Here is a 56290-nt window from a genome sequence, read left to right on the forward strand (position 1 = left end):
GACCACCGTGACGTCCTTGCCCGCCTGGTAGGCCGGGTCATCGGCCGACTGCACCAGCGTGGCCGGCTCGTAGGGCAGCTCCTTGTCGAGGGTCAGCACGGCGTTGTCGTGCTGCATCCCGCTCATGTCGAAGTCCGGGTTCTGCCAGACGTCGCTCACGCCGGCCTTCGTGCCCGAGGTGTCGCTGAACTTCGTCTGGCCGCCGATGATCTCCATCTGCGCCGCCTGGACGCCGTCGGTGCAGTGCGCGGCGGTCAGCACCTTGTTCTTCGCGACCAGGGTGCCGGCGCAGTGCTGCGCGCCGTCGACGTTGAAGATCACGGTGGCCGGGAACTCCTCGATCGTGGTCGGCGTGCCGCCCACGATCCGCGGATCACCGGCCGACGCACCGGGCGCGGCGACCACGACGACAGCGGCGGCCACGGCGAGGGCCGTCGCGGCCCGCCGGACCACGGAACGTCCGTCTACCTGCATGAACATCTCCCTTCGTGGACCTGGAGGTGGTACCCGGGAGCAGACCAGACGGGCCGTGACCGCGGTTAGCTACGAAAGTCGCTTCCTCACACATTGACGACGATGGTTGGTTTTTGTCCGACCTGAGTGGCGGAGATTCACGGGACGCGGTAGCTCCCGGGTCAATCCTTGACATGACGCCAACAGGGTCTTACCGTTTTCCCACGCCGCCGGGTTGTCCAGACCATTTATCTCGTGAAGGGACACCTCGATGCGCTTGCGTTCCCTGCTCGTCCTGCTGGCGGTGCCGGCACTGGTCGCCACCGCGTCGCCCGCGGAAGCGGCCGACCCGACCGTGGCCCCGGGCGGCAACTTCGACCTGGGGATCTGGCAGCTGCAGGAGCCGGTCGGCTCCCCCGGTTCGCCGACGACCATCTCCTCGTCCCGGCTGCAGGGCCCGAACGGCTTCCAGGACAGCTACTTCTACACCGACACCCGGGACGGCGCGATGACGTTCTGGGCGCCGGAAAAGGGCGTCACCACCCCGAACTCGAACTACGCGCGGTCCGAGCTGCGCGAGATGAACCGCGACGGCTCGGCCGCGAACTGGTCGCTGAGCGGCTCGCACAAGCTGAACGCGACGCTGCGCGTGGTGTCGGTGACGTCGAACGTGTGCGTGGGCCAGGTCCACCTCGGCACCGGCGGTTCGTCGACGAAGCCGTTGCTGGAGCTGTACTACCGGTCCAGTGGCGACATCGTGCTGGGCACGGAGAACTCCCCCGACGGCGGCCAGACGCCGCACACCGTCGGGCACGTTTCGATCGGCAAGACCTGGACCTACACGATCGGCATCTCCGGCGGGAACACCATCGACCTGACGGTCAACGGCAGCACGACGCACTACTCGATCCCGTCGTCGTTCAAGGCGTACAAGCAGTACTTCAAGGCGGGCTCGTACAACCAGTCCTCGTCGGACAGCACCACCAAGGGAGCGCGGGTCGCCTTCTACGGCCTGACCGTCTCCCACGGCTGACCGGTCCGGCCCGGTGGCCGCCACCACCAGGCCGGCGTCCGGCTCAGCGCCAGCCGAGCTCCGGGGCCACGTGGGTGAGGATGCTCTCCAGCACGTGGGCGTTGTAGTCGACACCGAGCTGGTTCGGAATGGTCAGCAGCAGGGTGTCCGCGGCCTGGACCGCCTCGTCCTCCTTGAGCTCCCGCACCAGTTCGTCCGGTTCGCCGGCGTACGAGCGCCCGAAGATCGCCCGGGTGTTCTCGTCGATCATGCCGACCTGGTCGCGTGAGGTGCGGTCGCGGCCGAAGTACGCGCGGTCCTGGTCGTTCGTGAGCGCGAAGATGCTCCGGCTGACCGACACGCGCGGCTCCCGCTCGTGCCCGGCCTCCGTCCACGCCTCCCGGTAGGCCTCGATCTGCTTGCGCTGCTGGACGTGCAGCGGCTCGCCCGTCTCGTCGTCCTTGAGGGTCGAGCTCTGCAGGTTCATGCCCAGCTTCGCGGCCCAGACGGCCGTCGCGTTCGAGCTCGAGCCCCACCAGATGCGCTCCCGCAGGCCCTCGGAGTGCGGCTCGAGCCGCAGCAGCCCGGGCGGGTTGGCGAACATCGGCCGCGGGTTCGGCTGCGCGAAGCCCTCGCCGTCGAGCAGCTTGAGGAAGACCTCGGTGTGCTGCCGGGCCATGTCGGCGTCGGTCTCGCCGTCGGCGGGCGCGTACCCGAAGTAGCGCCAGCCCTCGATCACCTGCTCGGGGGATCCCCGGCTGATGCCCAGCTGGAGCCGGCCCCCGGAGATGAGGTCGGCCGCGCCGGCGTCCTCGACCATGTACAGCGGGTTCTCGTAGCGCATGTCGATCACGCCGGTGCCGATCTCGATCTTCGACGTGCGCGCGCCGATCGCCGAGAGCAGCGGGAACGGGCTCGCCGCCTGCCGCGCGAAGTGGTGCACGCGGAAGTACGCGCCGTCGACGCCCAGCTCCTCGGCCGCGACCGCCAGGTCGATCGACTGGTGCAGGAAGTCCGCGGCGGACCGGGTCTCGGAGTGCGGGCTCGCCGACCAGTGGCCGAACGAGAGGAAGCCAATCTTCTTCACACCCCTCCCAGCGTCCGGCGGGCGGGAATGATTCCCGGTGTGACCGGACCGGCCGCCGCCGCACCCCTCGCGCGGCGGCGGCCGGGAGCTCAGCCGCAGTGCTCGGAGCGCTCCTGGTCGGTCATCGGCGCGGTGTGCTGGGTGATGTCCCCGGTCGAGCCGGGCACCGGGCCGTCCGCGTCGAAGTCCTGGTACCAGATGTAGTGGTCGTAGAACTTGTCCGGGAAATGCATTTCGTAGGTGCCGTGCACCTTCTGCATCTTCGGCGCGCGTTCCACCCAGCCCTTTTCCCCGGGCCGCACGTCGACGTTCGTCGCCTGCCCTTCGGTGTGCGACGACTCCCACGTGTGCTGGTACGACGTCTCGATGGAAACCTTGAACACTTCCGAGAATCCGTATTCGGCGGAAAGGGAAACACCGAAGCTGTTCGACTCGCCCGTCGTGTCGGACCAGTTCACCGTGCTGCGCTGCAGGTCGCCGGTGCAGTTGAAGGCCGCCTCGCCGACCTGGTGGCCGGCGCCCGTGTGCTCCTCCGGCGGCCCGGCCGGGTGGAACACGCACGAGTCCGTGCCGTTGTCGCACTTGTCGAGCAGCTCCCGCGCGGTGGGCCCGCCGTCGGCCGACGCACCGGGAGCGGTGAGGACGAGGCCGGCGGCGGTCAGCAGGCCGAGGCCCGCCGCCGTCCAGGCGTTGCGCTTGCTGGTCATGGTGGTCGCTCCTTCGCTCAGCTGAAACCGATGGACTGGGTGCGGTTGTCCATGAAGGACCCGACGTTGCCGGTGTTCTCCTTGAACGGGCCGTCCCGGTCGCCACCGAGGTTGGGCTCCGGGTAGAGCCAGACCCAGCAGTCTCCCCACGGCTGCACCGACGAGATCTTGTTCTTCCAGTCGTCGCCGAGGTCGAACTGCCAGTTGACCCAGCCGTCCTTCTTGCACAGTTCGGGTCCGGTGATCGTCAGCGAGTTCCCCGTGTAGTCGGGACCGTCGAAGAACGTGCCCTGCACGACCTGCCCGTCCGCCTCGGCGAGGACGGCCGAGCGCTGCGTGCCCGAAGAACAGTGCTGCACTCCGGTTTCCGAGTTCAGCACGCAGTGCCGGGTGACGTTCGCGGCGGCCGCGGGAAGGGCGCCGAGCAGCGAAACGGTGGTCGCCGCGGCGGCGGCCGTCATGGCAGTTCTGGTCCATTTGCTCACCATTGTGGTTTCCTTTCTCGGAATCGGAAAAGATCTTCGCCCTCGAAAGTACTTCGCGGTGAGCGGATGGGCGCGGGTGTTGCCCCCCGGCACTTCGGGGTCTGCCTGATTCCCCTGAGGACCCGGCCGCCGGACTGCGCGCGAATGGGAACCGGGGTACAGTACGCCGTCCGCGTAGGATCGGGCGATGACGCTCACCGACGACGAGACGCAGATGGTGGCCATGGTGGCGGAGTTCGTCGACGAACGCGTCCGCCCGCGCGTCCGCGAATTCGAACCCGACGACGTCTATCCCGCCGAACTCGTCGACGAGATGAAGACGCTCGGTTTCTTCGGCCTGCTCGCCCCGGCCGAACACGGCGGCGTCGACGTCAGCACGGCGTGCTTCGCCCGGGTCACCGAAGAGCTCGCTCGCGGCTGGATGAGCCTCGCCGGCGCCATCGGCGGGCACTCCGTGATCACCTACCTCGTCAAGACGTTCGGTACGCCGGAGCAGCGCGAAAAGTACCTGCCGGCGATGGCCGACGGCAGCGTCCGCGCCACGATGGCGCTGACCGAGCCCGGCGGCGGCAGCGACCTGCAGGCCATGCGCACCCACGCCGTCCCCGACGGCGGCGGCTGGTCGGTCACCGGGTCCAAGACCTGGATCTCCAACGCCGCCCACTCCGGGCTCATCGGCCTGCTGTGCCGCACCGACCGCGACGCCAACCCGGCCCACCGCGGCATGAGCGTCCTGCTGGTCGAACCCGGCGACGGCCTGACGATCTCGAAGAAGCTGCCGAAGCTGGGCTACCGCGGCGTCGAAGCGTGCGAACTGGTCTTCGAGGGGATGTCCGTGCCCGCGGACGCGGTGCTGGGCGGGACGCCGAACGAGGGCTGGGCGCAGATGATGCGCGGCCTGGAGGTCGGCCGCGTCCAGGTCGCCGCCCGCGCCCTGGGCGTCGGGCAGGCGGCGCTGAACGACGCGGTGAAGTACGCCCAGGAGCGCGAGACGTTCGGCAAGCCGATCTGGCAGCACCAGTCCGTCGGCAACCTGCTCGCCGACATGGCCACCAAGCTGCGCGCCGCCCGCCTGCTCACCCTCGACGCCGCCGAGAAGCTCGACGCCGGCGAACGCGCCGACATGGAGGCCGGGATGGCCAAGCTGTTCGCGTCGGAGACCGCCATGCAGGTGGCGCTCGACGCGATCCGCGTCCACGGTGGCTACGGCTACTCGAAGGAATACGACGTCGAGCGCTATTTCCGGGACGCACCGCTGATGATCGTCGGCGAAGGGACCAACGAGATCCAGCGGACCGTGATCGCCGCCCAGCTCATCGCCCGCAACCGGATCTCGGTAACCTGATCATGGCCGCCCCGGCCGGGTGACCCGCCGGTCATAACTTGACTCATTCCAGACTAGGGTCCTAGGGTGGCCGACGTGATGACCGACTTCGAGGCGCAGCTGCGGGCGGTCTCGTTGCGGGTGACGCGGCCCCGGCTGGCCGTGCTCACCGCGCTGCGCGACCACCCGCACGTCGACACCGAGACGGTGATCGCGCTCGTGCGGGCCGAGCACCCGACGGTCTCGCACCAGACGATCTACGACGTCCTGCGGGCGCTCACCGACACCGGCCTGGTGCGGCGCATCCAGCCCGCGGGCGCGACCGCCCGGTACGAGTCCCGGGTCGGGGACAACCACCACCACGTCGTGTGCCGTACCTGCGGTGCGATCGCGGACGTCGAGTGCGCCGTCGGCCACACCCCGTGCCTGACCGCCTCGGACGACCACGGTTTCGTGATCGACCAGGCGGAGGTCGTCTACTGGGGCACCTGCCCCGACTGTGCGGCCACCAGCCGAACCTCCCATTGATTGCCGCCTCGGAAGGAAGTAGATGAGCAACACCCAGGACAACGCCGGCTGCCCGGTCGCGCACGACTCCGTGACCGCGCACGGCAGCGAGAGCGAGAACCCGGCGATCGACTCCCCGTCCCCGAAGACGGGCGGCCGGCCGCGCACCCTCCGGGACTGGTGGCCGAACCAGCTCGACCTCACGGTGCTGCACGCCCACTCGGCGAAGAGCAACCCGCTGGGCGAGAAGTTCGCCTACGCCAAGGAGTTCGCGAAGCTCGACGTCGAGGCCCTCAAGCGGGACATCACCGAGGTGCTCACCACCTCGCAGGACTGGTGGCCGGCGGACTTCGGCCACTACGGCGGCCTGATGATCCGGATGAGCTGGCACGCCGCCGGCACCTACCGCATCCACGACGGCCGCGGCGGCGCCGGTGACGGCGGTCAGCGCTTCGCGCCGCTGAACAGCTGGCCGGACAACGCCAACCTCGACAAGGCGCGCCGCCTGCTCTGGCCGGTCAAGCAGAAGTACGGCCAGAAGATCTCGTGGGCCGACCTGCTGGTGCTCGCCGGCAACGTCGCGCTGGAGTCGATGGGCTTCAAGACCTTCGGCTTCGGCTTCGGCCGCGTCGACACCTGGGAGCCCGAGGAGATCTACTGGGGCCCCGAAGAGAACTGGCTGGGCGAAGACCGCTACGCGACCGACACCGAGATGGTGCCCGAGCTCGGCGCGACCGAGATGGGCCTCATCTACGTCAACCCCGAGGGTCCCCGCGGCAGCGCGGACTTCGAGGCGGCGGCCCACTTCATCCGGGAGACCTTCGCCCGGATGGCGATGAACGACGAGGAGACCGTCGCCCTCATCGCCGGCGGCCACACCTTCGGCAAGACCCACGGCGCCGGCGTCGCCGACGACCACGTGGGCCCGGAGCCGGAGGGCGCGCCGCTGGAGACGCAGGGCCTCGGCTGGCTGAGCACCTACGGCAGCGGCAAGGGCGCGGACGCGATCACCAGTGGCCTCGAGGTGACGTGGACCGACAAGCCGACCGAGTGGAGCAACCGCTTCTTCGAGATCCTCTTCGGCTACGAGTGGGAGCTGACGACGAGCCCGGGCGGCGGCAAGCAGTACGTCGCCAAGGACGCGCCGGAGATCATCCCGGACGCGTACGACCCGAACAAGAAGCACAAGCCGACGATGCTCACGACGGACCTGTCGCTGCGCTTCGACCCGGTCTACGGCCCGATCTCGCGCCGTTTCCTGGAGAACCCGGACGAGTTCGCGCTGGCGTTCGCCAAGGCGTGGTACAAGCTGCTGCACCGCGACATGGGCCCGGTCAGCCGCTTCCTGGGCCCGTGGGTCGCCGAGCCGCAGCTGTGGCAGGACCCGGTGCCGGCCGTCGAGGGCGAGCTCGTGGGCGACGCCGACATCGCCGCCCTGAAGGCGAAGGTCCTCGAGTCCGGCCTCACCACGGCGCAGCTGGTCGGCACGGCGTGGGCGTCGGCCGCGACCTTCCGCTCCACGGACAAGCGCGGCGGCGCGAACGGTGCCCGCATCCGCCTCGAGCCGCAGCGGAACTGGGAAGTCAACCAGCCCGAGCAGCTCGCGACGGTCCTTTCGACCCTGGAAGGCATCCAGCGCGAGTTCAACGAGGCGGGCGGCGCGCAGATCTCGCTGGCCGACCTGATCGTGCTGGCGGGCTCGGCGGCCGTCGAGAAGGCGGCGCGCGAGGCCGGCGTCGAGACGACCGTGCCGTTCCACCCGGGCCGCACGGACGCCACCCAGGAGCAGACGGACACCGACTCGTTCAAGGTGCTCGAGCCGCGCGCCGACGGGTTCCGCAACTACCTGCAGGCGGGCGAGAAGCGCCAGCCGGAGGCGCTGCTGGTCGACCGCGCGTACATGCTCGGGCTGTCGGCCCCGGAGATGACGGTCCTGGTCGGCGGGTTGCGCGCCCTGGGCACGAACACGGGCGGCACGGCACACGGCGTCCTGACGGACCGGCCGGGCGTGCTCACCAACGACTTCTTCGCGAACCTGCTTTCCCCGGGGACGCGCTGGAAGGCGTCGGAGTCCGAGGAGAACGTGTACGAGATCCTGGACGTGAGCACGGACAAGCTGAAGTGGACCGCCACGGCGGTCGACCTGGTCTTCGGGGCCAACTCCCAGCTGCGGGCGCTGGCCGAGGTGTACGCAAGCGACGACGCGCGCGAGAAGTTCGTGGCGGACTTCGTGGCGGCGTGGACGAAGGTCATGGAGCTGGACCGGTTCGACCTGGTTTGACGGTGATGCGCTGACGGGCCCGGCTGATCCTTGGGGATCGGCCGGGCCCGTTCGTCTGCGCCTGCCGCACCGGGCCGCGTCACTCCGCCCGGCGGCCATCGTGTCGAGGTTCGTCAGTGACACCCGGTGGGTGTCCAGCATCGGGTCGCGGCTTCCCTACCCCCTGCTCAGCGCGCGTCCGGTGCCTGGTTCTGGAGCACCCCGGTCCGGCTGCACCCGGCCCGCCCGGCGAGCTGCCGAAGCGAGAGGAGGAGCGCCGGGACGTCACTTCTGCGCAGTTCGGCCAGTGGGATCGCGCTCAGATCGACCATCCCCGTGGGGACTTCGCCCCGAGCCACCGTGCGGACCGTCCGGGGATTCGCGCGTCACCGCTCGGTCGTGGGTTCCGGGCGCAGGGCGTCGACGATCAGGTCGAGCATCCGGCCGATCCGCTCCGCGTCCTGGCCGGCCGAAGTGGACAGGAACGCGCCGAGCAGCAGCAAGGTGACGTCTTCCGGGTCGACGCCGGCGCGCAGCGTGCCCGCGAGCGCCCCCGCGTCGAGGATCGTGCCGATCGCCGCGGTGATGCGCCGGCGTGTCGCCGGGGTGGCGATGCGGCCCGACGCCAGGCTCGCGCGCAGGACGTCGCCCATCCCGCGCTTGGTTTCCACGAAGGCCGCGTAGCGGTCCATCCACGCGCGGAGGGCGGCCTCGGGCGGGAGCTGCCCGAGCAGGGCCGGGGCACTCGCCGTGACGTCGTCGAGCTCGGCCGCGTAGACGGCCTCGACGAGCGCCTCCCGGGTCGGGAAGTGGCGGTAGAGCGTGCCGATCCCGACGCCGGCCTCGCGGGCGATGGCTTCGAGCGCGACGGTGCCGTCGGCTGTGGCGAAGGCGTTCCGCGCGACCGCGACGAGCTTCTCCCGGTTGCGTCGCGCGTCGGAGCGCACCGGGCGGTCAGGTTCGGACGAAGACAAAGCGGAGGCACCTCCGGTTGTGCTACGGTCGGCTTAGCGGAGGTTCCTCCGCTTCACCATCATCGCACGAAGACGGGATCACGCATGCCTTCCACCGAAAGTGCCCCGCGACCGGGTGGCGCCGGTCCGCTCGCCGGCCGCACCGTCTCCCGCGTCGGGTACGGCGCGATGCAGCTCGAGCGCCTCCACGACGACCGCGGCGCGGCCGTCGCGCTGCTGCGCCGGGCCTTCGACCTCGGTGTCGACCACGTCGACACCGCCCAGTTCTACGGCAACGGCTTCGTCAACGGGATCATCCGCGAGGCCCTCCGGCCCGGGGACGACGTCCTGGTCGCCAGCAAGGTCGGCGCCGACCCCGACCCCGGCGGCCCGATCCCGCTCCGCCTGGCGCAACGGCCGGAGCAGCTGCGGGCGAGCGTCGAGGACAACCTGCGGGCGCTCGGCCTCGACCGGATCCCGCTGGTGAACCTGCGCCGCACGGACCGGCGACCCGGCGTGGTCGCCGAGGGCGACCAGGTGGTCGGCCTCGACGACCAGCTCGCGGTGATGACCGCCCTGCGCGACGAGGGCAAGATCGGCGCTATCGGCCTCAGCAGCGTGACCCTCGACGTCCTGCGCCGGGCCCTCCCGGCCGGCATCGCGTGCGTGCAGAACGCGTACAGCCTGGTCGGGCGCGACGACGAGGACATGCTCGCGCTCTGCGTCGCGGAGGACATCGCGTGGGTGCCGTTCTTCCCCCTCGGCGGGGCTTTCCCCGGCCTGCCGAAGGTGACCGACGAGCCGGCGGTGCAGGCCGCCGCGCGGGAGCTGGGCCGCACTCCGGCGCAGGTCGGCCTGGCGTGGCTGCTGCACCACTCCCCGAACGTCCACCTCATCCCCGGCACCGCGAGCGCGGACCACCTGGCGGGCAACGTCTCCGCGGGCGAGATCGTGCTCGACGGCGCGACGCTGGCCGCCCTGGACGCCGTCCCGTCCCGCTCGCTGGAGGCCACCCTCGGCTAGTCCCGGGACCAGGGCACGACGGCTCCGGCACGGACCAGTTCGCCGTACTGGGCCGGCTCGACGGGCCGGAACACGAGCTCCAGCAAGGCATCCGCCGCCTGAGCCGGGCTCGGCGCGGCGCTCACGTCCCACCACAGCGCAGACGTCGGCGTGTTCATCATCCCGGGACAGACGGCGGCGAGCAGGATCCCGCGCGCCAGGTCGTCGTCACGGCGCTGGGCGGCGAGCGCCCGCACCGCCGCGACCTGGCCGATCTTGGACGGGATGTTGACGAAGCCCGGCCAGTCGCCGGCGCGGGCACTCCCGTCCTCGACCGCGTCACGCCAGGCGGCCACCTGCTTGTCCACCTCGTCCAATGAGGACAGTCGGTCGAAGCGGTCGTGCAACGCGGGCGCCAGGTGGTTCAGCGTGCCGAACGAGCTGGCCACGACGAGGAACCGGCCGCCGTCGCGCAGCAGCGGCGCGAACGCGCGCAGCAGCCGGGTGGTGCCGAAGTTGTTGACCTCGGCGTAGGCCCCGACGATCGCCCGCGGGTCGTCGTCGGGGCCCACGCGCATGACGGCGTTGCCGATCACGACGTCGACGCCGCCGTGCCGCTCCGCCAGCCGCGCGGCGAGCCGGCCGGAAGCGCCGGGTTCGGCGACGTCGAGGACCTCACCGCGGACCTCGGCGCCGCCGGCGGGCACAGCTTCGACGGCCTGAGTGACGCGCCCGGCGTCGCGGCCGGTCAGGTAGACGGTGTCCTCGGTGGACAGCCGGGACGCGAGCCCTTCGACCAGGGCGAGGCCCAGTCCCTGGGTGGCGCCGGTGACGAGGGCGGCTTTCGGGGTCATGCGAGTCCTTCGGCGAGTTCGAGCGGGGCCCGGCCGCTGCCGGGTCCGAAAGGGGTTCCGATCAGGTTCACGACTCCACGCTAGGGCCGGTCCGACCATGCGAACAGCGAAAGAAACGCAGACCTGGTATGCGTATGTGTCATGACCTTCGCCGACGCCTCCCTGACCGCCCTGCGGGTGTTCCGCGAGGTGGCCGAGCGGGGCACGCTCACGGCCGCGGCCACCGCGCTCGGCTACACCCAGTCCGCGGTCTCCCGGCAGATCGCCGCGCTGGAACGCGCGGCGGGCACGCCGCTGCTCGAACGGCGCCACGACGGGGTGCGGCTCACCTCGGCCGGGCGGATCGTGGTGCGCCGCGCCGCCGGCGTCCTCGACCAGCTCGACGCCACCGCGCGCGAACTGGCCGGGCTGCCCGGCGAGCAGGGGACGGTCCGGCTGGGCTGGTTCCCGACCGCCGGGGCCGACCTGCTGCCCCGGGCGCTGGCCGCCCTGCGGCGCACCCACCCGGCGATCACCGTGGTCAGCCGGGAAGGCGGCACGCCGGCGCTGGTCCGCGCCCTGCGCGCCGGCACCCTGGACCTCGCGCTGGTGGCCTCGGCACCGCCGTTCCGCCCGCCCGACACCGAAACCCCGGCGCTGGCCCTGCAGACCCTCGCCGAGCGCAGCCTGCGCGTGGCCGTGCCCGCGAGCCACCCGCTCGCGCGCCGGGAGTACATCGACGTCGTCGACCTGCGCGGCCGGCGCTGGATCGCGGGCTCGGGCGACGACCGCGCGATGGGCGTGTGGCCCGGCCTGGACGAGCGGCCCGAGATCGCCCACACGGCCCGCGACTGGCTGGCGAAGCTGCACCTCGTCGCCGCGGGCTGCGGCATCACGACCGTGCCCGGCGCGATCGGTGCGGTGGTGCCGCCGGGGGTGCGCGTGCTGGCCGTCCGCGGTGGTCCCGGGGAGCAGCGCCGGGTCCTGCTCGCCCACCTCCCGGGGCCGCTGTCCGACGCGGCGGCCCGCGTCGCCGCGGCGCTGCGCGAAGCCGCCCTCGAGACGGACGTGACACCTGCTACGGAAGGCCGACCACGGTCCGCGGCGTCAGCCGGCCTTTTTCCGGATCCCGCGTGACCTCCCCGGCGGTGACCGCGGACGTCAGCGCCCCGACCGCGTCCTCCGGGCGGTAGATCGTCTCCAGCAGCGTGAAGTGCTGCAGCTGCGCGACCGTGCAGCTCCCCCGCCGCCCCAGTTCGGCCAGCAGGGCCCGCCGCAACGGCAGCAGCTGCGGCGTCAGCGAGATGTCGACCAGGATCCCCTCGGCGTCACGCGGGTCGCGGTAGCGGATGCCCGCGAACTCGTCCACGGCCCACAGCTCGCTCTTGAACGTGACGAGGTGCTTCTCGTCCGCCGTGACGAACACCAGCAGCCGCGCTTCGCCGTCCTCGGCGACCAGTTCGACCGCACACCCGTGCTCGACGTGGTGGTCCCCCGCCGGCGCGGTGACGACCACCTCGTGTCCCTTGCCGCGAGCCATCGCGTCGACGAGCGGCCAGGCCTCCGGACCGTCCAAATGGGTCAGCACCGGTCCGGTGATCCCTAGGTCACGGGGATCGTCGGCGGCTCGGACCGAGAGGCCCGCCGGCGCTCCTTCGGGGACGGCCGAGCCGACGACCACCAGCTCCAGGTGGTGCCCGTCGAGCCGGTCGGAGAACTCGCCGAAGACGCGGAGCGCGTCGGCCGCGAAGCCGCCGCACTCGACGTACGTCCCGCCGCGCTGGGACCGCAGTGCCTTCGCCGTCCACGCGTCGAGGTACCGCACCAGCACGTCCCGCTCCACCGCGGCATGCCCGGCCACGCATCCGGTTGTACCGCAGCAAACCGTTCGGCACCAGGGCCGCGGCCCGATACGCTCGGCCGATGTCCTTCACGGCGGCCGACGTCGAGAGCAGCGTCCGGACGACCACCGCGACCCTCGCCGAAGCGCGGGACGCGGACTGGGACGCCCAGGCCGGTCCGATGGACTGGACCTGCTGGGAGACCGTCGAGCACATCGCCGACAACTTCTTCTTCCACGCGGCCCAGCTCGGCCCGCGGGCCGCCGCCACCGACCGGTCGGTGCCGTTCGCGTGGGCCCGGCACCGGCCCGGCGGCCCCGGTCTGGTGCTCTTCGCGGACCGCGCCGCGGGGCCGGACGGCCTGCTGCGAGTGGTGGAAGCGTGCGGCGCGCTCCTGGTGGCCGTGGTGCGGACGACGCCGTCCGGCCTCCTCGCGTACCACGACGAGGGCGTCTTCGACGCCGCGGGCTTCGCCGCGATCACCGTCGGCGAAACCCTGGTGCACATGCACGACGTCGCCGGCGGACTCGGGTTCCCCTGGACGCCGGAGGCGGACCTCTGCGGCCGCCTGCTCGCCCGCTTCTTCCCCGGCGCGCCGGCGGACACCGACCCGTGGGCGACGCTGCTCTGGGCGACCGGCCGCGGCGACCTGCCCGGCCACCCGCGGGTCGTGGACTGGCGGTGGGGCGCTCAGCCCTCCGGGTAGAAGAGGAACAGGGTGCAGCCGGTCGTGCTCGCGGGCACGTGCCACGTGCCGGCCGGAGCGTGCAGGAACGTGCCCGCCGGGTGGTCGCGCGCGCCGTCGTTGAACGTGCCCGCGACGACGTAGACCTCTTCCGGTCCGGGTTCGTGGACGTCGCGGCGCGGCCACGACGTCCCGGCGTCCATCTCCAGGACGTTCGCGTGCGCACCGGTGGGTCCGGTCCACAGTGGACGCAGCCGGATGCCGGGGAACAGTTCGCGGACGGGCGCTTCCCGGACGGTGGACCAGGTGTAGCCGTCCTGCTCGAGGATCTCGGGGTGCATGACCGCCACGGTGCCCGCGCCCGCCGGGCCGGACCAGTGTCCGGGAAGACACCTTGGGGTACTTTCTTGCCATGCATCGCGTGGTGGCCCTGGTGCGGCCGGTGCAGTCGACGTTCGAGCTCGGCTGCGCCGCCGAGGTCTTCGGCCTGCCGCGGGCCGGGGTGCCGCAGCACTACGAGTTCGAGGTGTGCGCGGAGACGCCCGGCCCGGTGCCGACGACGGCCGGGTACGCGATGTCCGTCTCGCGCGGGCTGGCGGCGCTGGACTCCGCGGACACGGTGATCATCCCGGGCTGGGCGCCGGTGGAGGCGCCGCTGCCCCCGCGCGTCCGCCGGTCGCTGCTGCGGGCCCACGCGCGGGGCGCGCGGCTGGTCACCATCTGCTCCGGGGTGTTCGCGCTCGCCCGCACGGGCCTGCTGGACGGCCGGTCCGCGACGACCCACTGGGGCCGCGCCGAGCAGCTGCGGCGCGAGTTCCCGCGGGTGCGCGTCGAGCCGGACGTGCTGTACGTCGACCACGGCGACGTCGCCACGAGCGCCGGGGCGGGCGCGGGGATCGACCTGTGCCTGCACCTCGTCCGGAAGGACCACGGCGCCGCGCACGCCGCCCTCGTCGCGCGGCACATGGTGATGCCGCCCCACCGCGAGGGCGGCCAGGTGCAGTTCGCCCCGCCTCCCCCGCCGCCGGACGCCCTGGACGGGCTCCTCGGCTGGGCGGGCGACCGGCTCGGGACGGCGTTGTCGGTGGGCGACCTGGCGGCCCGAGCCGGCGTCTCGCCGCGAACGCTGGCCCGGCGCTTCGCCGACCAGCTCGGCACGAGCCCCGGCGCGTGGCTGCTGGCCCGCCGGGTGACCGAGGCCCGCACCCTGCTGGAGGAGACGGACCTCCCGGTGGAGGCGATCGCCGCCCGCGTCGGCCTGGTCTCGGCGGTCAACCTGCGGCGCCGCTTCCGCGCGCAGGTGGGCACGACCCCGGGCGCGTACCGGCGGGCGTTCCGGACGCCGTAGCGGAGCGACCCGGAACGTCCGCCGGCCGGTTCACTTGCGGGGCAGGCCCTGCGGGTCGAACTCCGACGTCAGGTTCGGCGCTCGAGCACCTCGGCGTACTGGCCGGGATTCCGGCCGCTCGTCGTCGCGGCGCTGGACCTGGTCGTGGTGGGTCACCTTCGGCTGACCGCTGCGGCCGCGGCCAGCGCGACCGCGAACACCGCGTAGGAGGCGAACAGGCCGCCGGCCGAGCTCAGGGTGCCGCCGATCGCGCGGCCCAGGAGCTGCCCGACGCACTCGGCCGTGATCACCGCGGTGGCCAGCTCCGTCGCGGTGAACCCGCTCGGCCCCGCGGTGGTCGCCCGGACGTACAGGCCGGGATAGGCGAGCCCGACGCCGATCCCCGCCACCGTCCACGCGGCGAGCAGCACGGGGAACGGGCCGCCGACGGCCAGGACGGCCGTGCCGAGCGCGGTCATGGTCAAGCCGGTCGCGGGAAAGCGTCGCGCGAACAGGCTCGTCACCGCCCAGCCCAGCGGGGCCGCGCTCAGGACGATCGCCGCCTGGGCGAGGCTCATCCCGAACCCCGTCGTCAGCAGCACGGTGATCAAGCTGTCGGCACCGAAGTAGCCGACCGCGAACAGCACCATCGCCGCGAGCGCGGCGGGCGTCCCCGGTCGCAGGCGGGCCGTTCCCGGCGGCAGGATCGCGACCATCCCCACCGCGGCGACCACCGCGCCGGCGATCGCGAGCGGCCACCACCCCGTGCTCAGCACGACCCCCGCCGCGCCCAGGGGCACCAGCAACGTCCACCCCAGCGGCCGCGGCGCGGCGTCCGCCGGCGGGTCGTCGCGGACGGCGCGCACGACCAGCAACCGTCCGAAGAGGACGAAGGGCACCGGCACCAGCAGCGTCCAGCGCCACCCCACGAGGTGCTCCAAGTCTAGCGTCGCGGCCGGGCCGGCCAGGGCGGGCGCGATCCACATCGCCGACGACGCCGCGACCACCCGCAGGCGCACCCGCTCGTCGAGGTGCCGGATCGCGGAACTGACCCCGAACACCGCGAGCAGACCGCTCGCGAGCCCGGTGGAAAGCTGGCCCAAGGCGAACATCCACGCGCTCCGGGCGGTGGCCGCCACGACGAGCCCGCCGGCGTAGGCGACGATCCCGGCCGCGAGGGTGCCCCGCGTGCCCAGCCGGCCCAGTACCCGGCTCGCCAGCGGGAGCGCGACGAACAACCCCAGGCTCGAGCCGGCGACGAGGAGCCCGAGCCGGTCCCCCGCGGCCAGGTCACGGGCGACGACCGGCAGCAGCGTGGACGCGACGAAGCTGGTGACCGCGGCCGAGAACTCGAGCGCGACGATCCCCGCCGCGAGGAGCAGCGTTCCCCGCGGCAGCACGGTCATGTGTAGAGCTCTCGGTCGTACTCGTTGATCTGCACCGCCACGCCGTCCGGATCCGGGACACGCAGCGAACGCCCGAAGCCCTCGTCGACCACGGGTCCCGGCTCGTACCCGGCCGCCCGCAGCCGCTCCGCGACGTCCTCCAGGCGTTCGTCGGTCTCGAAGGCCAGCTCGCACCGGCCCACGTCCACGCCGTCGCCCCGGTGGAGGGCCAGCATGCCGGCCTCGGCGGGCAGCTCCACCCAGCCGCCGGGCCGCGACACCGAGCCGACCCGCAGGCCGAGGACCTCGTAGAACCGCGTCATCGCCGCGACGTCCGTGCTGTAGCGGATCGGCATCACTCGCATCACGGTCGTTCCTCGCTCGTTCGCAGGTAGTCCTCGAGCACCCGCTCGACGAAGGACGAGAGCGACTCGTCGGCGTCGACCGAGGCGTGCTTCACCCGCCTGATGAGCTCGACCGGCAGGTAGACGCTGAACTGCCGCTTGACGGGTGAGGACATGCCCACATGCTAGCAAGCGGGCATGCCTGCTTGCACGCACGAAGAAGGGCACACCGGACCAGCACGGGGGAGCCGGCGGACAGGCCCGGCATCGCACCGAAGGCCGACCATCCGATGGCGCGATGGCCTCAGCGGGGAACGGGTTTGCCTTGGCTCATGCGGTTCATCGCTCCCGCGATCAGCAGCGCCAAGCCGTTTTCCAGGGCGGGGGCCAGGTCCAGGTGCAACGCCTTCAGGGCCGGGTCCACCTCGTACGCGGCGAGGGCGCTGGGCGACGGCCGGCAGTGCGTCCACAGCCCGCCGGTCAGGATCATCGCCAGCAGGCACACCGACGCCGCTTCGTCCCCGACCTCCGGCACGTACCGGCGGATCAGCTCGGCCATCGTGTCCAATCCCGCCAGGGCGGACCGCTTGAAGCGCACGACGACGTCGGCGGACACGTTGTGTTCCAGGACACCCGCCTGCGCGCCGATGAGGTCGCACAACACCGTGCGTCGCGCCAGGGAGTGGGCGACGACCGCCGCGAACCGCTCGGTCCGCTCCCCCGCGGGCCGGTCCGGGTCGACGCCCTCGGCCAGCTCTTCCGCCACTTCGGCCAGCCAGTCCCGCAGTGCCCGGTCGAGCAGTTCGAGCAGCACCGCCTCGCGGGATTCGAAGTAGCGCAACACATTCGACTTCGCCAGTCCGACCCGCCTGCTGAGCTCGTTGAGGCTCACGTCGGCCACCGGCATCTCGTCGAGCATCGCCAGCGCCGTGTCGAGGATCGTGCGGCGCCGCTGCTCCCGCTGCTCCGCGCTGCGGGCCCGCTGGAACGTCATGCCACCCAGCGTAACGCCCGGCGCGCGAAATTGAAGACCGACAGTCTCTTGACAACAGACCGGCGGTTCCTTAGCGTCGGGCCCATAACAGACCGCCGGTCCGAAAGGGCCGCCACGGAGGGAACCGCCATGGGCGAGAACTGGACCGAACGCGACGTCCCGAGTCAGCAGGGCCGCGTCGCCGTCATCACCGGGGCCAACACCGGGCTCGGGTTCGACACCGCGAAGGTGCTGGCCGAGCACGGCGCGACGGTCGTACTGGCCGTCCGCGACGTCGAAAAGGGCAAGCGGGCCGCCGCGCGGCTCGGCGCGAACGCCGACGTCACCGTGCAGCAGCTGAACCTCGGGTCCCTGGACTCCGTCCGGTCCGCCGCGGCCGACCTGCACGCGACGCTGCCGAAGATCGACCTGCTGATCAACAACGCGGGCGTCATGTACCCGCCGAAGCAGACCACGCGGGACGGGTTCGAGCTGCAGTTCGGCACGAACCACCTCGGGCACTTCGCGTTCACCGGGCTGCTGCTGGACCTGCTGCTGCCGGTCGAGGGCTCCCGGGTGGTGACGGTCGCGAGCATCGCCCACCGCATCCGCGCCGCGATCCACTTCGACGACCTGCAGTGGGAGAACTCCTACGACCGCGTCGCGGCCTACGGGCAGGCCAAGCTCGCGAACCTGATGTTCGCCTACGAGCTGCAGCGCCGCCTCGCCCCGCACGGCACGACGGCGTCGCTCGCCGCCCACCCGGGCGTGGCCCGCACGGAGCTGATGCGCAACTCCCCGGCGATCCTCCGCGCCCTCTTCCCGGTGGTCGCCCCGCTGTTCACCCAGAGCTCGGAGCGCGGCGCCCTCCCGACCCTCCGGGCGGCGACGGACCCCGCGGCACTCGGCGGACAGTACTACGGCCCGGCCGGCCCGGGCGGCTACCGCGGGCGCCCGCAGGTGGTGACGTCCACGCCGCAGTCCTACGACGCGGGGATCCAGCGGCGGCTGTGGACGGTTTCGGAGGAGCTCACCGGCATCAAGTTCCCGGTCGGCTGACCGCGACACCTGCCGTACGGCAACCGAAACCCTTCCCGCGGCGCGCGGTCTCCCGGAGGCCGGGTCCTCAGTCCGTCGTGACCCGGATGATCGTCTTGCCGCGGGTGCGCCGGCGGCGGGCGAACGCGTCGGGCGCCTCCGCCAGCGGGCGCACGTCACCGACGAGGGGCTTCAACCGGCCGTCCCGCACCCGCTGGGCCAGGTCCGCGAGCCGGGCCCGGTCGGGTTCGACCACGAAGAACACCGCGCGCCCGTCCTGCGGCCGCACCTTCGGCGGCTCGGCGACGGTCACCAGGGTGCCGCCGGGCCGCACCAGCGCGGCCGACTTCGCGAGGACGTCGCCGCCGATGACGTCGAACACCACGTCGGCTTGCTCGCCGGGATCGGCTTCCGGGTCCTGGAACGCCTCGGCGCCGAGGCCGAGCACGAGGTCGCGGTCGCCTTCCCGGCCCGTGCCGATCACCCGGGCCCCGGCCTCCCGGGCGAGCTGGACGGCGATCGACCCCACCGCGCCGGCGGCGCCGTGGATCAGCACGGTCTGGCCGGTGGTGAGCCCGGCGTGGTCGAACAGCCCCTGCCACGCGGTCAGCCCGGAGATCGGCAGCGTCGCGGCCACGGTGTGGTCGATGTCGGCGGCCAGCGGCGCGAGGTTGCGCGCCTCGACGGCGGTGTATTCGGCCAGGGAACCGTTGCGCGCCCAGTCGGCGAGGCCGAAGACCCGCTGGCCGACGGTGAGGCCGGTGGTGCCGTAGCCCAGTCCGGTGACGACACCGGACAGCTCGTGCCCCGGCACGCTGGGCGTGCGGTCGCGGCCGGCGCGGTCGGTCCAGGTGGCGGGCCAGGTGAGCTCGCCGGGGGTGAAACCGGCGGCGTGCACCCGCACGATGACGTCGTTCTCGGCGGCGTGCGGGTGCGGCAGGTCGGTGAGGGTGAGCCCCTCGATGCCCGCGTCGCGGTCGGTGACGGTGATGGCTTTCATGGCTGCTCCTTCAGCTGGGCCACGCGGACCCGAGAACGCGCTCGACGGTCGTCGTGCGCCGGTAGCCGGGGAGGAAGTGCTCGATCACGTCGGCGTTCACGGTGCCGTTGGTGGTGTCCGGGCGGTTCTTCTGCCCCTCGAAGTAGGCGGTCAGGAACTCGTTCTTGAAGTCGCCCCGCGGGTGCACGGCGAGGATCTCCCCCAGCCGGTCGGCGTCCAGCCCGTCGAGGCCGAACCCGACGATGTCGGTGAGCACGCCGAAGTGGGTGGTGGCGATCTCGGGACCCATCCGGCCGGGGATGCCGGGCGTGGTGTGCAGCGCGATCGCCGTCCAGACGGTGTCCGCGGCGGCGGGCGAGAAGCCGTGCTCCAGCAGGAAGCGGCGTCCGTGGTCGGCGCCGTCGACCTCGAAGCGTTGCTCCGCCTCGGAAAACGGCGTCGCGAGGCCGGTGTCGTGGAACATGGCGGCCAGGTAGAGCAGCTCCGGATCCGGCTCCACGCCGATCCGCTCGGCGTGGAGCCGGCCGAAGAAGTAGACCCGGCGGGAGTGGTGGTAGACGAGCGGGCTGGTCGTCTCCCGGAGGTGCCGCGTCGCTTCGGCGACCGCAGCCGTGTCCGGGACCTCCACACCCGCGATGACTTCTGTCATGACTTCTGCCTTTCCTTTTCGAGCACCGCGACGAAGGCGTCGGGACGGGTCAGGAACGCCTCGTGATCCCCGGGAACCTCGCTCGGCTCGACCCCGAGCCGATCGGGGAACCGCGGGCACCAAGCGTATTCCCCCGGCGGCATGGCCAGATCCGCTTCGCCGGCCAGGTAGCTGACGGGCAGCCCGAGCGACGACAGCGCCGGCGCGTCCATGGGCTGCTCGAAGTAGCTCATCGGCTGAGGAACGAGCAGGTCGTACAGGAGCTTCCGCGCGGGCTCGGGGGTTTCCTGGGCGAAGGCGTCCTGCCAGACCTGGTAAGGGAGAACGACCGAATGGTCGCCCGACTCGCGGGCGAGCTGCCGGAACAAGGCGGCGTGCCCGGGCGGCACGTCGTCCACGAGGGGAACGCCGTCCTGCGGGACGAAGGCGTTGTGGAAGACGAGCCGGCGCAACCGTCGCGGGACCCGGTGGGCCGCGCCGAAGACCGGGTAGCCACCCCAGCTGTGGCCCACCAGGGTGACGTCGGTGAGGTCGTTCGCGTCGAGGAAGCCGGCGACGAAGTCGACGGTGTCGGCGAGCTCGAACCGCCGGGGATCGTCGCCGTCGTCCAGGCCGGGCAGGGTGAGCGCGAAGACCCGGTGCCCGCGGGCGCGCAGCCGGTGCGCGACGGGCCGCCAGGACCAGGCGCCGTGCCAGGCACCCGGGACGAGGACGTAGGTCTCCATCGAGCGACCACCTTTCCGTGGCTCACCACCGAAGGGCACCATCGCCACCCGGCCTGCGCTCGACGCTAGCCCGGAGTTTCGTTACAGTCAAGTTCTGTAACCTATCTAACGCGGCCGGCGGCGCCTGCGCGCGGAAGCACCGCGCGCAGGCGCCGGACTCACTTGGTGGACGCGATGAAGTACACGACGATGCCGATCAACGCGAGAACTTCGGTCAGCACGAAGGTCGAGTAACCGATCGTCTGCAGTTTTCCTCGCGCTTCCGGCTGGCGCGCGGTACCATTGATGACGGCCGCGAAAATGAGCCCGACTCCGATTCCCGGGCCGATCGCGCCCAGTCCGTAGCCGATGGCGGCGAGGCCGGGGTTGATGTTGGCAGTCTGGGCCAGAACAGCGTCGTTCATGGACATTCCCCTTCACATCGGTCCACGCGCATGCTCGCGCGGAACAGCGGCTTCTCGTGTCGCAGGCAGCAGAACAAAGGCGCCGGAATCAGCGGCTGCGTCAGATTGATTGGTCTCGCCGGGCAGGAAAGTCGACGGGGCGGGATATCACCGGAACCGATGGTTCGAACACGGCAAGGATATCATCAAAAGGGACAGAATGCCCGTGCACGGAATGCGTTACCACGTTTCGCTCACAGCGAAGAAGCCGAGCTGCCGATCAGCGGGTCAGCTCCACGCCCTGGCGCCCGCGCCGGCGGTCGCGATCCAGCGAAGGATCAGTCCGCTTCGCCGGTCGCCGCAAGGAACGCCGCGAGGTCGTCGGTGAACCGCAGCAGCAGGTCGTAGAAGGTCTTGCGGTCCTTCGAGGACCAGCCGGACAGCGCCTCGCCGAACCAGCCGAGCAGCGTGGTGACGTACCGGTCGGCCAGCTCGGCGCCGTCCGGGGTCAGCTCGACCAGGCGGGCGCGCCGGTCGCCGGGGTCGGCCAGGCCGTGCACGAGCCGCCGCCGCTCGAGCACGTGCAGGTGCCGCGTGACGTGCGGCCCGGCGACCTGCATCCGGTCCGCGATCTCGCCGACGCGCATCGCCTTCCCGGTCATGTGCAGGGCGAGGATGATCGACAACCCCGGCCGATCGAGGTCGGCCCCGACCTGCTTCATCGCCCGCTCCCCAGGCCACTGCGGTTCATCAGGTTGCCCAGCTGCACGAGCCGGGGCAGCACGGAACGCAGTTCGGCCCCGTCGCCGGCTTCAGTGGCGGCCATCACACCCCTTAGATAGCTAACTTAGGTATATAGTTGCGTCATGCCGCTGATCTTCCCCGGCATTGTCGCACCCGCAACATAGATACCTAACTTAGCTATCGGGGGTTGTCATGCACACCGAACCACGCTCCGTCCTGATCTCGGGCGCGAGCATCGCCGGTCCCGCGCTGGCCTTCTGGCTGCGCAAGGCCGGATTCGCGGTCACCGTCGTGGAAAAGTCCGCCGAGCTCCGCGACGGCGGCTACCCGATCGACGTCCGCGGCACGGCCCTGGACGCCGTCCGGCGGATGGGGATCCTCCCCCACCTGCGGGACCTGCACATCTCCACCCGCCGGCTGGTCTTCCTCGACACCGACGGCAGCGAAGTCGCGTCGGTGGACCCCACCACGATCGTCGGCGGCGTCGACGGTGAAGACGTCGAGATCCGCCGGGGCGACCTGACGCGGACGCTGTACGACCTCGTGCGCGACGACGTCGACATCCGGTTCGGCGACAGCGTCGAAACCCTGGCGCAGCACGACGACGGCGTCGACGTCACCTTCCGGAGCGGCCACCAGGCCGGCTACGACCTGGTGATCGGCGCCGACGGCCTGCACTCGAACACCCGCGGGCTGGTCTTCGGCGACGAGGAGCGCTTCCACCACTACCTCGGCTACTGCTTCGCCGGGTTCACCGCGCCCAACGAGTTCGGCCTCCACCGCGAGGGGCTGATGTGGAGCACCCCGGGCAAGGGCGCGGCGCTCTACGCGGTCCTCGAAAGCAAGGAGGTCCACGGCTTCCTGGTCTTCGCCCGGCCGGACGCGCCGCTCGAGGCGTTCCGGGACCCCGAGGCACAACGGGATCTCGTCGCCACGACCTTCGCCGGCGAAGGCTGGGAGATCCCGCGCATGGTCACGGCGATGCGCGAGGCCGACGACCTGTTCTTCGACGTCGTCAGCCAGATCCACCTGCCACGGTGGACGAACGGCCGTGTCGCGCTCGTCGGCGACGCGGCCTACGCCCCGTCGTTCTTGACCGGCCAAGGCACCAGCCTCGCCCTCGTCGGGGCGTACGTGCTCGCCCACGCGCTGGCCACGATCCCCGGCCACACGGCGGCGTTCGCGGCCTACGAGAGCCGGTTGCGGGCCTTCGTCGAACGCAACCAGGCCCTGGTGAGCGAAGGCAGGGCCACGCTGTTCCCGGCCACGGCGGAGGCCCTCGAACAGCGGAACGCCGCGCTCCGGCAGCTCACCGGGGCACCGGCGCCTGCACCGCGCCCCGAGCACTCGGCGCTCACGCTGCCGGACTTCCCGGACCGCTGACCAGCACGGGGCGGCGGGGGCCAACGCCAGGGTCGTGCGGTGGGCGGCGTCAGATGATGAAGCCCGCCGCCTTGAGCCAGTCGTGGGCCACCGCCGCCGGCTTCCGGCCGTCCACGCTCACCTTCTTGTTCAACTCCGTGAGCGTCGCGGTGTCGAGCTTGGCCGCGATCGGCGTGAAGACCTGCTCCAGCTGCGGGTACTTCCCGGCGAGACCGGAGGCGATCGTGATCGCCGGGTTGTACGTCGGGAAGAAGTGCTTGTCGTCCTCCAGCACGGTCAGCTTCTGCCCGGCCACGCGCCCGTCGGTCGAGGCGACCGAGCCGAAGCCGCAGGGGTCCCCCTTGCCGACGCTGGGATAGACGACGGCGTCGTTGAGCAGGTGCACCTGCGGATCGGGCAGGGTGAACGCGTAGGTCTTGGCCAGGCCGGGGAACCCGTCGTCCCGGAACGCCGCGGTGGTCGTGGTCGCCAGCGAGCCGAGCCACCGCCGCCGGTAGGTGAGCAGGCCGATCGTCATCCCGACCAGCACGGCGAGCGCGACCGCGGCGAGGGTGAGGTCCACGTGGAGGATCGCGTCGTTGACGACGTCGATCCAGTTCTCGCGGAGGTACTCCCACAGGCTCAGGACCGTGCTCCTCGACGTTGCGGGGGCGGTGAATAACCGACCGGGTCTCCAGCCCAACACGCCCGGACGCCTTCTGTCCACCCGTCGAGTTGATCCACATGGCCGTATGCAACTCGGGGGTAGGGTGGTTAACCTCCGCCCGTGAGGTTCCTGGGTGTCGTGCTCACCGTGCTCTCGGCCGTGGGCTCCGTGGTCGTTCCCGCCTTGCCTGCGTCGGCCGCTGCCGATCCGCCGGCCTTCGTGGGTCCGCTCAGCACCCGGGGCCGCTACATCGTCGACGCGAACGGCGACCGCTTCAAGCTGAAGGCCGCGAACTGGCACGGCGCGAGCGGCACGTGGACCGGGTCGGGCGACGTGAACGACCCCGCGAACCACCACGCCGGCGAAATCGCCTACCAGACCCCGCTCGGGCTGGACCGCGCGTCGATCGACACCGTCATCGACGGGCTCGCGCAGCTGGGCCTCAACAGCGTGCGGTTGCAGTTCTCGAACGCGATGATCCACGACCCGCGGCCGGTGCCCGACCTGCCGGCCAACCCCGGCCTGCACGGGCTGACCCCGCTGCAGGTGTACGACCGCGTCGTCGAGCGGCTCACCGCGCGCGGGTTCGCGGTGATCCTCAACAACCACACCACGACGTCGCGCTGGTGCTGCGGGCTCGACGGCAACGAACGCTGGAACACCGCGCAGACCGAGCAGCAGTGGCAGGACGACTGGCTGTTCATGGCCCGCCGCTACGCCGCGAACAAGCGGGTCGTCGGCGCGGACCTGTACAACGAGGTCCGCCGCAACACCTTCGACGACCCGAACTGGGGCTGGGGCAACGACAAGGACTGGCAGCGCGCGAGCCAGCAGGTGGGCGACCGCATCCTGACCGAGGCCAACCGCGACCTGCTGATCATCGTCGAGGGCATCAACTGGACCGGCCTGCCGATCGACGGCTTCGCGCACGGACGGCCCACGCTGGAGCCCGCCCGCACGCTGTCGCACACGCTCGTCGACTCCGGGAAGCTCGTCTATTCGGCGCACTTCTACGGCTACACCGGCCCGAACCACTCCGGCGCGACCGGCATCGGCGAGACGCACGACCCGCGCTACCGCGACCTCTCGCTCCAGGAACTGCGCGACACCCTCTACCGGCAGGCGTTCTTCGTCGAGCAGGACACCGGCAAGCACTACACCGCGCCGCTGTGGATCAGCGAGTTCGGCGAGGGCCGCGGCACCACGGACGCCGCGTCCCGCGCCTGGTTCGAGAACTTCGTGGACTACCTGGCCCAGACCGACACCGATTTCGCGTACTGGCCCGCCGTGGGCTTCCAGACGAACGGCTCGGGAGACGGGTGGTCGCTGCTCGCCTGGGACGCGGCCGGCCACCGCATCGACGTCCTCGACGGCACCGACTGGCGTGGCCCGGCCTGGCAGCGGCTGGTGACCGCGCCCTCGCGCACCGGGCAGGTCGCGCCGGCCGAGCGCTGGTCGATGCTCAACCTGGACTACGCCGACTTCCAGGAGTCACGCACGGTGCGCGCGCTGGGCGACTGGGATTCGGGCGCGCGCAAGGGCGCCTGCCCCGACGGCCAGCGCCTCACCGGCCTGGCGCACACCGGCGGCCGCGGCCTCTGCACCGGCACGCTGCCCACTCCGACGGGCTACGCCGTGGTCCGCGACGAGTCCTATGTGGACACCGACTGGGCGTCGGGCTACACCAAGGCGCAGTGCCCGCCCGACCACGCCGTGGTCGGCTACAGCGTCAAGGGCGCGGCGGTCTCCGCGGTGCTGTGCGGCCGCTCCCCCACGCCGCTCGGCCGCACCGGCCGCACGGTCTGGTTCGACCGCGGCGACAACCGGCCGGCCGGCGACCCGGGTGGGGACTTCGCCACGGGCAACTACAAGGGACAGTGCGCGCCGGGCGAGTACGTCGCCGGTGTGGCGTACACCGGCCGCATCGGCTCGAACCGCACACCCGACGCGCTGCTCTGCCGCTCGTGACCACGGCCGGTGGGTCGCCCGGACCCACCGGCCGCCGGGTCACACGAGCGACGCGGTCAGCCCGCCGTCGAGGACGTAGTGGCTGCCGGTGATCCACGTCGCCCGGTCGGACGCCAGGAACGCCGCCACCTCCGCGATGTCCTGCGGGGTGCCGAGGCGGCCCTGCTTCGCCGCGACGAGGTCGCCGAACGGGACCTGGGTCGCGGCCTCGAAGTCGGGCACCAGGCGCTCGACCATGGCCGTGTCCGCGAAGCCCGGGCAGACCGCGTTGACCCGGATGCCGGCCGGGCGCATCTCCACCGCGGCGACCCGGGTCAGCTGGATGACCGCCGCCTTCGTCGCGCAGTAGGAGCCGAGCAGCGGGCTGCCGCCGATGCCGGCGATCGAGGCGATGTTGACGATGTTCCCCTTGGACTCCACCAGGTGCGGGGTCGCCGCCTTCATCGCCACGAACGTGCCGCGCACGTTCACCGCGAAGATCTTGTCGAAGCTCTCCGTGGACTGCTGCAGCAGCGGCGACGAGACCTCGATCCCGGCGTTGTTGACCAGGACGTCGAGGCCGCCGAGGAGGTCGACCGCCTGCTGGATGGCGGCCTGGACCTGGGCCTCGTCCGTCACGTCGCAGTTCGCGACGCCGGCGGCGCCGATCTCGTCGGCCGCCTGCTTGGCCGCGTCGGCGTTCATGTCGCTGACCACGACCCGGGCGCCGCGTTCGGTGAACAGCTTCGCGATCGCCTTGCCGATGCCGGCGCCGGACCCGGTGACGAAGACGCGCTTTCCCTCGAGTTCGGACATGCTGGTTCCTCTCACATCGCTTCGATCTTGGGCAGGATCTCTTCCTTCAGGCGTTTCATGTCGTCGAGTGTCTTCGCGACCGGGACGTCCTGGAAGGGCGGCCACAGGAACGGCATCGTCAGGCCTGCTTCCCGGTACCGCTTGAGCTGGTCGGTGATCTGCGCCTCGGAGCCGACGAGCAGGTTGGTGCCCTTGCCCCTCGGGCTCTGGTCCATGTCCTGGTCGGTGATGACGAACCAGATCATGCTGGAGATCTCGAGGTCGTCGACCGACCGCCTGGTGTCGAGTTCGTCGAGCTCGCGCTGGATCTCGGTGCGCCACCGCTGGATGTCCTCGGGCGAGTCCTGGATCCCGATCCAGCCCGACAGGTTGTACTTGGCGATCCGGCTGGCCGAGCGCTTCGGGTCCTTGAGGCCGCTGAAGAAGATCGGCGGGTGCGGCTTCTGCACCGGCTTGGCGCCGAATCCGGCCGGCTCGAAGTCGGCGAACTCGCCGTGGTACTCGAAGACCTCGTTGGTCCAGATGCCCTGCATGATCTCCAGGGTTTCGCGCACATGCTTGTGCCGCTTGGGAAATATGTGCGCGGCGCTCGCGGCGGCGAACTCTTCCGGCATCCAGCCGGAGCCGACGGCGACGTTGAGCCGGCCTCCCGAGAGGTGGTCGATGGTGGCCAACTCGGCGGCGAGGACGCCGGGCGAGCGGTAGGGCGTGTCGATGATGCTCATGCCGATCCGCACCTTCGACGTCTTCGCCGCGAGCCACGGGAGCAGCGGCATGCCCTGGAGGAACTCGCCCCGCGAGCTCACCGGGAGTTGCCTGCCCATTTCGTCCAGCATCCCGAAGGGGTACTGCATTTCCCCTCGGTCCGAGGCCTCCGGCACGATGATCCGGTCGAGCGTCCAGACGGAGTCGAAGTCGAGGTCTTCGGCGAGCGCGGTGAGGTCTTCGAGCTCCCGGACGGTCACCTTGTCCCGGAAGTTCGGCAGGTAGAGCGCGAGTTTCATGGTCGGACAGCCTCCTTGCTGCGTTCGGTGAAGGTGGAGCGGATGTCGGCTTTGAGCACTTTGCCGACGGTGGAGCGCGGCAGCTCCGGCCAGATCTCGATCTGCTTCGGCGCCTTGACGCTGCCGATGCGGTCCTTGACGAACGCGATCAGCTCGCCCGTGTCCAGTTCCTGGCCGGGCTGGAGCTGGACGACGGCGGTGACGCGTTCGCCCCACTTGTCGTCGGGCAGCCCGATCACGGCGCAGTCGCGGACGGCGTCGTGGGCCATCACCGCCTGTTCGACCTCGGCGGAGTAGACGTTGAAGCCGCCGGTGATGACCATGTCCTTGGCGCGGTCGACGATGTGGAGGAAGCCCTCGTCGTCGAGGAACCCGATGTCGCCGGTGTGGTGCCAGCCGTGGGCCGACGCCTCCGCCGTCGCCTCGGGGTTGCGGTAGTAGCCGGCCATCACGAGCGAACCGCGCACGCAGATCTCCCCGCGCTCCCCCTTCGGGACGGGCCGCCCGTCCTCGTCGAGGATCGACACGGTGACCAGCGGCGAGGGCCGGCCGGCCGACGCCAGCCGTCCCGTGTGGATGGTCCCGTCGGGTCTGCGGTGCTCCGCGGGCGACATCGTCGAGATCATCATCGGGGCTTCGGACTGGCCGAACAGCTGGGCCATCGGGCCGATGCGGTCGAGGGCTTCGGTGAGCCGGGCCGTCGACATCGGGGCGGCGCCGTACCAGAAGCACTGCAGGGACGACAGGTCCGTGCGATCGAGCGCCTCGTGGCCGAGCACCATGTAGATCAGCGTCGGCGGTAGGAACGTGTGGGTGACGCGGTGGCGTTCGATCAGTTCCAGGAAGCGGCCGACGTCGGGCTTGGCCATGATCACGACTTCGCCGCCGCGGGCGAGGATCGGGAAGCACAGGACGCCGGCCGCGTGGGTCAGCGGGGCCAGGGCCAGGTACACCGGACGTCCGTCGAAGGGGTAGCTCATCAGCGTGATCGCCGACATCGCTTCGAGGTTGCGGCCGGTGAGCATGACGCCCTTGGGCCGGCCGGTGGTGCCCCCGGTCCCGACGAGCGCGACGACGTCGTCGGGTTGCGCGGCTTCAGCAGGGGGATCGTCGCGGGCGGCGTCGAGCCAGTCCGGGAAGCCCGGCGCGAAGTCGTCGCCGTCGCCGAGGCGGACCAGGGTGGTCAGCTTGGGGAGCTTCGGGGCGATCTCGCGGACGAGGTCTTCGAAGCCGGGCTGGAAGATGAGGGTGGCACAGTCGAACAGGTCCAGGAGTTCGGCGTTCTCGCCGGCGGCGTTGCGCGGGTTGATCGGGCACCACACGGCACCCGCACGGGCGATGCCGAAGACGCAGGTGAACGCGGTCGGGTCGTTGGCCGAGAGGATGCCGACCTTGTCCCCCGGCCGCACGCCGGAGTGCCGCAGCGCGCGGGCGACGGCCCCGGCGAGTTCGACCACCTGGCCGTAGGAGACGGAACTCCCGTCGAGGGTCAGGCAGGGCGCATCCGGGTCCAGGGAGGCGCCTTTTTCCAGGTAGAAGTACAGAGACATCGTCGTCCCTCCGGAGCTCCGTCGGTCGCTGGACACGACCTTGGCCGCCGTTTGGACGAATGTCAAGATTTTCTTGGACGATTGGTCAGAGAAGCGCTCGATGGTATCTTCGGCCGGTGACCAGCCCAGCCGCCGTGCGGCGCCGGACCCGGGTCGACAAGTTCGAGGACCGCCGCCGCGAACTCGCCGACGCGGCCCTGCTCGCCCTCGCCGACCTCGGCTACGCCCGCACGAGCCTGCGCACGATCGCCGAGCACACCCAGTTTTCGCACGGGCTGCTGCACTACTACTTCGCCGACAAGGTCGAGCTGATCACGTACTGCGTCCGCCGCTACAAGGAAGCGTGCGTGAAGCGCTATGAGGGCGGCGTGGGCGGGGCAGCCACCCCGTCCGCGCTGGCCGAAGCGTGCGCGGACGGGCTGGCGGCGGCGCTCGAAGAGGCACCGCTCATGCACCGGCTCTGGTACGACCTGCGCTCGCAGTCCCTGTTCGAGGAGGCGTTCCGCGACGACGTCGCCGAGATCGACGACAGCCTGCAGGAGATGATCTGGCGCAACGTCCGCGCCTATGCGGATCTGGCGGAGGTCGAGCCGACCTGCACGCCGCCGGAGGCGTACGCCCTGTTCGACGGCCTGTTCCAGCAGGCGCTGCAGCGCCACATCGTCGGCGCCGAGGACGCGCTCGACGACCTGCGGCGCGGGGTGCGGAAGCTGTTCCCCGCCTCACCGGCTGACGGCCGGCGGGATCACGCGGATCCCGGTCCGGATCGTGCCCGGCTCGCTCGACACCGGCCCCGCGGCCGTCACGGGAATGCCGAGCGCCGGGCACGACGGCGAGGCGGTGCTACCCGCGGTGACCGGCTTCCTGCCGGCTCGTGGCCAAGAGTTCGTCGACCTCCGCGCGGGACGGGCTCGTCGCCGGGCCGTACCGCCCGACGGCGATCGCCGCGGCCGCGTTCGCCCGCTCGGCCGCGACGAGGAGCGGCGCCCCGCGCAGCAGCTCCGCCGCCAGCACCCCGGCGTGGGCGTCCCCGGCGCCGTTGGTGTCCACCGGGTCGACCGGGAACCCCGGGACGTGCGCGGTCACCCCGTTCTCCGTGACATCGCAGCCTTCCGCACCGACGCGCGTGACCCGCACCGGCACCGCCCCGACCCCGTCCACAGTGGACATCGTTTCGGCCTCGGCGGCATTGCACGAGAGGATGTCGACGTGCGGCAGCAGAGCCCGCCAGACGTCGGGGGCGACGTCGGCCGCGAGCGGGCCGGGGTCCAGCAGCACCCGGTGCTCCCCCACCGCCGGCAGCCACTCGAGCAGCGCGTCCCGGTTGGCCTCGCGGACCAGGCTGTACCCGGTGACGTACACCAGGTCCCCGGGCCGTAGCCGCACCCGGCGCAGGTGCTCGGCCGTGAGGGTCCCCTCGGCGCCGGTCTCGGTGACGAACGTCCGCTCGCCGGCGGCGTCGACCAGGACGACGCACACCCCCGTGTCGCGCGTGGCCGGGAGCTGGACCAGCTCGACGCCTTCGGCCGCCAGCGCGTCCCGGACCAGGTCGCCGAACCGCCCGGTGCCGTGCTCCCCCGCGTACACGACCGCCGCCCCCGCGCGGGCCGCGGCGGCCATCACGTTGAACCCGCCGCCCGCGGTGAAGCGGACGTCCGAGGCGAGCACGTCCCCGCCCGGGGGCGGCAGCGCCTCGACCCGCATCACGAGGTCGACGACGGCCTGTCCGGTGTGGACGAGCCGGCCGGTCATCGCCGGATCCTCGCACCGCCGAGCGCGGCGTACAACCCGGCGCCCACGGCGAAGGTGACGACCCAGCCGAGCCCGTTGGCGCCGAGCCAGGTGCCGGCGAGCGGTCCGGTGAACCAGGCGTCGGCCCCGGTGCCGGCCGTGGTGAACAGGTAGCCCGCGACGATGGCCGCGGCCCAGGCCAGCAGGGCGCGCGGCTCACAGCCCGCGCGGTACCAGTACGCGCTCGTGCGGTGGACGTCCATCAGTGCCGCCGGGTCGTAGTCGCGCCGGCGCACCATGTCGACCACGAACACCCCGACCCACGCCGTGATCGGCACGGCCAGCAGGCTGATGAACGCGATGAACGGGCCGTAGAACCCGTCGGCCACGAGCATGAAGTACAGCGAACCGAGGAACGTCACGACGATGTCGACCACCACGGCGTACACGCGCTTGATCCGGATGCCCAGGGTCAGCGTGGTGAGGCCGGCGGAGTACACGGAAAGGTGGTTCGAGAGCAGCAGCCCGCCGAACGCGGCGATCAGGTACGGCACCGCCATCCAGCTCGGCAGCAGCTCGCGGATGGCCGCGACCGGGTCACCCGCCGAAGCGAGCGAGGGGTCGTCGGCCGAGACCAGGCTGCCCAGCGAGATGAGCAGCACCAGCGGGATTCCCGCGCCCGCCGCGGCGGAGGCGACGAGCGAGCCCGCACGCACGCTGGGCGACTGGTAGCGCGACATGTCGGCGGACGCGTTCGCCCAGCCGATCCCGGTCCCGGCGGCGATGGTGCCGACCCCGGCGATCATCGCGCCGACCGGCGCCGGCGAGGCGGCGAACACCTGACCCCAGTGGATCCGGGTGACGAGGCTGACCGCGACGACCACGTTGAGCGCGCCGAAGATCCACGTCGACCAGCGCTGCACCGCCACCAGCACCGCGTGCCCGAGACCGGACACCGTCACGGTGAGCAGGACGAACAACGCGACGCCGGCGATCGTCAGCACCGGTGAGGCCTTCGCGTCCGCGTTCGCGCCGAACAGGATCGCGCACAGGGAGAGGAACGCGAACGCCGCGGTCGTCGTGTTCACCGTCTCCCAGCCGAGCCGGGACACCAGCGACACGACGGTCGGCCCGATGTTGCCCCGGACGCCGAACACCGCGCGCGACAGCGTGAGCCCGGGCGCACCGCCGCGCCGGCCCGCGATCGAGACCACGCCGACGACCGCGAACGACCCGGCGGCGCCGAGCACCGCGACGAGCGCCGCCTGCCAGAACGCCAGGTGCTGCACCGCGACCAGGGTCGCGCCGAGCGGCAGCCCGAGGATGCTGATGTTCGCGGCGAACCACACCCAGAACAGCTGCATCGGGTGCCCGTGGCGTTCGGCGGCGGGCACGGGCTCGATGCCGCGGGTCTCCAGCGCTCCTGTCCGCTCCGGGCTAGCCACCTTGTCCGCAGCACTCGTGCCGGGGACCTGAGCTGATTCGACCATCGTTACCTCGCACCTGCAGGAGGCCGTCCACGATGACGGCCAGATCGAGCCGGTTGACCGCGCGCACCTTATCGACCAGGTGGGCGGGCAGTCCGGAAATCCCGTGGTGTGCGCCGAGGATCGCCCCGCACACGGCTGCCACGGTGTCGGTGTCGCCGCCGATCTCGGCGGCGAGGGTCAGGGCAGCGGCCGGGTCGTCGCCGAGGTTTTCGGCGAGCGCGAACGCGGCGACCACGGATTCCTGCGCGGCGACCGACGTCCCGATGACCCCGGTGAGCGCGTCGGCCAGGCCGCCGCGGTCCAGGCCCCGCACCCAGCCGCGCGCCCACGCGATGCGGGCGGCGATGTCCCCGCCGGCGACCCAGTGCCCGCGCAGCGCGCCGGCGGCCGCGGCTCGCTCCGCTTCGTCCAGGGAGGTCTCGAGGCCGGCACCATCCACGCCCGAGGAAACCGCGGCCGCCACCGCGGCGGCCGCGGCGATCCCCAGCCCGGTGTTGTGGGTGACGCGGCTCGCCGCGACGACGGCGTCGAGGAATCCGTCGCCCAGCGGGGTCGCGATGCCGACCGGGGTGATCCGCATGGCGGCGCCGTTGGTGGCGCCGTCCCGGCCGGCCTCGTCGGCGGCGGCTCCCGCGTCGAGCCGGTCGAGGGCGCGCCGGGTCGAGGGCCCCAGCAGGTCGAGCGAGCCGCGGCGGATCATGTCCGCCTCCCACTCCCGCAGGGCGGCGGCGAAGGCCTGGGCGTCGATCCGGCCACCGCCGTCGATCGCCAGCCGGGCGACGAGCACGGCCTGCTCGGTGTCGTCGGTGATCGACCCGGCCGGCATCCCGGGCGCGATCGGCTGCTCCGCGACGGCGTCGACGAAGCCGCTGATGGGGCCGTACGCGGCGGCGATGGCCGAGCGCGACATCGACTGCGTCGGCATGCCGAGCGCGTCACCGATCGCGAGACCGTAGAAGGCGCCGAGCGCGCGCTCTCGCATCAGAGCCCGTCGAGTGAACATGTACAAACATGTACAGTCCTCCGGTCGGACATGTCAAGACCTGCCCCTGCGAGCACCCCCGTTCAGTCCTTGACGGACGTGACTCGGGTCACGTAAATTACCTGCCTATTGAATCGTTTCAAAATCCAGCTGGGGAGCCCATGACCGAGCACGACGAAGTGCGGATCACGTCCACCGGCGGTGTCCGGCTGTCGCGGCGGCACCTGCTCGCCCTCGCCGCGGCGGCGACCGTCGCCACCGGAGTGGCCGTCCGGGTGCCCGCCGCCGGGGCGGCCGCGGCGGCAGGCTTCCCCACGGACCGCTTCGCCGACCCGCGGCCCGACTCGCGCCCCACCGTGCTGTGGTTCTGGAACGGCACCGTCACGCCGGACCTCGTCGCCGCCGGGCTGGCGGACCTGCGCGGGCAGGGCGTGCACGAAGTCCTGCTCTTCCCCTTCGAGACCGCGGCCCTCAAGCCCGCTTTCTTCAGCGAGGACTGGTTCTCCGTCATCGAGTTCGCCCTGCGCGAGGCGCAGCGCCACGGCATGCACGTCTGGCTGTTCAACGACGACTACTTCCCGAGCGGCCGCGCCGGCGGGCTCGTCGTCGACGGCGGGACGGTCGGCGGCCGCGTGTACCCGCCGCGACCGGATCTGCGGCTCAAGGGCGTCGGGCACCAGGTGCTGACGGCCGCCGGCGGCGCACCGGTGCCGCTGGTGAGCCGCGGACTGTCCGTTTCGGACGGCCGGCTGCTCGTCGACGCGGCCGCCCGCGACGGCGTCACCCTGCTGCGGCAAGGTGCCCAGTGGCAGGACTACGACGTCGAGGCGAAGGTCCGCGTCGAGAGCGCGACCGCGGGCCTGATGGTGCGTAGCGCGAGCGAAGGCGACGGCGTCCTCGCCGACCTGCGGGCCGACGGCGCCGTCGACGTCTGGCAGCAGACCGGCGGCTCCTTCGCCCTGGTCCGCAGCGGCACGCCGGTGCCCGGGTTCGACGCGAGCGCGGACCACGTCCTCCTCGTGCGGCTCCGGGGCACGAACCTGGCGGTGACGCTGGACGGCACGGCACAGGCCCCGGCGGACATCGCCTTCGCCACCGGCCGTGTCGGGGTCCGGGCGGTGGCGAGCCAGCGGTCCTCCTGGGACCGCCTGACCGTCCGCGATCCCGCCGGAACCGTCCTGTACGACGAACCCTTCGACACCGCCGCCGCGCTCGACGCCTTCGACCTGCCCGCCGGCGGCCTGCCGCTGGTCGCCGCGACCGCCCGCCCGGCCGGCTCCACCGACCCGCGGTCGCTCGTGGACCTCACAAACCAGGCCCGCGCGGGCGGGACGTGGACCCCGCCGGCCGGCCGGTGGCAGCTGGACCTGTTCACCGTCCGCCCGCTGAGCACGCCCACCGGCTCCGGCCGGGCCTACCTGGACCTCCTGGACGACGAGGCGGTGCGGCTGTTCCTCGACGCCGTGCCGGGCGAGTACCTGCGCCGCTTCCCGTGGGCGGCGGAAGCGGTCCTGCGCGGCTTCGCCGACGACGAGCCCTACCTCGCCTCGGCGCACGGTCCCTTCGACACGGTTCCCTGGTCCCCCACCCTCGACGCCGAGCTGGGCCGTCTCGGGACGTCCGCCGGGATCGCGCTGACCGCGGTGCACGACGACCTGGGCCCGGACGGCCTCCGCCTGCGCGGGCTCTTCTGGCGCGCGGTGAGCAACCGGTTCGCGGCCGCCTACTACCGCACCCAGGGCCGGTGGATGGCCGACCACGGCCTCAAGCTGATCTCCAACCCGCTGTGGGACGAATACGGTCCGGGCGAGCAGCTGCAGAGCTCGGGCAACCTGAACGCGAACAACCAGTGGGCGCAGGTGCCGGGCACCGACCTGATCTTCGACCACTACCAGCGCGGCTACCACCGCACGCTGTCGCGGTTCCCGGCCAGCACCGCCCACCAGCTGGGGCTCGAGCGGGTCTACCTCGAGGCCATGGGCGGCACCGGGTGGACGGTGACCCCGGCCTTCGTCCGCGAGGTCGTCGGCGCGTTCGCCGTGCGCGGGGTCAACCACACGCTGCTGCACGCGCGGTTCAGCGACGAGAACCAGATCGTCTACCCGCCGCCGTTCCAGCCCGCCAACCCGTGGTGGCCGGTGTCCGCGCCGCTGAACGACTGGATCGGCAGGCTGATGGAAGCCTGCCGCGCGCCGGCCGCGGCGCGGACCGCGCTGCTGCAGCCGCAACGCGCCGCGGAGTCCACTCAGGACACCCCGGCGATGGCCGGGCTCGACACGGCGTTCCTGACCACCGCGCACGCGCTGGAAGACGTCCAGGTGGACTTCGACTTCCTCGACGAAGGCGCGCTCGACGCCGACCCCGCGCTGGTGACCCACGCCCGGCCGAGCGGGCCGAAGCTCGTCGTCGGGCAGCAGGCCTACCGGATCGTCGTGGTGCCGGAGACGCCGGTCCTGGCGCTCGGCGCGGTGCGGACGCTGACCCGGTTCGCCCGCGGCGGCGGCGTCGTGGTCGTCACCGGCGAGCCGCCGGCCCGCGAAGCCGGGGGCGACGACGCGGGCCTGCGGACCGCGCTGGCCGGGCTGTTCGCGACGCGCTCGGTGACCCGGGTGGCCGACCCGGGTGCGGCCGCGGCCGCGGCGGTCACCGCCGGCGGCGCGGCGGCCGCGCTGGACCCGCCGCACTCCGACGTCCGGGTGCTGCGCCTGGAAAACCGCGGCGAGCAGGCGTTCGTCGTGGTGAGCGAGCGTGCCGACGCCGTGGACCTGACCGCGACCTTCCCGGCGGCCGGCGTCCCCGAGGTGTGGGACCCGGACACCGGTTCGGCGGCTCCGGCGGGCACCTGGCGCAAGGCCGGGGCCGGCACGGCGGTGCCCCTGCGGCTGGAGCCGAAAGCGGCCGTGCTGGTGGTCTTCCGCGGCGGGCGGGAACCCCTGCACGCGGTCTCCGCCTCGGCGCCGGTCGACCGCATCGACGGCCGGAGCGCGATCGTGCGGGCGAGCGGACCGGGCCGCATCACCGTCACCGCGACGGACGGCGCACGCGGCTACACCGGCGCGGCGACGGTCTCGGACTCCCTCGAGGCCGTCCCGCTCGGCGGCGACTGGACGTTCCGCTTCGACCGCCCGGGCGCGCCGGTGACCACGCGCCCGCTCGGCTCGTGGACCGACGTGGACGCCGCGTACTCCGGATCCGCCTGGTACGAAACGGAGTTCGCCGTGCCCGCCGTCCCCGGCCGGCGGTGGGCGCTCGACCTCGGCGAGGTCCACGAGGTGGCCGAGCTGGAGGTCAACGGCACGGCTGCCGGGTGCCGGCTGTGGCCGCCCTACCGGATCGACGTCACCGCCGTCCTGCGCCCCGGCCGCAACCGCGTCCGGGTGCGGGTCACGAACACCGGTGCGAACGCGCGGGGCCAGGCGCTCGCGTCCGGGCTCCTCGGGCCGGTGACCCTGCGGCCGTACCGGCTCGTCCGCGTGCCGCTGACTTAAACGTTTCACGCCTCTCGGCGTGCCAGTTGAGTGCACGTCTGTACACTCAACTGGCATGGCTGAAGTGGGGATGCGTCCCCCGGCGTCGCCGCTGCGGCGCCGGGCACTGCGTGCGTTGCGATGGCTGTTCACCCCCCTGCGCCCGGACGACTACCTCGAACTGATCAACCCGCTGTGGTCGACCCGGGAGCTGCGCGGGCGCGTCGAGCGCGTCGAGCCCGAGCGGGGAGGCGCGGCCACCGTGCTGATCCGGCCGGGCTTCGACTGGGTCGGGCACCGGCCGGGGCAGTACGTGCGGCTGGGGGTGGTCATCGACGGCGTCCACCACTGGCGCGCGTACTCGCTGACGTCGAGCCCGGACCGCGCCGACGGGCTGATTTCGGTCACTCCCAAGAGGGTCGACGGAGGGGTCGTCTCGCCGTTCCTGGTCGACCGGGTCCACCCGGGCGAGGTCGTGCGGCTCGGCGAGGTCGAAGGGTCCTTCACCCTGCCGGACCGGCTGGACCGCGGCCTGCTGTTCGTCACCGCGGGCAGCGGCATCACGCCGGTGATGAGCATGCTGCGCCACCTGGCGCCGGGGCCCGGCCTGCGCGACGTCGTCCACGTGCACTCGGCGCGGGAGGCGGACGGGGTGACCTTCGGCGACGAGCTGGCCGCGCTCGACGAGCAGCACCAGGGGTTCCGGCTCGAGCTGCGCATCACCGGCGAGGACGGCCGGTTCACCCCCGCCGACCTGGACACCCTGTGCCCGGACTGGCGCGAGCGGGAAACCTACGCGTGCGGACCCGGCGAACTCCTCGACGCGCTGCAGTCGCACTGGAAGCGCCACGGCGACGCCGGCCGGCTGCACCACGAACGGTTCCAGCCGATCGTCGGCGGCGAGGACGCCGAAGGCTCGGGCGGCACCGTGCGGTTCGCGCACCGCAACCTCGACGCGGACTGCCCGCCCGGCACCCCGATCCTCGTCGCGGGCGAGAACGCGGGCGTCGACATGCCCTTCGGCTGCCGGGTCGGGGTCTGCCACACGTGCGTGCTGCCGATCCGGGAGGGCCGGATCCGCGACCTGCGCACGAACGCCGTCAGCGAGAAGCACAACGAGATCGTGCGCACCTGCGTGCACGGCGCCGAAGGCCGGGTCACGGTCGAACTCTGAGCGGAGAAAGGAACCCATGACTGCCACCGAGCACCCGTTCGCCCACCTGAGCGAGAACCAGCTCGCCGAGCTCGCCCGCGAGTTCGACGCCATCCACGACCAGGTGCGCGCCGACCTGGGCGAGCGCGACCGCCGGTACATCAAGGGCGTCATCCGGCTGCACCGGCAGATCGCGGTGGCCGGCCGGGCGCTGCTGCTCGGCTCCCGGTCCAAGGTGGCCTGGACGGCGGGCACCGGCTGCCTGGCGATCGCGAAGATCCTGGAGAACATGGAGATCGGGCACAACGTGCTGCACGGCCAGTGGGACTGGATGAACGACCCCTGCATCCATTCGTCCACTTGGGACTGGGACACCGCTTCGACGGCGGCGGCGTGGAAGCACTCGCACAACTACATCCACCACACCTACACCAACATCCGCGGCAAGGACAAGGATCTCGGCTACGAGATCATGCGCATCGACCCGCACCAGAAGTGGCACCCGGCGTACCTGGCCCAGCCGTTGTACAACCTGCTGCTGATGGCCTTCTTCGAGTGGGGCGTCGCGGTGCACGACATGGACGTCGAAGCCATCCGCGCCGGCGAAAAGCCGATGAAGGACGTGTGGCACGACATCAAGGGCATTTCGGGCAAGGCCCGCGACCAGATCCTGAAGGACTACGTCGGCTGGCCGCTGGTGAGCGCGCTCGCCGCGACCGCTGTCGGCCGGCTCGTGCACCGCGAGCCGCGCTCCCGGGCCCGGGTACTGGCGGACCGGGCCCGCGGCCGGCGCCGGAAGGGTGCGGTGCGGGCCCGGCTCGCCGCCGCCCGTGCCGAGGGCGCGGGCACGTTCGCCGCGACGTTCTGGGCGGACTTCACCGCGAACATCATCCGCAACCTGTGGGCGCACTCGATCATCTTCTGCGGCCACTTCCCCGACCAGACCTACACGTTCAGCCAGGACGAGGTCCGCGACGAGACCCGCGGCGGCTGGTACGTGCGCCAGCTCGTCGGCGCGGCGAACATCACCGGCTCCCCGCTGTTCCACCTGCTGAGCGGGAACCTCGGCTACCAGGTCGAGCACCACCTGTTCCCGGACATGCCCAGCAGCCGCTACGCCGAGATCGCCTCGCAGGTCCGCGAGATCTGCCGGCGCTACGGCCTGCCGTACAACACCGGCCCGCTGTCCAAGCAGCTCGGCACGGTGCACCGCACGATCCTGCGGCTGGCGTTCCCCGGCGGGAAGGTCCGCCCGAAGCCCGGCCCGTACCGGGGGGACGAGCTGGAACGCGCCGCCTGAGCACCGGTCCGACGCCGTGGTCCGCGGGCGGGGTACGACCATCCGGTCGATAGCTCCATTTCGCTCGTATCAGCTCGCGGCACCTCCTACTCTCACTGGTGTGGACGGCATCGAGAGTCTCCGGCACGCGATCGAGACGATCCCCATTCCCGGCGCCCCACCCCGGCTGTCCCGGCAGGGCGCGGCCGTCGGGCTGGCGCTCCTGGACACCTCGTTGCGGCTCAACCACGTGCGCCGGCTGACCGAGCGGCTGACCGTGGTCGAACACGGCACCGCGCGGCGGAGCACGGAGGTCGACGTCAGCCTCAAGCTCCTCGACGAGGGACAGCGTCAGGCGACCGCGCAGCTGCAGGACCTCATCGGCCAGGAACACGGCGAGCGGGCCGCCTCGAGACCGGCGCGGCAGCGTTCCCTGTGGGTGCCGCTGGCCCGGCTGCCGCGCCGCGACGTCTCCCCCATCGACGTGTTCGACAGCGCCGGCCAGAAGCTGCCGCGGCTCACCCAGCACGAGGCCTCCCGGCTGGTCGCCGCCGGGCTCTACCGGCTGCTGCGCGGGATCCTCACCGGCGACGAAAACGCGCAGACCGCCAAGCACGAGCTGAACACGTTCCTCTTCCAGGTCCACGAACCGCGCTGGCTCATCCAGCAGGCGCTGCTGACGCTGCTCACCGAGCGGAACCACCCGGAGGAGGAGTTCGCGCTGGCCCCGGCCCGCGGGACGGTGCCCGGGTACGGCAGGCAGTGCCGGGAACTGGCGCTGGACATCCTCTCCGGCTGCGCGGACCTACTGGTCGAATACGCGTACCTGCTGAACGTCGCCGTCCGCGACTACATGCTGGTCGTGGCGCTGGACGACTCGGTCGAGGAACACCGGCTCAGCTACGAAACCCCGCTGCACGTCGACGCCCGGCAGCCCGTCGCGAAGGAGCAGTGGCGGCGGCTGGCCGCCAGCCGCCGCGGCTACGTCGTGACCTACGAGACCATGATCCCGGCGACGCTGAAGTCCTACCACCTGGTGGCCGCAACCGCGCCGGAGGCCGAGATCTCCCGGATGTACCTGTCCACCGACGCCGATCAGCATCAGGTCGACAGCCTGGCCGAGGACCTGCTCTCGCTGGCCGAACGGCAGGACGCCGCCCCGCTGCAGGAAGCCGACGGCGCCCGGCACAAGATCCTGGAGCTGCAGGCGCAGACCGTGCTGCGGCGGCTCGCGGACCTGGTGCGCCGCCGCAAGTGGGAGGCCGGCCAGTCCGGGGTGGAGCTGTCGCCGCGCAGCCTGCCGGCCTGCCACCGGCTCGCCGCCGCGGCCACGACGGGTGAGGCGGTGCGGACGGACTCGGGCGAACTGGACAACTCGCTGCGGCGGCACCCGGAGTTCACGTCCGCGAACTTGCGGGAGGCCGCGCGGGAGCTGATCGACCGGGAGTTCGGGCAGGACCTGGTGCTGGTCAACGGCGTGGCCGACAACGAGGCGCGGGCCTACTGGCGCCGCTCCGGCGGCCGCGACCCGCGCGGCGACCACATCCGGATCCGCGCGACGCTCGTGCTCAAGGACTCCACGAAGTCCGGTCCGCTCAACGTGACGTTCTACGCGCTCGCCGTCGCGACGGTCTCGTTCGTGCTCGGCTGGCTGCTGGTGGGCAGTCCGTGGCCGTACGGCCGGGCCGCCACCGAAGCGCTCGGCCACGTCGGCGACGGCCAGTCCGTGATCACCATGCTGCTGCTGTTGCCGGGCTTCCTCTACAGCCGCCTGTCGCTGCCGCCGCGCCGCACCGTGCTCGGTTACCTCGGCACGCTGCCGCAGACACTCGTGCAGCTGAGCATCGCGGCCGTCGCCGGGTTCGCGGCGGCCGTCGCGACGCAGAGCCGGGGCGAGGTCGTGCAGGTCGCGCTCACGATCGCCGTCGGGCTGCCGGTGCTCGCCGCGCTCGTGCTGTTCGGCCAGGCGTCGTGGCGCGAATCGGCGATCCCGCTGTCCCGCATCGGGGCGCCGCGGTGGGTGGGTACCGGCGCCTGGGACCGCCGCAAGCCGCTCGAAGCCGACGTGCGGTTCGACTCGTCCGGAGGGTGGTGAGGGATGCGCAGCCAGCGGATCTCCGTGCGGAACGTGGCCGACCTGGCCCGCGCCGGCTTCGAGATAGCACGGCAGCCGGTGACCAAAGTGGACTTCGAGGTGCACCACGCGGCGGCCCGCCACGGCTACCTGCGCGAGCTCGTCTCCACCGACTCCGAGAGCACGGTCTTCCTGGAGACGCTGTGCTCGGCCACGAACGGCGCCGGCGTCGTGATCGGCACCCGCACCCGCAAACCCCTGGACGGCACCGAGGTGGTCGAGCGCGTCGACGGCCACCAGCCGGCGGAACGCCCGGAGCAGAACCCGGACGGCTGGGTGTTCCACCAGACGACCTCGCCCAACCCGACCTTCATCTACGAGTCCGCGCAGCGGTTCGAGGGCCTGATCGCGATCGACCCGGCGGCGCGCGAAGTGTGCGAGTGGCACGGCCTCGCCCTCCGCGACCTGATCCGGGAAATCTCCGACGCCGCGTCCTCGCTCGTCGACGCGCCGCTGCTGTCGCTGCAGTGCCCGGCCCAGCTGCCGACGGTCGTCAAGACCCGCAACCACGATCTCCGCACCCGCAAGGAGGTCGCGCCGCCGTGCGCGTCGCTGGCGGTCCGGTTCGCGATCGCGCTGCGGGACGCGTCCGCGGCCGCGCGGTTCGAGCTGGCCGACCGGTTCCGGGAGCTGTGCGAGAAGCACGGCTACAGCTTCTGGCTCGCCGACACGCGGCCGGGGCACCGGCAGGGCAACTGGTTCGAGGTCTCCCACGCCGACGGCGAGTTCTCGCCGCTGTACAAGGGCGACCTCCGGTCCCGGCAGCGGATCGGCACGATCCTGCCGGTGACGTTCGTCGGGCCCGCGCGGATCGGCTCCACGCACGCGATCGTCTCGTTCCTGCAGCGCTACCCCCAGGTGGGGGTGGTCGGCTGCGCGGGCACGACGCTGTCGGACGTCGCGTTCGTCCACCTGCAGCTGGCGATCCACGGCGTGGCCGCCGACCGGCTGAACCGCATCCTCGGCAAGCTGCTCGGCGAGGCGTCGACCCCGGCCAGGCCGCACAAACTGCTGCGCGAGCTGTTCAAGCGCCTCGGCCTGCCACCCGACCCCGACGGACCGGCGCCGTCCGCGCAGGACCCGACCGGCGACTACCAGACGTTCACCGGCCCCGCGTTCGCCTACCGCCCGTACCAGATGCCCGACTGCATGGCCGTGTGGGTGTCGTGGGAGATCGCCCGCCAGCACCGGGGCCTGGCCGCCCCGCTGGACTGCCTGTACCGCGCGCTGGCCCAGGTGGCGCCCCGGGTGTCACCGGAGACCACGGGCTCGGCGGGCGACCTGGCCACCGTCGAGTACCTCATCTGCCGCGCCACCGAGCAGTCGGTGGTCCGGGGCAAGGCGAAGCTGGCGGTGCCGAAGTCGGTCCTGCGCCAGTTCTCCTCGGGCGGCGTCGAACTTCCGGCGTCGAAGCTGTGCGCGTCGCTGGAAGAGGCGTGGAAGGCCCACGTGGACCAGTCCGGTGTGGACGGAGTGAGCGAGCTGACGGTGGCCTGGCGCGAGTCCTGGCTCGGCCATTGGACCTACTCGTAGCCGGGGCCACGCCGTCCGTTACAGCGTCAGCACGATCTTGCCGTGGACGTGCCGGCCCGCCTGCAGTTCCACCGCCTCGCGGACCTTTTCGACCGGGAACGTCCCCGCGATCGGCACCACGATCTCCCCCGCGAGGATCGCGTCGGTGATGCGCTCCATCGCGTCCGGGTCCGCGTCGACGCCTCCGGTCGCGCGCACGCCGCCGGGTGGGGTGGGGCCCGCCGCGATCGTCGAGATCCGCTCGGGTGGGATGCCGAGTGCGAGCGCCGCCTCGGCTGTTTCGGTGCCGAACAGGTCGGTTGCCGCCGTGGGGGCCAGGGACCGGACGCGGTCCGCCAGCCCGGGGCCGTAGGCGACCGGCGAGGCACCCAGCCGCCGCAGGAACTCGAACGTGCTCTCCCCCGCGGTGCCGATCACCCGGGCCCCCGCGAGCTTCGCCAGCTGCACGGCGAACACGCCCACCCCGCCCGCCGCGCCGCCGACCAAGAGCGTGTCGCCCGAGGTCAGGCCGATCGCCGCGAGGGCCGCCGCCGCGGTCAAGCCGGCCACCGGGAGCGTCGCCGCCACCTCGTCGGGGATGCCCGCCGGCGTCGGCCAAAGCGTCTCGGCCGGCATCGCCACCACCGCGTAATCCGCCGCCGCGCGAGCCATCACGCCGCCGAAGACGCGTTGGCCCACCGCGAAACCCGTGGCACCCTCGCCGACCTCGTCGACGACCCCGGCCAGGTCGTAGCCGAAACCCGACGGCACCGTGACGCCGAACTGCGCCGCCAGCGCCGGATGCGACGCCAGGCCCCAGTCCATCGGGTTCAGCCCCGCGGCCGCCACCCGGATCCGGATCTCGCCCGGCCCGGCGTGCGGCTCCGGCACCTCCCGCAGCTCCAGGACCTCGGGACCACCGAACTTCTCGTAAACGACAGCACGGCTCATGAGCCACCTCCAGAGTGATGAGACTTGGTCCCATCACCGTACACGAGGTGACGGGACCAAGTCCCGTACACTCGACCCATGGCCCGCTGGCAACCCCACGCATCGGAGCGGCTCGTCGCCGCCGCGCTCGACCTGTTCGAGGAGCGGGGCTACGAGAACACGACGGTGATCGACATCGCCGAGCGTGCCGGGCTGACGAAGAGCACCTTCTTCCGCCACTTCCCGGACAAGCGTGAGGTGCTCTTCGGCGGCGACACCCTCGCCGGGCGGCTCGCCGACGGGATCGCCGACGCCCCGGCCGCGGCCGGTCCGCTCGAAGCCGTCGCCCACGCCCTCGAGGCGCTCGGCCGCGAAACCTTCACCGCCGAGCGCCGTGAGTTCAGCGCCCGGCGAGGGGCCGTCATCGCCGCCAACCCCGAACTGCGGGAACGCGAGGCGCTGAAGGGCCTCGGGCTCACCGCGGCGATGGCCGAAGCCCTCGAACGCCGCGGTGTGCCCGATCCCGCCTCCCGCGTGGCCGCGCAGCTCGGCGCGCTCGTCATGACGCTCGCCTACGAACGCTGGAGCGACCCGGCCGGCCACGACGACTTCGGCGAAGCCGTCCGGCAGGCCCTCGCCGAGGTGAAAGCGGCCGGTTAGAGCGCCTTCTTCACGTCGCGCCCGCGGTCCGCGGCCGCGCCGCCGCCGATGTCCGACTCGATCGCCGCCGTCACGATGCGGTTCCGGTCGCCGCTCGACAGCACGCCGTTGCCGACCAGTTCCTGTGTCACCGCCTTCACGTGCTGCACGAACCGGTCGTGCGACGCGTATTCCGCGTTCTCGTCGATGACGTCGTTGAGCGTGCAGCCGTTGCCGATGTCGATGTTCTCGACCTGGCTGTCGACCCCGCCGATCACCACGGTCTCCCGGGTGTCCGAGACCGGGCAGGCGTCGGGCGGCGGAGTGGCCGTGACCACCGTGAACGCGCCGAACACCTCCAGCGAGCCGTTCCCGGCGACGTCCGTGGCCCGGGCACCCACGGTGTGCGCGCCGAGGGCGGAGACGACCACCGGTGCGGTGTACCGCGTCCACGCTCCACTGTCCACTTTGTACTCGACGGAGGCCACCCCGGACTCCGCGTCGGTGGCGGTCAGCGTCACGGTCGCCTGGCCGAGGTACGACCAGTCGCCGGTCTGCTTGCCGCTCACCGCGATGGACACCAGCGGCGCCGTCGTGTCCCCGCCGGCCACCACCGTGAAGGACACGCTCGCCGGAGCGGACGTGTTCCCGGCGACGTCCCGAGCGCGGTAGCCCACCGTGTGCGCCCCCACCGCGGTCACCGGAACCGGGGCCGCATAGGCGGTCCACGCACCACCGTCCACCTGGTACTCCACCGCGGCCACTCCCGACCCGGTGTCCGACGCCACGACCGTGACGGTCGCCTTGCCGACGTAGTTGCCGGCGTCGTCCTTCGTGCCGCCCACGGAAACCGTGACGACCGGCGGCGTCGTGTCGCTCTTCACCACGGTGAAGTGGGACATGCCTTCCGGTGAGGTGTTCCCGGCGGTATCGGTCGCCCGGAAGTGGACCATGTGCTCACCGGCCCCGGTCACCGCGACCGGCGCGGTGTAGGCGGTCCACGCCCCGCCGTCCAGCTGGTACTCCACGGACGCCACCGCCGAATCGGCGTCGGTCGCCGTCAGCTTCACCGTGGCGACGTCGACGTAGTTGCCGGAGGGGTCCTGCTGCCCGGTGATCGCCGCGGTCACCGTGGGCGGGGTCGTGTCCCCCTGCCCTTGGACGATCGTGAAGTGCGCCATGCCCTCTTCGGAGGTGTTCCCGGCGACGTCGGTGGCGCGGTAGTGGAGCATGTGCATGCCCACGGCGTTCACCACCACCGGCGCCGAGTAGGCGGTCCAGGTACCGCCGTCCAGCTGGTACTCGACCGAGGCCACGCCGGATCCCGCGTCGGTCGCGGACAGGGTCACCGTGGCGGACCCGAGGTAGTTGCCCGAGGGATCACGGTCACCGGCCACGGAAGCCGTCACCTCCGGCGCGGTGGTGTCGCCGCCACCGCCGTCGGAGACGACGAACTCCCCCACCATCGCCGTGTGGCCGGGGATCGTGCAGAAGTACCGGTACTTGCCCGGCGTGAGCGTCACGACGGCCTCGTGCCGCCCGTTCTGCGGGTCGAACGGGTTGGCCAGGACGTTCAGCGAGACGTCGTGGTTGTACCCCGGCGTCGACGTGTCGAACGTCAGGGTGTGCGACATCCCCGTCGTGTTGCCGGTGGCTTCGCTGTTCTCGAAGACGATGGTGGTCTCGCCGGGCAGGGCGCCGGTCGGCGCGGACGCGTATGCGGTGGTGCTGTCGCCCGCGGTCCAGGTCAGCGTCTGGACCGGCGCCGCCACCGCGGGGGTGGCCAGCCCGAGCACAGCCAGGAAACCGGCCAGCAGTAGTGCGATCAGTCGTGGGGACATCGCCGGAGGAACCTTCCCGTGAGGGATGGGGGCCGGGCGCGGGCCCGGCCCCCATCGCGCTACAGCTGCCGCACCCGGATGTTGCGGAACTCGATCAGGTCGTTGTCACTGTGGTTCTGCAGCCCGATGAACCCGCTGACGAACTGCCGCAGGTCGGTCGGCGGATCCCCGGCGCGCGAGGACTGCTGGCCCGGCGTGTTGTCGAACTCGTTGATCACCACGCCGTTGCGGATCATCGTGTAGTGCTGCCCGACGACCTTGATCTCGTACTCGTTCCACGTCGCCTTCGGCCGCGCCCCCGCCTGGTCGAGCGGGCGCGGGTCGAAGTTGTAGACCGACCCGGTCTTCTGCGGCTCGCCGGTGTCGCCGTCGTAGATCTGGATCTCGTGACCGCAGTAGATCGCGACCCACGCCTGCGACGTCCGCGCCGAGCCGACCGTGCCGCAGCTGCCCGGCGGCCGCTGGTCCAGCGGGGTCCGCGGGTCCGGGAACCGGACGAAGACGCCGCTGTTGGCCCGGTTCGGGTCCGGGGCGATGTCCTTGAACTGCAGCTTCACCGAGAAGTCGCCGAACTGGCGCTGGGCGTACCAGAGCATGCCCAGCCCGCCGGCCGAGCGGATCGACCCGTCGGGCTGGAGCGTGAACTGCCCGGACGGCGCCTGTTCCCAGCCGCGCAGCGACTGGGCCGTGCCGTCGAAGATCGCGTCGTAGCCGGTGGTCCCCGGCTTCCCGATCGGGGACGCCTCCGCCGCCGCGGTCAGCTCGGCCACCTCGGCGTCGTTCAGGACCCCGAGGTCGGAGAGCGTCTCGGTGGCCTGCTCGACGTGGTTGACGAACGCGGCGTGCGTGCTCCACGTGCCTTCGTCGTCGATGAAGTCGTCGACCGTGCAGCCACCACCGGCGTTGCGGTTCGGCACGCTCGTCAGGGTGTCCCCGAGTGTCACCGCGGGACCCGGATCGGCCACCGCACAGCCGACGTTGATCGCGGTCCGGGTGGTCACCGCTTCGCCGTTCGCGTAGGTCACGGTCAGCTTGGCGGTGAAGATCCCGGTGCGCGGGTAGGTGTGCCGCGGGTCGGCCTGGGTGGACACCGAGCCGTCGCCGAACTCCCAGCGGTAGGACACGCCGCCGGACTTCGACCCGGTGAACGCCGCCGTCAGCGCCTTGTTCTGCACCATCGTCGACGACGCGGCCGGCGCCGGGGTCGGGGCGCCCCCGGTGTAGCTGATCCTCAGCAGCTTCTGGTTGGCGTCCAGGGAGAAGAACCCGTTGCCGTAGTCGAGCACGTACAGCGCGCCGTCCGGCCCGAACTTGGCGTCCATCCAGCTCTGCACCCGGGTGTCGCCGGACCCGCCGGGGATGATCTGCCGGAACGTCTCGGCGAACACCGGCGGCTGGTGCGTCGGCACGCCCGCCGGGTCCACGGTCACCGCGACCCGGTTCTGGGAGTTGGACTCGTCGGCGATGAACCACTTGTTGTCCCAGTACTCCGGCCACGCCACGCCGCTGTTCGTGTTGACCAGCGAGCGGTGGTACGTCGGCCCGGACATGACCGCCTGGCCGCCGCCCCGCAGGTACGGCTCGGTGTAGGTGGCGTCCGCCGCGACGTAGGTCGGAATGGACGAGCCCGGCCGTTTCGGGAAGACCGGGCCGCCGCCGTCGGGCGAGTACCAGATCATGTTGTCCTTGATCGGCGGCAGGTTCACCAGGCCCGTGTTGCGCGGCGAGGTGTTCACCGGGTTGTCGCAGTCGTACCAGCCGGTCAGCTCCGCGGCGTTGGTGCTGCTGCGGTCGCGGTAGGGCTGCCGGTTGCCCATGCAGTACGGCCAGCCGTGGTTGCCGGCCTCGGTGATGACCGTCGCCGTCTCGTACTTCGCCGGCCCGAGCTCCGGGCTGGGCGACGACGCGTCGGGACCGACCCAGCCCGCCGTCATCCAGTTGTGCACCGGGTCGATCTGCAGCCGGGCGATGTTGCGGACGCCCATCACGTAGATCTCCGGGCGGGTCTTGTCCGCCGGGCCGTTCGGGAAGAGGTTGCCCTGCGGGATCGTGTACGTCCCGTTCGCCTCCGGGTGGATGCGCAGGATCTTGCCGTCGAGGTCGTTCGTGTTGCCCGCGGTGCGGCGCGCGTCCTGGAACGAGATGCCCTTGTAGTCGAGCGTCCAGTTGTTGCCCGAGTAGCCGTTCGAGCCGCCCGAGGAGTTGTTGTCCCCGGAGCCGATGTAGAGGTTGCCGTCCTTGTCGAACGCCATGCCGCCGCCGGCGTGGCAGCAGCTGTGGATCTGCACGTCCCAGGACAGCAGGTCCTTGCGCGTGGCCTGGTCGATGGTCTGCGCGGTGGCGTTGTAGGTGAACCGCGAGACCGTGCGCTTGCCGATCCGCTTGTCGCGGTCGATCGACTCGTGCGGCATCCAGTAGGCGTACATCCAGCCGTTCTCGGCGAACTTCGGGTCCAGTGCGAGCCCGAGCAGGCCTTCTTCGTTCTTGACGAGCTCGTCGCCGCTGCCGCGGTTGCCCATCACCCGCAACGTCGTGAGCAGCTTGACCTTCTTGGTGGCGGGGTCCCACTGGTGGATCGTGCCGCAGCCGAGGCCGACGTTCGGGTCGTCCCAGCTGACCACCGGACCGGTCGGGCAGGCCGCCTTGCCGACGTAGAACACCTTGCCGTCCGGGGCGATGGTGAGCCCGTGCGGCTCGCCGATCTGGTCGAGCTGCCCGGCCGCGTTCTTGCCGGTCAGCCGCTCGACCTTGTAGTTCGCGGCGATCCCGGCCTGGCAGTCGCCGCGCACCATGCCGGTCGTCCAGCGCAGGGCGCCGAGCAGGTGCTGCCGGAACTGCGCTTCGCCGTAGGACCCTTCGGTGCGGCCCATACCGGTGTAGAAGGAGCGGCCGCCGTCGTAGTCGCGGCACCAGGAGATCGGGTGGAACGCGCCGTTCGCGCCGACGCCCGGCTGGTAGCCCTTCTCCTCGACCTGGGCGACGGTGTGGACCGTGCCGACCGGGTTGGACTCCCAGTTGAGCCAGCGATCGGTCCGCGTCCAGTTCTGCGGCAGCCCGGCGGTGGCCGGGTGCTTCGCGTCCAGGACGTCGACGACGGCCTGCTGCGGCGCGGGCTCGGGCGGCGGCGGGGTCGTCGAGGTGTCCTTGAACAGCTTGAGGTCCGCCAGCTGGATGATCGGCTCACCCGAGTTCGCGGTGATGTTCAGCCGGTAGTTCGGGTAGACCGTGGTGTTGCTGAAGGTGAACGTCCGGGTCTGGAACCGGTCGGTGAACGTCTCGTTCGTGCGCGTGTCCAGGTCGGTCCACGTGGACCCGTCGGCCGAACCCTGCAGGGTCCAGTTCTTCGGGTCGCGGCCGGGGAAGTCGTTCGCCGACACCAGCGAGTAGCTGCTGACCGCGACCGGCGTGGCCATCTTGTAGGCCGCCCAGCCGGTCGTCGCGAACGTCAGCCACTTGGTGTTTTCGTTGTTGTCGGCCAGTTTCTCCTTGGTCTCGTTCGGCGGGTTCTCCGCGCTCGCGGTCACCGCCGCGACCGCCTCGGGCGTCGGGCGGGCGCCGACCGGGCGCGCGCCGATCAAGCCGGTGAACCACGTGGACGAGTCCTGCGCACGGGCGGCGTCGGAGATGCCGAGGAACCCGCCGCCGGCCTTCATGTAGGCCTGCAGCGCGGCTTCCTGGTCCCGCGCGAGCGTCACGCCCTGCGCGGACAGGAACACCACGCCGCGGTAGCGGGCGAGGTTCGCCGTGCTGAACACGGCGGGGTCCGACGAAGCCGTGACCGTGATGCCGTTGTCCTGGCCGAGCCGCGCGATCGCGTCCGCAGCGCGCAGCACCGGGTCCTTCTGGTCGCCCGCCGCGCCGTGGAAGACCAGCACGTTCACCGGGACGTTCACCACAGCGGGCGCCGCCTGCGCGACCGGCATCGCCATCAGCGGCGCACCGGCCGCGAGGACCGATCCGATGGCGAGCACGACCGCCATCCGCCGTCCGAACCACTTCCTCTTCATGGTTCCCCTCCTAAGCATGGGTGCGGCCGTCGGGGTTCGTCTCGTGCCCGGCGTGGCCGTGCTGCTTGAACCGGTCGATCGCTTCCTGCGCCCCGTCGGGCATCCCGCCGTCGGCGTTGCGGACCAGGAACAGGCCCACCATCCCGCCGTCGGAGTGGGTCTGGACGTGGCAGTGGTACATCCACACCCCCGGCCCGACGCCGTCGCCGGCGAGCACCTGGAAGCCGAACGAGCTGCCGGGGTCGAGGTTCTTGTTGTCGACGACCTGGGCGTTGTCGGTGGCACTGCTCAGCATCCCGGTGCGGGTGTCGGCCCAGCGGTGCCCGTGCAGGTGGAACGTGTGCGGCAGGCTGCCGTACCCGATGCAGACCCACTCGACGCGCTCGCCGAGGCGGGCCTCGAAGATCGGGGTGTCGGGTGCCATCTCGTGGTTGATCATCATCTCGTTGAACACGACGGTGTACTGCTTGCTGGGCAACAGGTCGCCGCGCTTGCGCACGATGAGCCCGCCGTAGAGCCCGCGGGCGAGACCGCCGGTGCCGTGGTCGGTGCCCATCGCGTGGTCGTGGTAGTGCCAGTACCCGGCGCTGCCCGGTGTCCAGAACCCGCCACTGGCCTCGGCCCTGGTCCGCGTGCGCCAGGTGTAGGTCCGCGTCTCGCGCGGGTTGTTGAACGACGCGTTGAGCGGAGCGCCGTCGGACGCGGTGTCGTAGTTGACGCCGTGCGGGTGGATGGACAGCCGCTGGTCGGTCGTGTTGACCAGTTCGACCTCGAGCGTGTCGCCCTCGTAGATCTCCAGCAGCGGACCGGGGATCGTCGCCTTCCCCGGCTCGAGACCGTAGCCGTACCGGCCGCCGGGCAGCGCTTCGGCGTAGATCGTGATCCGGCGGGTCAGGCCCGCCGCCGAGGCCGTCCCGGCGGCGACCCCGACGGCGGGCGCGAGCACGCCCGCGGCGGTTCCGGCCAGCATCGACCGACGTGACACTCGCATGTGGATTCCCCCGGGGAGTCTCAGAACCGCACGGTGCGGAGGTATTCGAAGCCGACCTTGGCGGTGTTCAGCGGATCGGTGGGCTGGTCGTGCTCGACGATGTACTCGCTGATGGTGTGGCAGGACGCGGCGAAGATGCGCGGGAAGTCGATGACGCCGGTGCCGGGGTCGGTCATCTGGCCGTCCGCGGTCCGGTCCTTGACGTGGTACTGCGTCACGCGCGGGTGGTTCCGCCGGAACAGCTCGACCGGGTCGGCGCCGCCGGTCACCGCCCAGAAGAGGTCGATCTCCAGGTGCACGTCCCGCTTGTTCGTCTTCGCGGTGAGGACGTCGTACGGGAGCACGCCGTCGATCGCGGCGAACTCGTGGGCGTGGTTGTGGTAGCCGAGCTTGATACCGGCCTTCTTGAACGCCACCGCGGCGGTGTTCAGGCGGCCCGCGAAAGCCTCCCATTCGGCGATGGTGCCGAACTGCGCGAACGGCACGTCCGCCAGGGTGTTGCCGAGGACCTTGGCGTCGGCGATCGTCTGGTTCAGGTCGCCGTCGATGCCGACGTGCGTCGAGGACGCCTTGAGGTGGCACCGGTCGAGGATGGCGCGGAACTCGGTGGCGCTGCGGCCGTACGTCCCGGCCAGCTCGACCTTCCGGTAGCCGATGTCGGCCAGCGCGGACAGCGTGCCTTCGGGGTCGTTCTGCAGCAGCGAACGCAGGGAGTAGAGCTGGATGCTGATCTTGTCGAGCGGGATGCGCCGGCGGGCCGGGGAGGCGCCCGCGGTGCCGGGCAACGCGACCGCGGCTCCTACCGCGAGCGCCGCTGTCGCCACGTTCAGGATCGTCCTTCGGGAGTACTGCTCAGCTTCGTGACCGCACATGGAACTCCCTCATCTCTGGTTGCTGAAAGCCGCGTCGAAAGCCGCCGACGGCTGGTCGAACAGGTGCTCGCGCAGGTACTTCACCGCCTCCGCCGCGCCGCGGAGGCGGTCCATCCCGGCGTCCTCCCACTCCACCGAGACCGGCCCGGTGTACCCGATCGAGTTCAGCGCCCGGAAGCAGTCCTCCCAGGGGACGTCGCCGTGGCCGACGGACACGAAGTCCCAGCCCCGCCGCGGGTTCGCCCAGGCCAGGTGGGAACCGAGCCGGCCGTTGCGGCCGTCGAAGCGCTTCTTCGTGTCCTTGCAGTCGACGTGGTAGATCCGGTCGGCGAAGTCGAGGATGAACCCCACCGGGTCGAGGTCCTGCCAGACGAAGTGCGACGGGTCCCAGTTCAGCCCGAAGGCCGGCCGGTGGTCCACGGCTTCGAGCGCCCGCTGGGTGGTCCAGTAGTCGTACGCGATCTCCGAGGGGTGCACCTCGTGCGCGAAGCGGACGCCCACCTCGTCGAAGACGTCGAGGATCGGGTTCCAGCGGCGCGCGAAGTCCGCGTAGCCGTCATCGATGTCATCCTGCGAGACGGGCGGGAACATGGCGACGTACTTCCAGATCTTCGACCCGGTGAACCCGATCACCGTGTCAACGCCGAGTTTCGCCGCCGCCCGCGCGGTGTCGGCCATTTCCGCGGCGGCCCGTTGCCGGACGCCCTCGGGCTCGCCGTCGCCCCAGATCCGGGACGGGAGGATCGCGCGGTGCCGGTGGTCGATCGGGTCGTCGCAGACGGCCTGCCCGACGAGGTGGTTCGAGATCGCCCACACCTTGAGCCCGTGCTCGGCGAGCAGGGCCAGCCGAGCGGGGACGTAGTCCTCTTCGGACAGTGCGCGGTCGACCTCGAAGTGGTCACCCGAGCAAGCGATTTCCAGGCCGTCGTAACCCCAGTCCGCGGCGAGCTTGCAGACCTCGGTGAACGGCAGGTCGGCCCACTGGCCGGTGAACAACGTGACGGGACGGCTCATTTCCCCTCCTCCACCGCGGTCCAGGTCGCCTGCGCGGCCGCGCTCTTCTCGACGGCGTCCAGCACGCGCTGCACGCGCAGGCCGTCGTCGAAGCTCGGCGCCGGGTCGGTGCCCGCGCCGATGGCGCCGAGGAAGTCGGCGACCTCGTGCGTGAACGTGTGCTCGTAGCCGAGCAGGTGGCCCGGCGGCCACCACGCGCCGACGTACGGGTGCTGCGGCTCGGTGACGAGGATGCGGCGGAAGCCGGCCTCGGTACCGCTGCCCTCGTACCACTGGAGTTCGTTCATCGACTCGAAGTCGAACGCCAGACTCGCCTTCGACCCGTTGACCTCCAGCCGCATCGCGTTCTTGCGGCCCAGCGCGAACCGGGTCGCCTCGAAGCTCGCCACGGCTCCCCCGGAAAGCCGGGCCAGGAACAACGCGGTGTCGTCGACCGTCACCTCGTCCGTCCCGCCGCCTTCGGACGGCCGCTGCTTCACGAAGGTGTTCGTCAGCGCCGAGACCCCGGTGATCACTTCGCCCGTGACGAACTGGGCGGCGTCGACGATGTGCGCGCCGAGGTCGCCCAGCGCGCCCGAACCGGCGGACTCCTTGCGCAGCCGCCAGGTCATCGGCGCCCGCGGGTCGGACAGCCAGTCCTGCAGGTAGACCGACCGCACGTGCCGGATCTCGCCGAGCGCCCCGCTCGCCACCAGGTTCCTGGCGTGGGCGAGCGCGGGCACCCGGCGGTAGTTGAACGCGACCATGGCCCGTACCCCGCGTTCACGGGCCCGCCGCGCCGCCTCGGCCATCGCCTCGGCCTCGGCCACCGAATTGGCCAGGGGCTTCTCGCACAGCACGTGCTTCCCGGCTTCCAGCGCGGCGATCGCGATCTCCGCGTGGCTGTCGCCCGGCGTGCAGATGTCGACCAGGCCGACGTCGTCGCGCACGACCAGCTTCCGCCAGTCGGTCTCGACGTCGGCCCAGCCGAACCGCTGCGCCGCCGCCTTGGCCCGGGTCTCGTCGCGGCCGGCGAGGACGGCGAGTCTCGGCACCAGCGGTGGGTCGAAGAACCGGTGCACACTGCGCCACGCGTGGGAGTGCACCGCACCCATGAACGCGTGGCCCACCATCCCGATCCCGATCGTTTCCCGTGCCGGGCTCATACCCCTCCTTGTGTTCTCGGTGCGGGTGGTCGTGAGTGTTCAGGGCGGTTAGAACCGCCCTGAACACTCACGACGGGGTCAGGAGTCGAAGCCGACGTCGAGGTACTGGTCGACGTTCTCCTTGGTGACGACCGCGGAGTACGTGGTGATCTCGGCCGGGATGTCGTGCTCGGCCAGGTCGCCGATCCCCTTGCCCTGCCCGAGCAGCCGGGCCAGCGCGATCGCCGTCGAGGCCATCGACGGGCTGTAGAGCACGGTCGCTTTGATCGGCGACGCGTCCGCCTTGATCAGGTTCATCATGTTCTTCGAGCCGGCACCGCCGACCATCAGGAACTCCTTGCGGCCCGCGGTGTCGATCGCGGCGTTGACGCCGATGCCCTGGTCGTCGTCGTGGTTCCAGAGGGCGTCCAGCTTGGGCGCACCCTGGAGCAGGTTCGCCGTCTGCTGCTCACCCGACTCCGACGTGAACTGCGCCGAGACCCGCGGGCCGACCTTGAACCCGGCCCGCCCCAGCGCGTCCGCGAAGCCCTTGCTGCGTTCCTGGGTCAGGGGCAGCGAGTCGATCCCGGCGACCTCGCCGATGATCGGGTTGGCGACGTTCTTCGCCTTCAGCTGCTTGGCGATGTAGTTGCCGGCGTTGACGCCCATGCGGTAGTTGTCGCCGCCGATCCACGTGCGGTACGCCAGCGGGGTGTCGAAGACGCGGTCCAGGTTGATCACCGGGATCCCCGCGTCCATCGCCTGCTGCCCGACCGAGGTGAGCGCCTTGCCGTCGAACGGCAGGATCACCAGGACGTCGACCTTGGCGTTGATCAGCGTCTCCACCTGGGAGATCTGCTGGTTGACGTCGTTGGTGCCTTCGGTGGCGTTGAACTTCACCTCGCTGAACTTCTGCGCCTGCGCCTTGGCGTTCTTGGTGATCGCCGCGATCCAGCCGTGGTCGGCGGCCGGCGCGGAGAAGCCGATGGTGACCGGCTTTCCCGGCTGGGCGTTGGTGCCGGCGTTCGCGACCGGCGCGTTCGACTCGGAGTTCGCCGGCGTGTTCGACGTGCAGCCGGCCAGCAGCGCGCCGGCGCCGACGGCGGCCCCGCCCAGCAGGAACCCCCGGCGGCCGAGGAAGGGTTGTTCGGCCATGGTGACCTCCATCGGTGGTGACTAAGGACTTGTCCTGGCTTTCCTGGCCCGGAACTGCAAGAGCACGGCGAGCACGATGATCACGCCCTTGGCGATGTTCTGGATGTCGGTGTCCAGGTTGTTGAGCGTGAAGAGGTTGGACAGCACCGTGAAGATCAGCACGCCGATCAGGGTGCCGATCAGCGAACCGCGGCCGCCGGTGAGCAGCGTGCCGCCGATGACCACCGCCGCGATCGCGTCGAGCTCGTAGAACATGCCGTTGGTCGACGCGCCCGCCGTCGTCCGCGCGACGACCATGAGCGCGGCGATCCCGCAGCACAGGCCGGCCACGCCGTAGACGAGCGCGAGGTGGCGCTTGACGTTGATCCCGGCCAGCCGCGACGCCTCGATGTTGCCGCCGACCGCGTAGGTCCGGCGGCCGAAGGTGGTGCGGTTGAGCACGACCCAGCCGACCGCGAACACCAGCGCGAAGAGCCAGATCAGCACCGGGATGCCGAGCAGGTCGCCGCGGAAGAAGGCGAGGAAGTCCTGGTCGGCGACGACCTGCGTGCGGCGGCCGCTGATCCGCTCGGCGAGCCCGCGCGCCGAGACGTACATCGCCAGCGTCGCGATGAACGGCACGACCTTGCCGTAGGCCACGAGCACGCCGTTGACCAGCCCGCAGCCGAGGCCGACCGCCAGTCCGCAGAGGACCATCACCCACGGCCCGTAGGACTGGGTGGCCAGGGTGGTGAGCCAGACGCCGGCCAGGCCGACCATCGAGCCGACGGAAAGGTCGATGCCGCCGCTGATGATCACGAACGTCATCCCGACGCTGACCACGCCGATGGCCGCGGCCAGCCGCAGGATCGTGGAGATGTTGCTTTCGGTGAAGAACAGCTCGGGCCGGGTGAACTGGCCGACCAG

The 56290-nt window shown here is 71.6% G+C and carries 52 protein-coding genes and 1 pseudogene (2 of these 53 only partly in view); 18 read left to right on the forward strand and 35 right to left on the reverse strand.

Annotated features, from left to right (window positions below):
• A protein-coding gene (locus QRX60_RS42480; RefSeq protein WP_285997121.1) for a S1 family peptidase crosses the window boundary here: on the reverse strand, positions 1-474 show its 5' portion. 318 nt of this gene lie to the left of the window's left edge; only the first 474 of its 792 coding nucleotides appear in the window; its start codon is at positions 472-474; its stop codon lies beyond the left edge, outside the window.
• Between the two features lie 250 nt (positions 475-724).
• Here QRX60_RS42480 and QRX60_RS42485 point away from each other — a divergent pair, with 250 nt between their 5' ends.
• Positions 725-1486, forward strand: a complete 762-nt coding sequence (locus QRX60_RS42485; protein WP_285997122.1) for a polysaccharide lyase family 7 protein — start codon at positions 725-727, stop codon at positions 1484-1486.
• Positions 1487-1529: 43 nt separating this feature from the next.
• Here the strand turns inward: QRX60_RS42485 and QRX60_RS42490 are convergent, their stop codons facing one another.
• The 3 genes from QRX60_RS42490 to QRX60_RS42500 form a co-directional block, all read right to left on the reverse strand.
• Positions 1530-2552 (reverse strand): LLM class flavin-dependent oxidoreductase, encoded by a 1023-nt coding sequence (locus QRX60_RS42490; protein WP_285997123.1) that lies wholly within the window; start codon positions 2550-2552, stop codon positions 1530-1532.
• An 89-nt stretch (positions 2553-2641) separates the two neighbouring features.
• Positions 2642-3259 (reverse strand): hypothetical protein, encoded by a 618-nt coding sequence (locus QRX60_RS42495; RefSeq protein WP_285997124.1) that lies wholly within the window; start codon positions 3257-3259, stop codon positions 2642-2644.
• A gap of 17 nt (positions 3260-3276) precedes the next feature.
• Positions 3277-3720 (reverse strand): hypothetical protein, encoded by a 444-nt coding sequence (locus QRX60_RS42500; protein ID WP_285997125.1) that lies wholly within the window; start codon positions 3718-3720, stop codon positions 3277-3279.
• A 211-nt stretch (positions 3721-3931) separates the two neighbouring features.
• Between QRX60_RS42500 and QRX60_RS42505 the strand changes: the two genes are divergently transcribed.
• The 3 genes from QRX60_RS42505 to katG all read left to right on the forward strand — a co-directional run bounded on the left by QRX60_RS42505 (position 3932) and on the right by katG (position 7856).
• Entirely contained in the window at positions 3932-5089 is a 1158-nt protein-coding gene (locus tag QRX60_RS42505) for an acyl-CoA dehydrogenase family protein (RefSeq protein WP_285997126.1), read from the forward strand.
• A 78-nt stretch (positions 5090-5167) separates the two neighbouring features.
• Positions 5168-5596, forward strand: coding sequence for a Fur family transcriptional regulator (locus QRX60_RS42510; protein WP_286003811.1), 429 nt, complete (start codon positions 5168-5170; stop codon positions 5594-5596).
• Between the two features lie 22 nt (positions 5597-5618).
• Positions 5619-7856 carry a catalase/peroxidase HPI gene (gene katG, locus QRX60_RS42515; RefSeq protein ID WP_285997127.1) on the forward strand — a complete coding sequence of 746 codons (2238 nt, stop codon included), beginning with the start codon at positions 5619-5621 and terminating at the stop codon, positions 7854-7856.
• Between the two features lie 167 nt (positions 7857-8023).
• On the opposite strand, the gene QRX60_RS42520 is transcribed toward katG, so the two are convergent.
• The gene (locus QRX60_RS42520) at positions 8024-8194 is read right to left on the reverse strand and encodes a hypothetical protein (protein WP_285997128.1); all 171 of its coding nucleotides are present in this window, start codon (positions 8192-8194) and stop codon (positions 8024-8026) included.
• 27 nt (positions 8195-8221) lie between these two features.
• Entirely contained in the window at positions 8222-8809 is a 588-nt protein-coding gene (locus tag QRX60_RS42525) for a TetR/AcrR family transcriptional regulator (RefSeq protein ID WP_285997129.1), read from the reverse strand.
• Positions 8810-8893: 84 nt separating this feature from the next.
• Here QRX60_RS42525 and QRX60_RS42530 point away from each other — a divergent pair, with 84 nt between their 5' ends.
• Complete coding sequence (locus QRX60_RS42530) at positions 8894-9811, forward strand: aldo/keto reductase (RefSeq protein ID WP_285997130.1); 918 nt, start codon at positions 8894-8896, stop codon at positions 9809-9811.
• On the opposite strand, the gene QRX60_RS42535 is transcribed toward QRX60_RS42530, so the two are convergent.
• Positions 9808-10644: an SDR family NAD(P)-dependent oxidoreductase gene (locus QRX60_RS42535; protein WP_285997131.1), complete on the reverse strand. Its 837-nt coding sequence runs from the start codon at positions 10642-10644 to the stop codon at positions 9808-9810. The genes QRX60_RS42530 and QRX60_RS42535 overlap by 4 nt on opposite strands.
• Before the next feature lie 141 nt (positions 10645-10785).
• Here QRX60_RS42535 and QRX60_RS42540 point away from each other — a divergent pair, with 141 nt between their 5' ends.
• On the forward strand, positions 10786-11760 hold the full coding sequence (locus QRX60_RS42540; protein ID WP_285997132.1) for a LysR family transcriptional regulator: 975 nt from the start codon (positions 10786-10788) through the stop codon (positions 11758-11760).
• Here the strand turns inward: QRX60_RS42540 and QRX60_RS42545 are convergent.
• A complete protein-coding gene (locus tag QRX60_RS42545) occupies positions 11702-12484 on the reverse strand; it encodes a hypothetical protein (RefSeq protein WP_285997133.1) in 783 nt (260 codons plus the stop codon). The two genes, QRX60_RS42540 and QRX60_RS42545, sit on opposite strands and share 59 nt — an antisense overlap.
• Positions 12485-12546: 62 nt before the next feature.
• Here QRX60_RS42545 and QRX60_RS42550 point away from each other — a divergent pair, with 62 nt between their 5' ends.
• On the forward strand, positions 12547-13170 hold the full coding sequence (locus QRX60_RS42550) for a maleylpyruvate isomerase N-terminal domain-containing protein (protein WP_285997134.1): 624 nt from the start codon (positions 12547-12549) through the stop codon (positions 13168-13170).
• Here the strand turns inward: QRX60_RS42550 and QRX60_RS42555 are convergent.
• Positions 13155-13490 (reverse strand): cupin domain-containing protein, encoded by a 336-nt coding sequence (locus tag QRX60_RS42555; RefSeq protein WP_285997135.1) that lies wholly within the window; start codon positions 13488-13490, stop codon positions 13155-13157. The two genes, QRX60_RS42550 and QRX60_RS42555, sit on opposite strands and share 16 nt — an antisense overlap.
• Positions 13491-13561: 71 nt before the next feature.
• Here QRX60_RS42555 and QRX60_RS42560 point away from each other — a divergent pair, with 71 nt between their 5' ends.
• Positions 13562-14497: a GlxA family transcriptional regulator gene (locus QRX60_RS42560; protein ID WP_285997136.1), complete on the forward strand. Its 936-nt coding sequence runs from the start codon at positions 13562-13564 to the stop codon at positions 14495-14497.
• A gap of 30 nt (positions 14498-14527) precedes the next feature.
• On the opposite strand, the gene QRX60_RS42565 is transcribed toward QRX60_RS42560, so the two are convergent.
• The 5 genes from QRX60_RS42565 to QRX60_RS42585 form a co-directional block, all read right to left on the reverse strand.
• Positions 14528-14653, reverse strand: coding sequence for a hypothetical protein (locus tag QRX60_RS42565; protein ID WP_285997137.1), 126 nt, complete (start codon positions 14651-14653; stop codon positions 14528-14530).
• Entirely contained in the window at positions 14650-15882 is a 1233-nt protein-coding gene (locus tag QRX60_RS42570; protein ID WP_285997138.1) for an MFS transporter, read from the reverse strand. Before QRX60_RS42570 ends, QRX60_RS42565 begins: the two co-directional genes overlap by 4 nt.
• Positions 15879-16226 (reverse strand): VOC family protein, encoded by a 348-nt coding sequence (locus QRX60_RS42575; RefSeq protein ID WP_286003812.1) that lies wholly within the window; start codon positions 16224-16226, stop codon positions 15879-15881. The genes QRX60_RS42570 and QRX60_RS42575 overlap by 4 nt, the downstream gene beginning before the upstream one ends.
• Positions 16226-16381, reverse strand: coding sequence for a CopG family transcriptional regulator (locus QRX60_RS42580; protein ID WP_285997139.1), 156 nt, complete (start codon positions 16379-16381; stop codon positions 16226-16228). The genes QRX60_RS42575 and QRX60_RS42580 overlap by 1 nt, the downstream gene beginning before the upstream one ends.
• A gap of 128 nt (positions 16382-16509) precedes the next feature.
• The gene (locus QRX60_RS42585) at positions 16510-17199 is read right to left on the reverse strand and encodes a TetR/AcrR family transcriptional regulator (protein WP_285997140.1); all 690 of its coding nucleotides are present in this window, start codon (positions 17197-17199) and stop codon (positions 16510-16512) included.
• Between the two features lie 129 nt (positions 17200-17328).
• Between QRX60_RS42585 and QRX60_RS42590 the strand changes: the two genes are divergently transcribed.
• Complete coding sequence (locus QRX60_RS42590) at positions 17329-18237, forward strand: SDR family NAD(P)-dependent oxidoreductase (protein WP_285997141.1); 909 nt, start codon at positions 17329-17331, stop codon at positions 18235-18237.
• Positions 18238-18304: 67 nt separating this feature from the next.
• On the opposite strand, the gene QRX60_RS42595 is transcribed toward QRX60_RS42590, so the two are convergent.
• The 5 genes from QRX60_RS42595 to QRX60_RS42615 all read right to left on the reverse strand — a co-directional run bounded on the left by QRX60_RS42595 (position 18305) and on the right by QRX60_RS42615 (position 21695).
• Positions 18305-19216: an NADP-dependent oxidoreductase gene (locus QRX60_RS42595; protein ID WP_285997142.1), complete on the reverse strand. Its 912-nt coding sequence runs from the start codon at positions 19214-19216 to the stop codon at positions 18305-18307.
• A gap of 10 nt (positions 19217-19226) precedes the next feature.
• Positions 19227-19865 (reverse strand): HD domain-containing protein, encoded by a 639-nt coding sequence (locus QRX60_RS42600; RefSeq protein WP_285997143.1) that lies wholly within the window; start codon positions 19863-19865, stop codon positions 19227-19229.
• Positions 19862-20590, reverse strand: coding sequence for an alpha/beta fold hydrolase (locus tag QRX60_RS42605; RefSeq protein ID WP_285997144.1), 729 nt, complete (start codon positions 20588-20590; stop codon positions 19862-19864). Before QRX60_RS42605 ends, QRX60_RS42600 begins: the two co-directional genes overlap by 4 nt.
• Positions 20591-20748: 158 nt before the next feature.
• On the reverse strand, positions 20749-20994 hold the full coding sequence (locus tag QRX60_RS42610; protein ID WP_285997145.1) for an ATP synthase subunit c family protein: 246 nt from the start codon (positions 20992-20994) through the stop codon (positions 20749-20751).
• Between the two features lie 317 nt (positions 20995-21311).
• A complete protein-coding gene (locus QRX60_RS42615; protein ID WP_285997146.1) occupies positions 21312-21695 on the reverse strand; it encodes a MarR family winged helix-turn-helix transcriptional regulator in 384 nt (127 codons plus the stop codon).
• A gap of 214 nt (positions 21696-21909) precedes the next feature.
• Between QRX60_RS42615 and QRX60_RS42620 the strand changes: the two genes are divergently transcribed.
• Complete coding sequence (locus tag QRX60_RS42620; RefSeq protein WP_285997147.1) at positions 21910-23100, forward strand: FAD-dependent monooxygenase; 1191 nt, start codon at positions 21910-21912, stop codon at positions 23098-23100.
• Between the two features lie 49 nt (positions 23101-23149).
• Here the strand turns inward: QRX60_RS42620 and QRX60_RS42625 are convergent, their stop codons facing one another.
• Entirely contained in the window at positions 23150-23662 is a 513-nt protein-coding gene (locus tag QRX60_RS42625) for a glycine betaine ABC transporter substrate-binding protein (protein ID WP_285997148.1), read from the reverse strand.
• A 213-nt stretch (positions 23663-23875) separates the two neighbouring features.
• On the opposite strand from QRX60_RS42625, the gene QRX60_RS42630 reads away from it, so the two are divergent.
• A complete protein-coding gene (locus QRX60_RS42630; protein WP_286003813.1) occupies positions 23876-25714 on the forward strand; it encodes a glycoside hydrolase family 5 protein in 1839 nt (612 codons plus the stop codon).
• Positions 25715-25753: 39 nt separating this feature from the next.
• On the opposite strand, the gene QRX60_RS42635 is transcribed toward QRX60_RS42630, so the two are convergent.
• Genes QRX60_RS42635 through QRX60_RS42645 form a run of 3 tightly spaced genes read right to left on the reverse strand, consistent with a single transcriptional unit; the run spans position 25754 to position 29063 of the window.
• Positions 25754-26509 (reverse strand): SDR family NAD(P)-dependent oxidoreductase, encoded by a 756-nt coding sequence (locus QRX60_RS42635; RefSeq protein ID WP_285997149.1) that lies wholly within the window; start codon positions 26507-26509, stop codon positions 25754-25756.
• 11 nt (positions 26510-26520) lie between these two features.
• Complete coding sequence (locus tag QRX60_RS42640) at positions 26521-27513, reverse strand: LLM class flavin-dependent oxidoreductase (RefSeq protein ID WP_285997150.1); 993 nt, start codon at positions 27511-27513, stop codon at positions 26521-26523.
• The gene (locus QRX60_RS42645) at positions 27510-29063 is read right to left on the reverse strand and encodes an acyl-CoA synthetase (protein WP_285997151.1); all 1554 of its coding nucleotides are present in this window, start codon (positions 29061-29063) and stop codon (positions 27510-27512) included. The genes QRX60_RS42640 and QRX60_RS42645 overlap by 4 nt, the downstream gene beginning before the upstream one ends.
• A gap of 116 nt (positions 29064-29179) precedes the next feature.
• Here QRX60_RS42645 and QRX60_RS42650 point away from each other — a divergent pair.
• Positions 29180-29782 (forward strand): annotated as a pseudogene (locus QRX60_RS42650) (TetR family transcriptional regulator); the annotation flags it as partial.
• 124 nt (positions 29783-29906) lie between these two features.
• On the opposite strand, the gene QRX60_RS42655 reads toward QRX60_RS42650, so the two are convergent.
• The 3 genes from QRX60_RS42655 to QRX60_RS42665 are packed head-to-tail and all read right to left on the reverse strand — an operon-like array spanning position 29907 to position 33266.
• A complete protein-coding gene (locus QRX60_RS42655; protein ID WP_285997152.1) occupies positions 29907-30815 on the reverse strand; it encodes a PfkB family carbohydrate kinase in 909 nt (302 codons plus the stop codon).
• On the reverse strand, positions 30812-32284 hold the full coding sequence (locus QRX60_RS42660) for a purine-cytosine permease family protein (protein ID WP_285997153.1): 1473 nt from the start codon (positions 32282-32284) through the stop codon (positions 30812-30814). The genes QRX60_RS42655 and QRX60_RS42660 overlap by 4 nt, the downstream gene beginning before the upstream one ends.
• Positions 32232-33266 (reverse strand): ADP-ribosylglycohydrolase family protein, encoded by a 1035-nt coding sequence (locus tag QRX60_RS42665; RefSeq protein ID WP_285997154.1) that lies wholly within the window; start codon positions 33264-33266, stop codon positions 32232-32234. Before QRX60_RS42665 ends, QRX60_RS42660 begins: the two co-directional genes overlap by 53 nt.
• A 161-nt stretch (positions 33267-33427) precedes the next feature.
• Between QRX60_RS42665 and QRX60_RS42670 the strand changes: the two genes are divergently transcribed.
• The 5 genes from QRX60_RS42670 to QRX60_RS42690 all read left to right on the forward strand — a co-directional run bounded on the left by QRX60_RS42670 (position 33428) and on the right by QRX60_RS42690 (position 42832).
• Positions 33428-36754, forward strand: a complete 3327-nt coding sequence (locus tag QRX60_RS42670) for a glycosylhydrolase-like jelly roll fold domain-containing protein (RefSeq protein ID WP_285997155.1) — start codon at positions 33428-33430, stop codon at positions 36752-36754.
• 55 nt (positions 36755-36809) lie between these two features.
• Positions 36810-37907, forward strand: a complete 1098-nt coding sequence (locus tag QRX60_RS42675) for a ferredoxin reductase (protein WP_285997156.1) — start codon at positions 36810-36812, stop codon at positions 37905-37907.
• A 16-nt stretch (positions 37908-37923) separates the two neighbouring features.
• Positions 37924-39186: a fatty acid desaturase family protein gene (locus QRX60_RS42680; RefSeq protein ID WP_285997157.1), complete on the forward strand. Its 1263-nt coding sequence runs from the start codon at positions 37924-37926 to the stop codon at positions 39184-39186.
• 100 nt (positions 39187-39286) lie between these two features.
• On the forward strand, positions 39287-41260 hold the full coding sequence (locus QRX60_RS42685) for a hypothetical protein (RefSeq protein WP_285997158.1): 1974 nt from the start codon (positions 39287-39289) through the stop codon (positions 41258-41260).
• A 78-nt stretch (positions 41261-41338) separates the two neighbouring features.
• A complete protein-coding gene (locus QRX60_RS42690; RefSeq protein WP_285997159.1) occupies positions 41339-42832 on the forward strand; it encodes a hypothetical protein in 1494 nt (497 codons plus the stop codon).
• An 18-nt stretch (positions 42833-42850) separates the two neighbouring features.
• Here the strand turns inward: QRX60_RS42690 and QRX60_RS42695 are convergent, their stop codons facing one another.
• Entirely contained in the window at positions 42851-43762 is a 912-nt protein-coding gene (locus QRX60_RS42695; RefSeq protein ID WP_285997160.1) for an NADP-dependent oxidoreductase, read from the reverse strand.
• 78 nt (positions 43763-43840) lie between these two features.
• Here QRX60_RS42695 and QRX60_RS42700 point away from each other — a divergent pair, with 78 nt between their 5' ends.
• Positions 43841-44401, forward strand: a complete 561-nt coding sequence (locus QRX60_RS42700) for a TetR/AcrR family transcriptional regulator (RefSeq protein ID WP_285997161.1) — start codon at positions 43841-43843, stop codon at positions 44399-44401.
• On the opposite strand, the gene QRX60_RS42705 is transcribed toward QRX60_RS42700, so the two are convergent.
• From QRX60_RS42705 to QRX60_RS42740, 8 genes are all read right to left on the reverse strand, one after another.
• Complete coding sequence (locus QRX60_RS42705) at positions 44398-46221, reverse strand: OmpL47-type beta-barrel domain-containing protein (RefSeq protein WP_285997162.1); 1824 nt, start codon at positions 46219-46221, stop codon at positions 44398-44400. The genes QRX60_RS42700 and QRX60_RS42705 overlap by 4 nt on opposite strands.
• 59 nt (positions 46222-46280) lie before the next feature.
• The gene (locus QRX60_RS42710; RefSeq protein ID WP_408630290.1) at positions 46281-50201 is read right to left on the reverse strand and encodes a ThuA domain-containing protein; all 3921 of its coding nucleotides are present in this window, start codon (positions 50199-50201) and stop codon (positions 46281-46283) included.
• Between the two features lie 37 nt (positions 50202-50238).
• A complete protein-coding gene (locus tag QRX60_RS42715; protein WP_285997164.1) occupies positions 50239-51219 on the reverse strand; it encodes a multicopper oxidase domain-containing protein in 981 nt (326 codons plus the stop codon).
• Positions 51220-51239: 20 nt separating this feature from the next.
• Positions 51240-52091, reverse strand: a complete 852-nt coding sequence (locus tag QRX60_RS42720; protein ID WP_285997165.1) for a sugar phosphate isomerase/epimerase family protein — start codon at positions 52089-52091, stop codon at positions 51240-51242.
• A gap of 9 nt (positions 52092-52100) precedes the next feature.
• On the reverse strand, positions 52101-53105 hold the full coding sequence (locus tag QRX60_RS42725; protein WP_285997166.1) for a sugar phosphate isomerase/epimerase family protein: 1005 nt from the start codon (positions 53103-53105) through the stop codon (positions 52101-52103).
• Entirely contained in the window at positions 53102-54250 is a 1149-nt protein-coding gene (locus tag QRX60_RS42730; protein WP_285997167.1) for a Gfo/Idh/MocA family protein, read from the reverse strand. The genes QRX60_RS42725 and QRX60_RS42730 overlap by 4 nt, the downstream gene beginning before the upstream one ends.
• A 78-nt stretch (positions 54251-54328) precedes the next feature.
• On the reverse strand, positions 54329-55384 hold the full coding sequence (locus QRX60_RS42735) for a substrate-binding domain-containing protein (protein WP_285997168.1): 1056 nt from the start codon (positions 55382-55384) through the stop codon (positions 54329-54331).
• 21 nt (positions 55385-55405) lie between these two features.
• Positions 55406-56290: the 3' portion of an ABC transporter permease gene (locus QRX60_RS42740; RefSeq protein WP_285997169.1), read on the reverse strand. 114 nt of this gene lie beyond the right edge of the window; only the last 885 of its 999 coding nucleotides appear in the window; its start codon lies off the right edge, out of view; its stop codon occupies positions 55406-55408.

The sequence above is a fragment of the Amycolatopsis mongoliensis genome (genome assembly GCF_030285665.1).
GTDB classification, from domain to species: Bacteria; Actinomycetota; Actinomycetes; order Mycobacteriales; family Pseudonocardiaceae; genus Amycolatopsis; species Amycolatopsis mongoliensis.

Coding starts and splice junctions, on each gene's coding strand:
- QRX60_RS42485 (WP_285997122.1), top strand. CDS start 725: ATGCGCTTGCGTTCCCTGCTCGTCCTGCTGGCGGTGCCGGCACTGGTC.
- QRX60_RS42495 (WP_285997124.1), bottom strand. CDS start 3,259: ATGACCAGCAAGCGCAACGCCTGGACGGCGGCGGGCCTCGGCCTGCTG.
- QRX60_RS42500 (WP_285997125.1), bottom strand. CDS start 3,720: ATGACGGCCGCCGCCGCGGCGACCACCGTTTCGCTGCTCGGCGCCCTT.
- QRX60_RS42505 (WP_285997126.1), top strand. CDS start 3,932: ATGACGCTCACCGACGACGAGACGCAGATGGTGGCCATGGTGGCGGAG.
- QRX60_RS42510 (WP_286003811.1), top strand. CDS start 5,168: ATGACCGACTTCGAGGCGCAGCTGCGGGCGGTCTCGTTGCGGGTGACG.
- katG (WP_285997127.1), top strand. CDS start 5,619: ATGAGCAACACCCAGGACAACGCCGGCTGCCCGGTCGCGCACGACTCC.
- QRX60_RS42530 (WP_285997130.1), top strand. CDS start 8,894: ATGCCTTCCACCGAAAGTGCCCCGCGACCGGGTGGCGCCGGTCCGCTC.
- QRX60_RS42535 (WP_285997131.1), bottom strand. CDS start 10,644: ATGACCCCGAAAGCCGCCCTCGTCACCGGCGCCACCCAGGGACTGGGC.
- QRX60_RS42540 (WP_285997132.1), top strand. CDS start 10,786: ATGACCTTCGCCGACGCCTCCCTGACCGCCCTGCGGGTGTTCCGCGAG.
- QRX60_RS42550 (WP_285997134.1), top strand. CDS start 12,547: ATGTCCTTCACGGCGGCCGACGTCGAGAGCAGCGTCCGGACGACCACC.
- QRX60_RS42555 (WP_285997135.1), bottom strand. CDS start 13,490: ATGCACCCCGAGATCCTCGAGCAGGACGGCTACACCTGGTCCACCGTC.
- QRX60_RS42560 (WP_285997136.1), top strand. CDS start 13,562: ATGCATCGCGTGGTGGCCCTGGTGCGGCCGGTGCAGTCGACGTTCGAG.
- QRX60_RS42570 (WP_285997138.1), bottom strand. CDS start 15,882: ATGACCGTGCTGCCGCGGGGAACGCTGCTCCTCGCGGCGGGGATCGTC.
- QRX60_RS42575 (WP_286003812.1), bottom strand. CDS start 16,226: ATGCGAGTGATGCCGATCCGCTACAGCACGGACGTCGCGGCGATGACG.
- QRX60_RS42580 (WP_285997139.1), bottom strand. CDS start 16,381: ATGTCCTCACCCGTCAAGCGGCAGTTCAGCGTCTACCTGCCGGTCGAG.
- QRX60_RS42585 (WP_285997140.1), bottom strand. CDS start 17,199: ATGACGTTCCAGCGGGCCCGCAGCGCGGAGCAGCGGGAGCAGCGGCGC.
- QRX60_RS42590 (WP_285997141.1), top strand. CDS start 17,329: ATGGGCGAGAACTGGACCGAACGCGACGTCCCGAGTCAGCAGGGCCGC.
- QRX60_RS42595 (WP_285997142.1), bottom strand. CDS start 19,216: ATGAAAGCCATCACCGTCACCGACCGCGACGCGGGCATCGAGGGGCTC.
- QRX60_RS42600 (WP_285997143.1), bottom strand. CDS start 19,865: ATGACAGAAGTCATCGCGGGTGTGGAGGTCCCGGACACGGCTGCGGTC.
- QRX60_RS42605 (WP_285997144.1), bottom strand. CDS start 20,590: ATGGAGACCTACGTCCTCGTCCCGGGTGCCTGGCACGGCGCCTGGTCC.
- QRX60_RS42610 (WP_285997145.1), bottom strand. CDS start 20,994: ATGAACGACGCTGTTCTGGCCCAGACTGCCAACATCAACCCCGGCCTC.
- QRX60_RS42615 (WP_285997146.1), bottom strand. CDS start 21,695: ATGAAGCAGGTCGGGGCCGACCTCGATCGGCCGGGGTTGTCGATCATC.
- QRX60_RS42620 (WP_285997147.1), top strand. CDS start 21,910: ATGCACACCGAACCACGCTCCGTCCTGATCTCGGGCGCGAGCATCGCC.
- QRX60_RS42635 (WP_285997149.1), bottom strand. CDS start 26,509: ATGTCCGAACTCGAGGGAAAGCGCGTCTTCGTCACCGGGTCCGGCGCC.
- QRX60_RS42640 (WP_285997150.1), bottom strand. CDS start 27,513: ATGAAACTCGCGCTCTACCTGCCGAACTTCCGGGACAAGGTGACCGTC.
- QRX60_RS42645 (WP_285997151.1), bottom strand. CDS start 29,063: ATGTCTCTGTACTTCTACCTGGAAAAAGGCGCCTCCCTGGACCCGGAT.
- QRX60_RS42655 (WP_285997152.1), bottom strand. CDS start 30,815: ATGACCGGCCGGCTCGTCCACACCGGACAGGCCGTCGTCGACCTCGTG.
- QRX60_RS42660 (WP_285997153.1), bottom strand. CDS start 32,284: ATGGTCGAATCAGCTCAGGTCCCCGGCACGAGTGCTGCGGACAAGGTG.
- QRX60_RS42665 (WP_285997154.1), bottom strand. CDS start 33,266: ATGCGAGAGCGCGCGCTCGGCGCCTTCTACGGTCTCGCGATCGGTGAC.
- QRX60_RS42670 (WP_285997155.1), top strand. CDS start 33,428: ATGACCGAGCACGACGAAGTGCGGATCACGTCCACCGGCGGTGTCCGG.
- QRX60_RS42675 (WP_285997156.1), top strand. CDS start 36,810: ATGGCTGAAGTGGGGATGCGTCCCCCGGCGTCGCCGCTGCGGCGCCGG.
- QRX60_RS42680 (WP_285997157.1), top strand. CDS start 37,924: ATGACTGCCACCGAGCACCCGTTCGCCCACCTGAGCGAGAACCAGCTC.
- QRX60_RS42695 (WP_285997160.1), bottom strand. CDS start 43,762: ATGAGCCGTGCTGTCGTTTACGAGAAGTTCGGTGGTCCCGAGGTCCTG.
- QRX60_RS42700 (WP_285997161.1), top strand. CDS start 43,841: ATGGCCCGCTGGCAACCCCACGCATCGGAGCGGCTCGTCGCCGCCGCG.
- QRX60_RS42705 (WP_285997162.1), bottom strand. CDS start 46,221: ATGTCCCCACGACTGATCGCACTACTGCTGGCCGGTTTCCTGGCTGTG.
- QRX60_RS42710 (WP_408630290.1), bottom strand. CDS start 50,201: ATGGCGGTCGTGCTCGCCATCGGATCGGTCCTCGCGGCCGGTGCGCCG.
- QRX60_RS42715 (WP_285997164.1), bottom strand. CDS start 51,219: ATGCGAGTGTCACGTCGGTCGATGCTGGCCGGAACCGCCGCGGGCGTG.
- QRX60_RS42720 (WP_285997165.1), bottom strand. CDS start 52,091: ATGTGCGGTCACGAAGCTGAGCAGTACTCCCGAAGGACGATCCTGAAC.
- QRX60_RS42725 (WP_285997166.1), bottom strand. CDS start 53,105: ATGAGCCGTCCCGTCACGTTGTTCACCGGCCAGTGGGCCGACCTGCCG.
- QRX60_RS42730 (WP_285997167.1), bottom strand. CDS start 54,250: ATGAGCCCGGCACGGGAAACGATCGGGATCGGGATGGTGGGCCACGCG.
- QRX60_RS42735 (WP_285997168.1), bottom strand. CDS start 55,384: ATGGCCGAACAACCCTTCCTCGGCCGCCGGGGGTTCCTGCTGGGCGGG.